This is a genomic window from Rhizobium sp. K102 (assembly GCF_022385315.1).
GTDB lineage: Bacteria > Pseudomonadota > Alphaproteobacteria > Rhizobiales > Rhizobiaceae > Rhizobium > Rhizobium croatiense.
This window is the reverse complement of the sequence record NZ_CP092432.1, coordinates 171794-229464: the sequence shown is the minus strand read 5'-3', so window position 1 is coordinate 229464 and position 57671 is coordinate 171794. Positions and strand designations below refer to the sequence as shown.

General features: G+C 58.7%; 35 protein-coding genes and 16 pseudogenes (1 of these 51 cut by a window edge). 25 read left to right on the top strand and 26 right to left on the bottom strand.

The window, feature by feature from the left end; all coding sequences use genetic code 11:
• Nucleotides 1–65: 65 nt before the first annotated feature.
• Nucleotides 66–574: pseudogene (locus MHI61_RS01115) on the bottom strand (transposase); the annotation flags it as partial.
• Nucleotides 575–1098: 524 nt separating this feature from the next.
• Here MHI61_RS01115 and MHI61_RS01110 point away from each other — a divergent pair.
• Entirely contained in the window at nt 1099–1986 is an 888-nt protein-coding gene (locus MHI61_RS01110; protein ID WP_029875558.1) for a hypothetical protein, read from the top strand.
• A gap of 117 nt (nt 1987–2103) precedes the next feature.
• Here the strand turns inward: MHI61_RS01110 and MHI61_RS01105 are convergent.
• Together MHI61_RS01105 and MHI61_RS32715 are read right to left on the bottom strand one after the other, a co-directional pair.
• Nucleotides 2104–2368, bottom strand: a pseudogene (locus MHI61_RS01105) (LLM class flavin-dependent oxidoreductase); the annotation flags it as partial.
• Between the two features lie 705 nt (nt 2369–3073).
• Nucleotides 3074–3454, bottom strand: coding sequence for a nuclear transport factor 2 family protein (locus MHI61_RS32715; RefSeq protein WP_335723779.1), 381 nt, complete (start codon nt 3452–3454; stop codon nt 3074–3076).
• A 781-nt stretch (nt 3455–4235) separates the two neighbouring features.
• On the opposite strand from MHI61_RS32715, the pseudogene MHI61_RS01100 reads away from it, so the two are divergent.
• Nucleotides 4236–4793 (top strand): annotated as a pseudogene (locus MHI61_RS01100) (radical SAM protein); the annotation flags it as partial.
• Between the two features lie 210 nt (nt 4794–5003).
• On the opposite strand, the pseudogene MHI61_RS01095 reads toward MHI61_RS01100, so the two are convergent.
• The 7 genes and pseudogenes from MHI61_RS01095 to tssK form a co-directional block, all read right to left on the bottom strand.
• Nucleotides 5004–6011 (bottom strand): annotated as a pseudogene (locus MHI61_RS01095) (LysR substrate-binding domain-containing protein).
• 239 nt (nt 6012–6250) lie between these two features.
• Nucleotides 6251–6529 (bottom strand): annotated as a pseudogene (locus MHI61_RS01090) (carbamoyltransferase N-terminal domain-containing protein); the annotation flags it as partial.
• Between the two features lie 823 nt (nt 6530–7352).
• Nucleotides 7353–7547 (bottom strand): annotated as a pseudogene (locus MHI61_RS01085) (hypothetical protein); the annotation flags it as partial.
• Between the two features lie 143 nt (nt 7548–7690).
• Nucleotides 7691–9307: a hypothetical protein gene (locus MHI61_RS01080; RefSeq protein ID WP_012489526.1), complete on the bottom strand. Its 1617-nt coding sequence runs from the start codon at nt 9305–9307 to the stop codon at nt 7691–7693.
• A 296-nt stretch (nt 9308–9603) separates the two neighbouring features.
• Nucleotides 9604–13209 carry a type VI secretion system membrane subunit TssM gene (tssM, locus tag MHI61_RS01075; protein ID WP_239789223.1) on the bottom strand — a complete coding sequence of 1202 codons (3606 nt, stop codon included), beginning with the start codon at nt 13207–13209 and terminating at the stop codon, nt 9604–9606.
• Nucleotides 13210–13218: 9 nt separating this feature from the next.
• Complete coding sequence (gene icmH / locus MHI61_RS01070; protein ID WP_012489524.1) at nt 13219–14508, bottom strand: type IVB secretion system protein IcmH/DotU; 1290 nt, start codon at nt 14506–14508, stop codon at nt 13219–13221.
• Nucleotides 14509–15735: 1227 nt separating this feature from the next.
• Nucleotides 15736–17091, bottom strand: coding sequence for a type VI secretion system baseplate subunit TssK (gene tssK, locus MHI61_RS01065; RefSeq protein WP_010069402.1), 1356 nt, complete (start codon nt 17089–17091; stop codon nt 15736–15738).
• A gap of 642 nt (nt 17092–17733) precedes the next feature.
• Between tssK and MHI61_RS01060 the strand changes: the two are divergent.
• From MHI61_RS01060 to MHI61_RS01050, 3 genes and pseudogenes are all read left to right on the top strand, one after another.
• Nucleotides 17734–18293: pseudogene (locus MHI61_RS01060) on the top strand (transposase); the annotation flags it as partial.
• Nucleotides 18294–19258: 965 nt separating this feature from the next.
• The gene (locus MHI61_RS01055; protein WP_239789257.1) at nt 19259–21457 is read left to right on the top strand and encodes a hypothetical protein; all 2199 of its coding nucleotides are present in this window, start codon (nt 19259–19261) and stop codon (nt 21455–21457) included.
• 92 nt (nt 21458–21549) lie between these two features.
• On the top strand, nt 21550–21927 hold the full coding sequence (locus MHI61_RS01050) for a hypothetical protein (RefSeq protein WP_040111819.1): 378 nt from the start codon (nt 21550–21552) through the stop codon (nt 21925–21927).
• Nucleotides 21928–23143: 1216 nt separating this feature from the next.
• Here the strand turns inward: MHI61_RS01050 and MHI61_RS01045 are convergent.
• A pseudogene (locus MHI61_RS01045) lies at nt 23144–23535 on the bottom strand (IS3 family transposase); the annotation flags it as partial.
• 126 nt (nt 23536–23661) lie between these two features.
• Between MHI61_RS01045 and tssA the strand changes: the two are divergent.
• From tssA to tssG, 7 genes and pseudogenes are all read left to right on the top strand, one after another.
• Nucleotides 23662–24654 (top strand): type VI secretion system protein TssA, encoded by a 993-nt coding sequence (gene tssA / locus MHI61_RS01040; protein ID WP_239789256.1) that lies wholly within the window; start codon nt 23662–23664, stop codon nt 24652–24654.
• 35 nt (nt 24655–24689) lie between these two features.
• The gene (gene tssB, locus MHI61_RS01035) at nt 24690–25244 is read left to right on the top strand and encodes a type VI secretion system contractile sheath small subunit (protein ID WP_004680424.1); all 555 of its coding nucleotides are present in this window, start codon (nt 24690–24692) and stop codon (nt 25242–25244) included.
• A 2-nt stretch (nt 25245–25246) separates the two neighbouring features.
• Nucleotides 25247–26734 carry a type VI secretion system contractile sheath large subunit gene (tssC, locus tag MHI61_RS01030; RefSeq protein ID WP_004680425.1) on the top strand — a complete coding sequence of 496 codons (1488 nt, stop codon included), beginning with the start codon at nt 25247–25249 and terminating at the stop codon, nt 26732–26734.
• A 115-nt stretch (nt 26735–26849) separates the two neighbouring features.
• The gene (locus MHI61_RS01025; RefSeq protein WP_004680426.1) at nt 26850–27383 is read left to right on the top strand and encodes a type VI secretion system tube protein Hcp; all 534 of its coding nucleotides are present in this window, start codon (nt 26850–26852) and stop codon (nt 27381–27383) included.
• Between the two features lie 86 nt (nt 27384–27469).
• Complete coding sequence (gene tssE / locus MHI61_RS01020) at nt 27470–27973, top strand: type VI secretion system baseplate subunit TssE (protein ID WP_004680427.1); 504 nt, start codon at nt 27470–27472, stop codon at nt 27971–27973.
• Nucleotides 27973–29859: a type VI secretion system baseplate subunit TssF gene (tssF, locus tag MHI61_RS01015; protein ID WP_008536039.1), complete on the top strand. Its 1887-nt coding sequence runs from the start codon at nt 27973–27975 to the stop codon at nt 29857–29859. The genes tssE and tssF overlap by 1 nt, the downstream gene beginning before the upstream one ends.
• A gap of 72 nt (nt 29860–29931) precedes the next feature.
• A pseudogene (gene tssG, locus MHI61_RS01010) lies at nt 29932–30747 on the top strand (type VI secretion system baseplate subunit TssG); the annotation flags it as partial.
• 153 nt (nt 30748–30900) lie between these two features.
• On the opposite strand, the pseudogene MHI61_RS01005 reads toward tssG, so the two are convergent.
• A pseudogene (locus tag MHI61_RS01005) lies at nt 30901–31038 on the bottom strand (CoA ester lyase); the annotation flags it as partial.
• 565 nt (nt 31039–31603) lie between these two features.
• On the opposite strand from MHI61_RS01005, the pseudogene tssI reads away from it, so the two are divergent.
• Nucleotides 31604–33615 (top strand): annotated as a pseudogene (gene tssI / locus MHI61_RS32710) (type VI secretion system tip protein TssI/VgrG).
• A 456-nt stretch (nt 33616–34071) separates the two neighbouring features.
• Here tssI and MHI61_RS32560 read toward each other — a convergent pair.
• The gene (locus MHI61_RS32560; protein ID WP_010068000.1) at nt 34072–34200 is read right to left on the bottom strand and encodes a hypothetical protein; all 129 of its coding nucleotides are present in this window, start codon (nt 34198–34200) and stop codon (nt 34072–34074) included.
• Nucleotides 34201–34330: 130 nt separating this feature from the next.
• Between MHI61_RS32560 and MHI61_RS00990 the strand changes: the two genes are divergently transcribed.
• The 3 genes from MHI61_RS00990 (at nt 34331) to MHI61_RS00980 (ending at nt 36421) form a co-directional block, all read left to right on the top strand.
• Entirely contained in the window at nt 34331–35302 is a 972-nt protein-coding gene (locus MHI61_RS00990; RefSeq protein ID WP_239789254.1) for a hypothetical protein, read from the top strand.
• A 525-nt stretch (nt 35303–35827) separates the two neighbouring features.
• Nucleotides 35828–36133 (top strand): hypothetical protein, encoded by a 306-nt coding sequence (locus MHI61_RS00985; protein WP_004680432.1) that lies wholly within the window; start codon nt 35828–35830, stop codon nt 36131–36133.
• A gap of 69 nt (nt 36134–36202) precedes the next feature.
• Complete coding sequence (locus MHI61_RS00980; protein ID WP_239789253.1) at nt 36203–36421, top strand: hypothetical protein; 219 nt, start codon at nt 36203–36205, stop codon at nt 36419–36421.
• A 344-nt stretch (nt 36422–36765) separates the two neighbouring features.
• On the opposite strand, the gene MHI61_RS00975 is transcribed toward MHI61_RS00980, so the two are convergent.
• Both MHI61_RS00975 and MHI61_RS00970 read right to left on the bottom strand, forming a co-directional pair.
• Nucleotides 36766–37065 carry a hypothetical protein gene (locus tag MHI61_RS00975; protein ID WP_239789252.1) on the bottom strand — a complete coding sequence of 100 codons (300 nt, stop codon included), beginning with the start codon at nt 37063–37065 and terminating at the stop codon, nt 36766–36768.
• A gap of 264 nt (nt 37066–37329) precedes the next feature.
• A complete protein-coding gene (locus tag MHI61_RS00970) occupies nt 37330–37785 on the bottom strand; it encodes a phasin (RefSeq protein WP_010024976.1) in 456 nt (151 codons plus the stop codon).
• A 463-nt stretch (nt 37786–38248) separates the two neighbouring features.
• On the opposite strand from MHI61_RS00970, the pseudogene MHI61_RS00965 reads away from it, so the two are divergent.
• Nucleotides 38249–38379: pseudogene (locus MHI61_RS00965) on the top strand (transposase); the annotation flags it as partial.
• Between the two features lie 375 nt (nt 38380–38754).
• Here MHI61_RS00965 and MHI61_RS00960 read toward each other — a convergent pair.
• From MHI61_RS00960 to MHI61_RS00945, 4 genes are all read right to left on the bottom strand, one after another.
• A complete protein-coding gene (locus MHI61_RS00960) occupies nt 38755–38919 on the bottom strand; it encodes a hypothetical protein (RefSeq protein WP_239789251.1) in 165 nt (54 codons plus the stop codon).
• Between the two features lie 98 nt (nt 38920–39017).
• Entirely contained in the window at nt 39018–39296 is a 279-nt protein-coding gene (locus MHI61_RS00955; protein ID WP_239789250.1) for an ATP-binding protein, read from the bottom strand.
• Entirely contained in the window at nt 39271–39477 is a 207-nt protein-coding gene (locus tag MHI61_RS00950; RefSeq protein WP_239789249.1) for a hypothetical protein, read from the bottom strand. Before MHI61_RS00950 ends, MHI61_RS00955 begins: the two co-directional genes overlap by 26 nt.
• A gap of 1228 nt (nt 39478–40705) precedes the next feature.
• The gene (locus tag MHI61_RS00945; RefSeq protein WP_004668584.1) at nt 40706–40882 is read right to left on the bottom strand and encodes a DUF3606 domain-containing protein; all 177 of its coding nucleotides are present in this window, start codon (nt 40880–40882) and stop codon (nt 40706–40708) included.
• A gap of 474 nt (nt 40883–41356) precedes the next feature.
• On the opposite strand from MHI61_RS00945, the gene MHI61_RS00940 reads away from it, so the two are divergent.
• A complete protein-coding gene (locus MHI61_RS00940; RefSeq protein ID WP_010068053.1) occupies nt 41357–41551 on the top strand; it encodes a hypothetical protein in 195 nt (64 codons plus the stop codon).
• A 59-nt stretch (nt 41552–41610) separates the two neighbouring features.
• A pseudogene (locus MHI61_RS00935) lies at nt 41611–41722 on the top strand (IS630 family transposase); the annotation flags it as partial.
• 210 nt (nt 41723–41932) lie between these two features.
• Here the strand turns inward: MHI61_RS00935 and MHI61_RS00930 are convergent.
• Nucleotides 41933–42110: pseudogene (locus tag MHI61_RS00930) on the bottom strand (IS630 family transposase); the annotation flags it as partial.
• A 174-nt stretch (nt 42111–42284) separates the two neighbouring features.
• Nucleotides 42285–43196: a LysR family transcriptional regulator gene (locus tag MHI61_RS00925; protein ID WP_029875814.1), complete on the bottom strand. Its 912-nt coding sequence runs from the start codon at nt 43194–43196 to the stop codon at nt 42285–42287.
• Between the two features lie 241 nt (nt 43197–43437).
• Here MHI61_RS00925 and MHI61_RS00920 point away from each other — a divergent pair, with 241 nt between their 5' ends.
• The 4 genes and pseudogenes from MHI61_RS00920 (at nt 43438) to MHI61_RS00905 (ending at nt 47074) form a co-directional block, all read left to right on the top strand.
• Nucleotides 43438–44103, top strand: coding sequence for an ABC transporter permease subunit (locus tag MHI61_RS00920; RefSeq protein ID WP_029875813.1), 666 nt, complete (start codon nt 43438–43440; stop codon nt 44101–44103).
• Between the two features lie 4 nt (nt 44104–44107).
• On the top strand, nt 44108–44857 hold the full coding sequence (locus MHI61_RS00915) for an ABC transporter permease (RefSeq protein WP_012489511.1): 750 nt from the start codon (nt 44108–44110) through the stop codon (nt 44855–44857).
• Between the two features lie 57 nt (nt 44858–44914).
• Nucleotides 44915–45756: pseudogene (locus MHI61_RS00910) on the top strand (transporter substrate-binding domain-containing protein).
• An 81-nt stretch (nt 45757–45837) separates the two neighbouring features.
• A pseudogene (locus tag MHI61_RS00905) lies at nt 45838–47074 on the top strand (CapA family protein).
• A 79-nt stretch (nt 47075–47153) separates the two neighbouring features.
• Here MHI61_RS00905 and MHI61_RS00900 read toward each other — a convergent pair.
• The 4 genes from MHI61_RS00900 to MHI61_RS00885 form a co-directional block, all read right to left on the bottom strand.
• Nucleotides 47154–47639: a helix-turn-helix transcriptional regulator gene (locus MHI61_RS00900; RefSeq protein ID WP_029875812.1), complete on the bottom strand. Its 486-nt coding sequence runs from the start codon at nt 47637–47639 to the stop codon at nt 47154–47156.
• Nucleotides 47640–48019: 380 nt separating this feature from the next.
• Entirely contained in the window at nt 48020–49426 is a 1407-nt protein-coding gene (locus tag MHI61_RS00895; RefSeq protein WP_012489507.1) for a hypothetical protein, read from the bottom strand.
• A 2-nt stretch (nt 49427–49428) separates the two neighbouring features.
• Entirely contained in the window at nt 49429–50682 is a 1254-nt protein-coding gene (locus tag MHI61_RS00890; protein ID WP_029875465.1) for an MFS transporter, read from the bottom strand.
• A 70-nt stretch (nt 50683–50752) separates the two neighbouring features.
• Nucleotides 50753–51604 carry an AraC family transcriptional regulator gene (locus MHI61_RS00885; RefSeq protein ID WP_157214064.1) on the bottom strand — a complete coding sequence of 284 codons (852 nt, stop codon included), beginning with the start codon at nt 51602–51604 and terminating at the stop codon, nt 50753–50755.
• A 289-nt stretch (nt 51605–51893) separates the two neighbouring features.
• Between MHI61_RS00885 and MHI61_RS00880 the strand changes: the two genes are divergently transcribed.
• Nucleotides 51894–52907 (top strand): class I SAM-dependent methyltransferase, encoded by a 1014-nt coding sequence (locus MHI61_RS00880; RefSeq protein WP_010007887.1) that lies wholly within the window; start codon nt 51894–51896, stop codon nt 52905–52907.
• A gap of 67 nt (nt 52908–52974) precedes the next feature.
• A complete protein-coding gene (locus tag MHI61_RS00875) occupies nt 52975–53445 on the top strand; it encodes a hypothetical protein (protein WP_012489503.1) in 471 nt (156 codons plus the stop codon).
• A 103-nt stretch (nt 53446–53548) separates the two neighbouring features.
• Here the strand turns inward: MHI61_RS00875 and traA are convergent, their stop codons facing one another.
• Nucleotides 53549–57671, bottom strand: the 3' portion of a protein-coding gene (gene traA / locus MHI61_RS00870) for a Ti-type conjugative transfer relaxase TraA (protein ID WP_029875464.1). 554 nt of this gene lie beyond the right edge of the window; 4123 of the gene's 4677 nt are visible here — the last part of the coding sequence; its start codon lies off the right edge, out of view; the stop codon is at nt 53549–53551.

Below are 57671 nucleotides of genomic sequence, written 5' to 3'. Positions count from 1 at the left end.
TCGCGCGGCTGGTTCCGTCTTGGGTACATCGATGCCGGTCCTCCGGAAATCAAATTTGGAACCTCGATCCTATTGACGCCGGACGGCTCTCCTTCCCGTCGAAGCAGGACGAACAGTCGCCGATAGCCGAAACGCCGACGCTCGTTTGCAAGGTCACGCAGCTTTGCCCGCAGCGCCACCTCCGGCGGTCGGCAGGACCGATAACGCACCGTCTTGCGGTCGGCGGATATGATCTGGCAGGCCCGCCGCTCCGAAAGACCCATCACGGCCTTCAGATGCGTGACGGCTTCACGCTTGGCGGCAGGCCCTACCATTTTTTTGCAAGAAGCTCGCGGAGCGCCGCCGCATCCAGCATCTGTTCGGCCAGCAGCTTTTTCAGCCTGGCGTTCTCGTCCTCAAGCGCCTTCAGCCGCTTGGCCTCGGACACTTCCATACCACCGTATTTGGCTTTCCAGTTGTAAAACGTCGCTTCCGAAATCCCGTGCTTACGGCAGAGGTCGGCCGCCTTCGCGCCTGCCTCCTGCTCCTTCAGTACCGCAATTATCTGCTCTTCGGTAAATCTCTGCTTCTTCATTCGTCCGTCCTTTGATGGGCCGGACTCTAATCAAATCTGGAGGAAATTCGCAGTGGCAGGTCACCTTCACCACCTAAGGGGTCTACGTGGCTCCGCTTTTCCAAAGCATTTTAGAATATCGATTTTGCATGATGGCGACCAGTCCGGTTGCACTAGCATATGCGTAATCTGCAATTGGAGACCAACAACGGTGAAAACAGAACAAGCCCGCGGGGCGGTAAATTTTCCGAGACGCCTCTAACATTCAAGCTAATCTTAGCCCTGCCGCGGCGCAGACACCTCCGACGGACTGTCAGCCGATTCGACGATGGTCTGGCGAAGGGAGCCACGCTTTCGCGGATCCTCGAGGCTTGGGCTGAGGTAAAGGGATCAGGAGCGGCGCATGCAACGCGCACCGCCCGCTTCATCGAGTCTAGCAGTCACGTATCCGCTTTATAGGCCGGACATGTGAGCGCACCGTTCCCATGTGAAGCGACTGAAAAGAATGCGCTTCATCACACCTTTCACTCTCAGGAGAGACCGCCATGGATAACTCAGAACGATCGCTGCGCTACAACATTTCCGAGGAAGATGATCGCACCCGGGCCATGGCGGGGTGGATCGAGAATATGACCGGGGCACAAACGCTTACGGGCATGCCGTCCCGATCAACGCCAGATCCCCATGCTCTTTCGCCTTCGTCGCCAACGCGACCATACTCGCTCTCTTCCGAACCTCCAATTAAGGTGCTCGACAGATCGACATTTGCCAGAAAAGTAAGGGAATTTTACGGTGATGAAATCAAGCACATTTCCGTCAATCCACAAGAGTACTCGCCCTTCGTGTCCTCTAAAGCCCTGCGTACGGCTACCATCGCTCGACTCTACGGCGGCACCGACAATGATACGCCCAGCGCGCGATATTTCAGCTATGATCTGGGAGAACGAAGCGTTGGGCTTTTAAGAACAGAGGATGGATTTAGCATCGAAAACGAGCCGTGGCGGGAACTATTTCCCGGTCGAAAAAGAATCACGTCGATTGTAGACCTTCGCGTTACTCATCCGCTTGTCGAGAACGCAGGCGATATTCTGCTCGAACATCAACTTCAACTCGACGGCGAACAGCCGTTGATCATGTCACGTCCCGCTACGCCGGAGATGGGAACCCGTCTAGAGCAGATGGGTTTCGTTGATGTGGGTGAAAATCGCTGGGTGCTCGACCCTACGCAACATCCCGACAAGTGGACAAAGAATAGCAAGGGTGGATGGCAGCGCGCCGACAAACCTTGGAGTTATCTCTCTAAAACCGTGGAGTATCTTAGCGACGATGAAGCAGGTGTCGAGGAGCATTCGAGTGACGCCAGTGTCGAGACAGATTCATCCGATGATGACCCGTCTTGGTACTTCGAACACCTCAATTTGAACCGCGGCTAAAAGCTTGCCTCATCGTGAGGACTTTTTGCGCCGCCGGCTGAGTTGATACGCCCTTGTATTACGGGAGGACGCAGGCGAAGATTAGAGACTGCAATAATTGCTGCGACTCTCTGCGACGGCCCGCCTCATGCTGCACTCCGATCCTGCCGCGATGCAGATTGGCGGGGCTGGCTTCTGGGTGGTCCGCAACGATATCGCCGTTGGGGGTATCTTCTGATAATGGCCGTCGGGTTCGAAAACCTTCTGGTTGAGCCCCTAAAAGATCACCCAGGTACTCCCCAGGCGCCTCATGAATAACGACACCGAAGCGCTTGAACTCGAATCGCTCGTATCCGGACCCGTCGCCAAGCCCAAGGCGACCGTCCGACACGATGTCGATGAATGATCGACGTGCGAGCTGACCGGAAACCGCACGGTCCGGTCGACATCATCGGGACGCGCCCATGGGCCCCATCGGCACGCGTCGGCGAATAGCGGCGAGATCCGTCTCGTCGGCGCGTTCCAGTTCTCGACCATCGGCGTGCGCACATAGCCGAGCTCTTATGGCCGTCAGGCCCACTCGACGCGACGCCAACTCGCATGCCAAACTTTTCGTGATCAAGATCAGGCCCCTTCCAGGCAGCGTAGCCGTTGCGTCTGGGATCGCCCAGCAACCCGCCCAGCGAGGCCACATTGAAGATCACAGGGCCGCGCGGCAACGCCGCACCGCACCGTTCCGCTTCCAGGAAGATCCACGGCAACGACAATGTCGCCGTTCGCAAAGGCAGCGACCAGAGCGCGGCCAATCCCGCCTGCAGCGCGTGTAATGACGGCGGGTGTCTGCTTGCTTCATGGATTAGCTTCTCCTGCTCCGGCGTATGCGATCTAACGCTAAAGGAGCCAGATGACAGCAAGTTAGCACCACGTCCCGGAAAAGAAGAGTTCGGCACCAGCTGAACGCGCCGCTATTCCGCCTCGGCTTTCATGCTCTTTGCCGCTTCCGAGCGTATAGACCGGGTCGTTAGAATGCGATGTTCCGATCGGCTGCCTGAAACCGAACCGCTCAATCTCTGGCGACGCCGCCTGCTGTGTCTGCTCCTCGAGCCAATCATAGACCACTGTGCGGTCGGCAATTCTCCACTCCCCTTCCCTTTTCTGAAAATGGTCGCAATATCGACCACATAGGAGAAACCTGGCAACGTATGATCCGGCCGCAGTCCGGCCCTCGTTGGAGCGCAGTGAAGTAGCTCTCGACAGCTGCTTCAGTCGGGCTGATAAACTCAATCAGAACGTTGGTGATCTGGTGGATGTTGCGCGGTTCGGTCTTGAAGACACCAAGCGTGAACTCAATGAATCCCTCGGCGGAGCCCGTATACGCTCCGTGAACGTCCTGCGCATCAGGCCAGAAGGAGCTGCGCAGCCCCGCCTCGTCCGCCCGTCTATCCCGCGGCAATACCGATAGGACAGTCGCGGATCGTTTCGCGATCATGCAATTCGACCCATTTTCGTGGTCCATGGCCCGTCGCAAGTCTGGTCTTGAGTTGAAAATGGCGTTCTATGCATCTGCGAACGGACATTCGCGCCGTCGGCGCTTGACTTGGTCTCGCAATGCCACTTCCCAGGGAACGTCTGTGAACTCAAACAGCGTGCGTAGGACAGCAACTCCCGCGCAATCAAGGACCATTGGTGCGTTGGATTTTGTCTGCAAGAACAGCCAGGGCCTCTCTGCGCTTGTGTGGAAGGTAGCTAACGGTCCATTCGGCGACAATGCGGTCGACGAGTTCGCCAGAAAGAGCCCAATGTCGACTGGATCCCCGTTTGCGGCCGCCGGGGCTGCCGGTGCCTGTCTCGGCGAAGTCTCCTCCAAAGCCTGTGATCCGAACGATCCTGCCTGGCTCCCAATCGGGCTCGTCTGACCGAGCGGGAGCGGCTGATCGACGCGAGGGAGAAATCTGGGGCCAGGCGGCTCGCCTCTCGGCGTCACCCCACGTTAGGCTGGTTATGCCATCCGCGGGCATCAAATCGGGGTGAAAGAAAGTTCTAAGCCTGGTGTGGTCGAGCGGCCCGACCTGCCCTCCTCAACTCAAGCACTCGAGGCGAGCCGCCATTTTACCGGTGTAGGTCTATTGTCGAATGCCTGACAACCCTATGTCGGGTCGCAAATGGAGGGAACCGGACAAAAAACGCTAACCAATTGAAAACCTAAGCAATTTTCATTGGCATGGCCCTTGCTTCTTGAACCGCGACGTTAAGCAGCAACGGAGCCTTTAATGCCCCCACCAATGATTTCGCTCAAGAACCTGACCAGCACGACAACTATGAACCAACTGCTGGCCACAGCGAAGTCCACTGCTTGCGCCGCGTCATTGTGCGGTTCGTCCGCAAAGCCGCACCACGTCGAGCCGGCTGTCTGGGAGAAAATCACGGACCTTTCCTGCTATTTAGAAAAAGCGCACTACTATTTCGCGCGCATGCACGTCGTAGCCGCACCAGCTTGCAATATCCAGTGCAACTACTGCAATCGTAAATACTGCGCCAACGAAAGCCGGCCTACGCCTGACCAGGCGCTGCGAAAGGTCGTTGCGGTCGCCAATGAAGTCCCTCAGCTTTCCGTGCTCTTTATCGCCGGACCAAGCGATGCCTGTTATGACCGGAAGAAGACAAAGGCGACATTTGCACGCGGAGCCACAGAGGTCCCCGATATCAAGCTGTGTCTTTCAACCAACGGTCCGGCAGTGCCAGACCGTGTCGGCGAGCCTGCTGACATAAATGTTGATCACTTGACGATCACCATCAAAATGGTCGATCCGAGAGCCGGCGCGAAGATATCCGCGCCACTGCAGGGCCGAGCCGCAGCTCAGCAGAAGCCCGGATACAAGCAGACCCCGCGAGCACATAGGCATCCAAGTCTCGATATTCGTCCAACATGCCTGGCACTCTCGGGCGCAGCAGCGCTGAGCCCTTGGTCATCTCCCCGCGCAAAATCCCCGTTTGCTCTCTTTGATGCTTCGGGAGCATCCCGATCACCGCTTCTTGTGTCAGTCTGCTCCCGTCTCCAACGCTGCGGCGACCTCCTTGCGCAGCCATTTATGCTGCGGGTCGTGATGGCACCGCTCGTGCCAGATGAGCATGACCTTGTACGGTGCCGGCTCGAGGGGTGGATCAACAACCCTAAGCGGCAGCATCGCGGAAACTTGGGTCGCAACGCGGCGCGGGACGAGCAATACCAAATCCGTTGCCGAAGCTACCACCGCTGCCGTGAGAACGCTGGAAAAAAGTATGGGACTACGATCCGCTCGCAGGTTGGGCAAGTGGTCGTAGATCGGGCCGAAATGGTCGGGGAGTCCGTACTGATGGCAGCGTGACGCAAGGTCGCGAAGTTGTCGATCGTCCATTCCTGCGCCAGCGCGGGATGGTCGTGGCGCAACAAACACGCGAAGCGGTCTGTATAGAGACTGCGCCGAAAATAGCCAGGCAGTTGCACGTCAATATGCCCAACGGCCAAATCAATATCACCTTGCTCAAGCCCCCGCACGGCACGATCAAACGGCAAACAGGCGAGTGTGTCGAGATGAGGGGCACGCTCGCGTAACCACGGCAGGAGGCGCGGTAGTACAGCCAAAGCTTGATGATCGGGGATCGCCAGCGTTGCCCCCTCCCCATTCTTTTGAGATTAGGCTGCGGCTTGTCACCATCTCTCGGATCGTACGCAGTGCCGACGGCAGCCTTTGAGCCAGGTGTTCGCCTTGCGGCGTTGGGATCAAACCCGTTGAAGACCGCACCAGGAGATCATCATTGAACAAGCCGCGCAGCCTTCCCAGTGCCCGGCTCATCGCCGGTTGACTCCGCCCGATGTGCTGGCCCGCGTGCGTCACGTTCCGGTATTCGAGCAGAGCCTCGAGCGCCACCAGGAGGTTGAGGTCTATTGATGCTAGGTTTAGCTGGTGTCCAGTGAGGCGCTCTCCTCTCCAATCTTGCAACATCTTTCGCCTATAAGCGAGTTGATCCGTCACCTCTTTTTCTACATAGCGTTTCATGACGTTCATTCCTCAACAATCAATTCCGGGTCCAACGTTTTCGAGTTCATCTCGGCGGTGGAGCGCGGGTGACAACCTCATGGCATTGTGCCATCACGCGTCCAAGGGGCGGCCAGATCTGTGTGACGATGGCGATCACATGGAACATCGGGGTGTCCCACAGGAATATAGCGCCCGTGTCGACTTCCCCGAGCCCGTTGCAACAGTCTCGGATCCGATGCTGGGGTGCTTGGGTGAAAGAGGCGCACGCGCTCGAGCACAGCGTTGCAATAGGCCTCGGTCGCATAATACGCGATGCGGTCGATGTCGCTCAGGTGAACACCTGCAGATGCGAGGCAATATTGAATCGAACGCGTTGGTAACTTGTTGGAGTGCTTGATCCGGTTAAGGCGCTCCTCCTCGACCGCCGCTATCACTCGCCCGTCGCGAACGGGAACCGCAGCCCCATCGTGCATAAAGGTGCTCGGTAGATCGGACGAATTTTCGTAATCTTTGCTTAGACCGCCACTGAGCCCTAGACACAGCATGTTGCTCTCCAGTTCGTTTCGGAAGGTAGGTCGCTCTGGCCTGGCCACCGGCCTTCGTAGTTTCATAGGGTGGCGCTTGACAGTGCAGCTAGAGCTCACGGGGTCGAAGCCGATACCATTAGTGACCGGCGCGGCGACATTGCCGACAACCGATCCTGCGCAACCTTCTTGATCATTGTTGCGACGCCGCACAGAAACCCGGGCCGAAGCGCTTGCAGCAGAACTGCCTAACCTATCCACATCACTCAATCCTTCATATTTCGGCCCGACAGCCGCAAGAAAACATCACGAGGTTTGGTGGCCCTGCAAAAGGCGCAGACCAAGTCCTCGCGGCTGCGAGCGCGCCTGCTCTGGCTTCTAGTGATTGTGGGAGATGCACTCACAGGTTAGTCGACCAGGGAACAGTGCTTCTTGTGAGAGCCCTATCAGCACTGAAACGGGAGAAGCAACGGTGAAGATTCTGCCCGATCACGACCAGCGTAAGATAACAATCGAGGCCAGGCAACTGACAGAGGGCTCCAGGTCGAATTTCCAGCATCGTCTCCGCACCTGAGGACCCATTTTTTTAGAACTCCACATAATCTACACAGCGCTCTTCAGCGTTTTCTAAGGGCAATCGTTTTGAGCAGTAAAATCGTTTTTGTGGATGGAATGCGTGCAAAAAGGAATGGGTGGATTCATAGCAAGGCGAGCGGCACTTTCAAACAGCGGCCGTGATGATCAACGTTTACGGCAAATCCGCCTCCGACGTCGGTGCCGACGACCGACCTCCGAAATCCTCGTGTATCGTCGTACCCGCAACACTCCTTCTCTACTCTGGTTTTCAGCCGATAAACCTAGCCGCAGCTTCGCCAGTCGGCACGTCGATAAGCGTGATCGGGCTTGCTGCAAGGAAACGGCGTTGGTTGTTGGTCGGCGCTGCCGCATCCAGCACCGCAAAACGTGGTGCGTTGGATCGCGTCATGATCCGTCGGGCGTAGGTGCGCAGCATCTGGTCGTTGAAGCGGCAGCCGATGAAGAAGAGCCTCTGTTGGTGCGCCGCTCCTTCACCGCTTCGCTGACCCACCTGAGCGGCGGAACTCCTTCCGTCGCTGATGAGGCCGTTGATGGCCTGCTCGCCCGGCCTTCCGGTGGGTCGGCCGGCATCGAGACAGGCGATTATTACGCGGCGGGCGCGGCGCGCGAGGTTTCGATGCGCTTCAGTCCATCGGTGATGGCCGCGAGCCCTTCCCGCAGCGTCTGCCCTATAGTGCCCGGACCGATGTCGATTGGAGGATTGTCAAGCATGGCTACAATGTCGCTGCCGTTGAGATAATCGAGCTTCTTCTGGACTGTGGTTCGGACACGCTCGGTCGCGCTCGACAGTGCCTCACCGTTGCGTTCGGTGATGGCGGAGAGCTGATCTGAAAGCTCTCCTCCGAACTGCAGGAAGATGTCGTCGACATACCTCCACGTTCCGCCGCGGGCTTCCACATCGACCATCTGGTTGATCTTGCTCTTTACCTCATCCCGCAGCGTCAAGGCAGTGTCGAGATGAGCCTGCCATATAGCTATGATACTTTCGACCGAGTTCTCGATGGATTTGGTCCTTTCGGGCTGGTCTGCGATGCCAAGAAGGACCAGAAGTTGATCATCGTTACCGAGCCGCGGGACCACCGCTGCGATCAGACGCTCCACAACCGCGCGCCTACGGGCTGCATCGCCTAGTTCCTTCGGCCATTGCGACGACACTATCTTCGCAATCCTCTCAGAATTCGCGTTCTCTAGCGGATAAGAAAGCTGTCGCTCCTGAGCCTTTGCCTTGATCAGACGGAACAAGGACTCTACTACCTCGTCTTGATCGAGAGCGCCCGTTGGAACTCTGTTCAGATCGATCCCATTCACCACGACCTCTTCGCGGCGGTCGCCGTTTGTCTCGCCCTGCCCCGCCCCATCGGGCATGTCATCCACATATTGAAGATTCCGCAGATTCTCAGGATAGGCCAGCATCAACAGAAGTCGGCCGGCGAAGTTGTGCAGCGTTGCCTCCTGCTCTTCCGGAGGCGTCGCAGCCAGCACACGTTGCAGCCAATCCGCGATCTTCGTGGTCAGATGGGACAACTCTGCGGTCTGTCCCGCGCCAATTTGCGCGCTGAGACTTACTGCGTGATTGGAAATGGTCGCGGCCGCGGCGGCAATGCCCTCCTTCACTTCCGGGAGAAGCTGCTCCAGGAGCTCAGCCCCGCCTTCACGCTTGCTTCTCTCTTCAGTTTCTTCAACACTCCCTGCAGAGTTCCCTTCCGCGCTATCGAGCGCCGTCATCGGCCGATTGAATTCTTCAGAGTCGTCGGGTGGAAGAAATTGGGAGTTCTCCTCGGCGTTCATCTCAAACTGCTGAATGTCTTCTTCAGTTAAGATTCCTGCTTCCTGCATGTCAGGCAACCTCATGCGGAAGTTCACGAAATACTTCTTCATCACCTTTTGGACCTGCGGGAACCCGGCCTTTCCACCATCAGCCAACTTGACGAGGATAACGCCGTTTTCGTTCATCCTGCCCGTGCCTCTCCGCAGAAGCGAAAAGTTCTCCTTACTACTATCCTCATCATCTTCAAAAGGCATGTTTTTCAAAGTTTGTGCCAATCCATTGAGCTTTTTCTTACTCACCAGGACAGCAGGCTTCCGCAGATCGCCAACCGTGCCGACCGCAAAGCAGAACTCCAAATCCGCTCTGTTCTTCGTCTGGTCGATCAACTGCAGAAATTTCTTCGCTCTTGTCCTATTGTGCTTCATTCCGGCCATTATATCTCTCCAGTTTCCTGTTCTAGATCAGTGTACGTCGGTTGATAGGGTGGGACAGGATCTGATCACCCAACTTCCCGAAGATCTGCCTGATGGAGGTGACCGCGCTCTCCAGCGGTCTAGTCGAGCGGGAAAGCGGCGCGCCGAGATCAAGCGACGATCGCCGCCAGTCGCAGCCGTGACCGCCTCCGATCCGGCCGGCAACCGACATGCCGACCTCTCCCGCCGCAGACCTGCGTGGGCGTCTCGTGACCCCATAGGGCTTTCCCAGCGCCAGTCGGATGCTATCCCGGCGTTCATAAGAAATCTGGACATCGGAATTCTGACAGCAGATTGCGGGACAACGGGCTCATCACGCTGTCAGGCTGGAGGTTAAAAACCGCCCAATGGCGACCGGACACCAGTCGTACCTGAATAAGGTCCCCTCCTCCCAATGGCTGCTTATCCGCCTCATTTAAGAGGCGAAACAGCGCCCAATGGCCGCTCCTGGAGAGGGTGGCGCCTTGAAAACCGATGAAAGCGACGGAAGCGCCGCCGACGCCGCCGGCCGTAGGCCAATGGAAATGCATGGCCGCGGCGGCCGTTCCTCGTCGATGTTCGAGGCGCTGGCCGTCGATGTCTACCACCACCTGGTCTGTCAACGGATCGGTCTCGGCGACGGTGAGCAGGAATCCAACTGACACCTGGCCGGCATCATCGAACATGGTGTCGCGGATCGTGGCTGCCCGTTGGAACTGGGCCAAGGTATTGCGGCCGATAGGGAAATCGACACCGCTCGTTGGCCGAAACTGCCACGAACCTTTGGATTTGTCGACGAATGGGGAAAGGTTCTCGGCGAAGAAAGTGTCGATCTCCGCCTTGCGGCCGAACAGCCGGGCGAAATCGCTCAAAGGGATATCCCGGCGGGATCCGCTCGCGAAGGGATACCGTCCTTCGGTAGCCCGTCGGCACAAATCGCCGGGGCCGCCCGCCCAACCGCTCGCCAACCCGCGCCTCATGCCGCTGACGGTTAGGTCCGAGCTGTGGCGGCTGAGGCCGAGGATCCATTGCCGGATGGGTTCGGGCAGATCGGCCGCCCCCGCCTCGATCTGTTGGATGGCGACGCCCGCCTGCCCGTTGTGTTCCAAGATGTTCGAACCCGCCAGCCCCTGCGCCTGGCTGAGGGAGCGATACAGTTCGCCGAGATCCCGGAGAGCACTGTCGATCGGCGCCTGCGCGCCCGCTTGGCTGTTCGACGGCACTTCGACCAGCTGGTGCAGCCACCGGAAATGATCGCCCATATAGAGCTGGACGTGAGCTTCAGGCGTGTCCGCGGCCGGTTGAGACCGGAACAGTGCCTCGAGCTCGCTTGGCAACACCTCGCCCTGGGGGACACTGTCACCTTTCGTCAAGCCGTCCTCGGGAGCCGGTGGTTGCTTGAGCTTTAGCTCCTGCGCCGCCGCGAAAAGGAACAGGCGCATTGGTGACGTCGGCGCGGACAGCGTGTTCAAGGTGCGCAGCGCGTCATCGATACCCCCAGACGGGCGGATGGACATATCGCCAATGAGCTGGTCCCAGCGCAACGCGAACTCCTGAGCGTAGAGATCCGCCGCCGAACGCCGCAGCTTCTGGCTCACATCACCGGCTGCAATCGGCGCGACTACCTGTGAGTTGAGAACCCAGCCTTCTGCAGCGACAGCGTCAGCCACTTGCGGCAGCAATCGCAGGAAGGTTCCGTAAAACCCCGCCCTCGTGTAGATGCCAGGAACCCCCTCGCTGAGCGGCTGTCCCGATTTGCGAGCCAGGACGCCCTGCGCCAGCGGCCCGGCATGGTCGGCCAGACGCCAGGTTGGCGCCCGCGAGGCTTCGGGACTGGTCGCGATGATGTCGAGGACGCGGCGCGCCATCGAGACGGTCTGGAGCTTCGCGCGGCTCCTCTCGATCAGTTCGCCATTAAGCTCACTATGGGGCAGCGGCCCTTCCATGAGTGCATCCAGGTGATCAGCGAGCGCGCTGCGCAGGCCGGCATCGGCTTCGGCCGGAAACATCACTCGCCAGTCGGCAGCCATCCAGTTTTTGACGACCGCGCGCTGGAGCGGACCCTGCTGACCCAGCATCAGGTAAACCTTTAACGCCTGGTAGACGAACTGATCATCGTCGTGCCGCTCGACCAATAAGGTTTCCAACCGGAACATCAGCCGCGGCAGCAGGATGGTGTTCACGGCGCGGCGGTACGCCGCGAGCGTCTGAACCTTGATTTTCTTACTCTGGTCGAGACCCGAACTTGATAGGCGGCCGCCCGCGCTGTCGCCGTTGGCATCACGCAGCCGCTGAAGCAGTGGCAGGATGGGTCGAAGATCGCCACTCTCAACCCGGTCGAGCTTCAGCTTTTCAGCCCCTCTGGCATAGCTGCCAGCCATTAGGCGAACGCTCTCGATCAGCTGAACATTCCGAATATAGCTGAACGTCCATAAGACGCTGGCGGTAACAATGACCGCCGCTATCGTCGTGTAGGCGCCATACCGGATCCGCCGCTGGCGCCGATCGAAGCGGTGATTGGCATCGACGAGCCCAGCTTCGGCGAAAACGACTTCGCGCAGCAGCCGGCTGATGAAATAATTACGGCCCGGGCCACGAAGCGCTGTACAGGGCGGCTGAGCGATCTCGAAGGTCTGAGATCTGGCGTTCGCAACTCGATCGAAGGGCATGCCAATTTGCGTGCCGCTTAAGAAGTAGACGCCGCGGAGCATAAGCGGTTCCTGGAACGAATTCCCGCCAAAGGCTTCCTTCAAGAACTGTTGCGTCAGGTGCTTGAGGCTAGCGACCTGCTGTGGGAAGCCGAACATGAGCGCACGACGCTGGAGGTTGCTTTCGTGCTGCATTCGTTCAAGCAGCCTTTCGTTTAGGCGGCCAACAAGCGCATCGTATGCTGCGGCAAACGCCATCGGATCGCCTTCGTCCTCCGACGCCTCTTGCGCAAAGGTGAACCCCCACACCGCCTCCCGCCCCTCGCGACCCAGATCGTCGAAGAATTCAACAAATCCCGCCAGCAGATCGCTCTTAGTGAAAAGCACATAAATCGGCAGTTGCAGGCGAAGCTCCCTGTACACTTCGAGGAGCCGCTCACGGATACAGCGCGCGCGATCGGCGAGCACTTCCTCGGATGTAGAATTCAGCTCGCTGATTGCGATCGTGACTAAGGCACCGTTCAGCGGCTGCCGTGGCCGGGAGCGTCTGAGCATACGAAGCAAGCCACGCCAAACCGCTTTGTCCCGGTCTGCATCACCCTCCTGTATCGTGTAGCGCCCAGCAGTGTCGACGAACACCGCGTCATCGGTGATCCACCAGTCGCAGTTTTCCGTACCCGCTAACCCACCGGCGGCTCTCAGACCGGACCTCGCCGCCATCGGAAAGCTGAGCCCGGAATTGACTATTGCTGTGGTCTTCCCCGAGTTGGGCGGACCGATCATCACATACCAGGGCCGCTGATAGAGCCACCGCCTGCTGATACCTCCTGCGTAGCGGCGCCCCTTGAGTGTGGTAAGGGTCTCGCGGAAACGATGACGAATCGCCTCCAGCTCTCTTTCAGCAAGCGTGCTGGCTTGCCCCACACTTCGGTCGGAAGGCCTTGGGTCTCCCTTCTTCTGCTCGGCCCCACCCGCGTCCAGCGCTCCCGACACTCGTGATTGGACGAGGTCTTCAAAATAGGCCTGAACCTTGTAAAGCTGGGACTGGATCAAGTAGATCACGGTGTATCCGACCGGAATCAGCATCGATGCCGCGATCTGGCTGCGAAGGCTGTCAAGCGGCGCAAATCCTCCGACCGAGATATGCGGTCCGAGCGTGAAGATTAAGGCACATACGATCGCCGCCCCGCCGACACGGAGCCATTGCCACCTAAGCGCTTTCTTGATTGACTGCATGGCTTGTCTTCATTGTGTCTTTGTGATGATGATTTGAATCCGACGGTTCCGCGCGCGGCCCTCGGGCGTGTGGTTCGAAGCGACCGGTTCTCCGCTCCCTCTGCCCTCTTCTCGCACGCGGCCTGGGTCATCCATCATGGATTTGATAATCTCGGCAGCTGCGCTCGCACGCGCGAGCGAAAGGGAATCGTTTGAAGGGAAGGCGAGTGATTGCACCGGAATGGCGTCGGTGTGCCCGGTCAGGAGGACCGATCCCGACTCACCGTTCAGAGAACGACCAATTCGTAAAAGAAGCGGCAGGAACATTTTCTTCACTTCCGGACTAGCAGAATCGAACATCCCGGAGGCGCGAATGATAACGACGATCTGCTGTGGGTCCTCGGACACAGTGACAAGCCCTTCGCGGATTTCGGGCTCGAGGAAGTTACGCAGTCGGTCGCTGCTCATAACAACCTTTGGTGGCAATGCGATTCTCGCCGATCTGACAACGCCGTTCGGCGGCAATGTCGCGATATCGTTGAAGACAGCGTCGGCGCGGGCATTTAATGCATGCAGGAGTCCGGTATAGATCGAGAGGAGTAATCCTGCCCCAAACGCTACGACGGCCCAGATTGGAACGATTGTGCGGCGTGGCTTCGGATTATTTGAGTTCCTCCGCCAGTGCGGGGATAGTTCGCGCTCGAAGTCACCACGGGCTGCTCGGATCAGGCGGTAGACGTCTTCGCACAGCACACTGAGCTCTGCGGCTCCTCCCGCAGTGACGCGGTAGCGGCCTTCGAAGCCCAACCTCATGCAGTAGTAGAGCAGCTCCAGCAGTTCTATATTGATGGCCGGTTCATTTTTCAATTGCGTCAGCAGATCGAAGAAGCGCTCGCCGCCCCAGGTATCGCTGAACAGCGATCCCACCAAGCTGCGCGTCGTCCAGACGCTGTTGCTGCCCCAGGCTGTGTTCAGAACGATGTCATCGATGGTCGCGCAGAGGGCGTATTTGCAGACCTTGATCGCTCGCGAGGGCAATCCGAGCGGCGTGATCCGACGCTCAAAAGCATCGATCTCCCGCAGCACCCTAAGGCGCAGTGCTTCAACGTCGATATGGCTAGCACTGCTCTTGAGCTGAGCGCTGAGACCCAGCAGCGCCGCCGCGGCCGCGACCAGTGGATTAAGTCGGTCGAGCGCAAGCATCTCCCAGGTAAGTTCGTCCGCCACTGGCGATGACGGCGAAGGGACAGCCAACTGCTCCTCGGCGTGAAGGAGGACGAGTGGCTGGGATTTTGGCATCGTTTCCTCAATCACCATCATCAACCCGCCCACTTCCCTTCGGAGCGGACGCTCTCATCGTGGGATCGGCGGGCGGGTCGACTACGCTCTCGCACTGGGCGCGCGAAGTCGGCGCCGAAGCTCCGGAGCAAATCGGTTTCGATGCTCGATACGACGTCATTGAAGACGCGCACGTACGCACTCCGGTTTCGCGCCTTATGGTTGCGGTGCAAAAGGGAACGGGGCCGCCCCATCGCCTTCTCGATCCCTGCTAGGGACAAGCGTGCACGGACGCTGGACAGAGCCTTCTGCACAGCCGCGAATGACACGTCATGCGTCCCACGGTCGGTGAAGGCTTGCTCAACGGCCGGGTCTCCGCGGAGGGACCCGCTGGAGTCATTGCACAGAACTGCGCGCAACGCCTCACCGACATCGGGAACGAGACTCAGGGTTTTTTCGTCGGAACTCTTATTTCTGAATAATTGTTCGCCAGCTCTCGCTCGGAGAGTATGCTGTGCAGCGCGGCGGAATACAGAAGCATTTTCCCTGCACGATCCAGCACGCTTACGATGCCGGCATTCCGGACATCTGCCAATGATAAGCCGCAGGCGGCAAGGAAAGCCGTGACCGCCGCTCGATGATTCTTGGCGAGATGATTGCTCCACCTTGGGTTGCGTCAAGATGGGGGCCCGATCTGGCACACTGTCTGCGTAGATATCCCACGGACTTCTCATCATGCCCGCCAGCGCGTCTAAACGAGTGCCTAAGAACGGCAATGGTAGGAACTCGCCGTCCCTCAGGTCCAGCAGCGCTTCTTCACCCCGGGTGCAATTGCCCGCCAGGAGCGACGAGGCCGTTTCGAGGGGGCCAAGAAGACTCAACTCCTCACTTGTCGCTGCAAGTTGTCCCTCCGGTTCGGCGGCACTCTCCGCAATGGATATCGAAGGCGACACCGCGACGACATCGGTCATATAGGCGCCGATCTGAATAACATCGCTGGTTTTCCGGGCGACCGGCGCCTCTGACGGAAGCGGCATCGCCTCGTCATTTTGACATGTGTCGTCGCGGCCTCGGTCGATCAGTACGTATCGCCGTGCCATGCACTCGATTGAGCAGTGGGATTTCGAGACCATCTGCTGATCATCCGGCAGAACCAGGCTGTTGCCTGCTCGGCTGGTAGTCAGTCCACCAGCCGCGTCGCCCGGCACGAGATATTCCGGAAAACTACATCTATTGCTGTGTACACGTAGCGTGAGGGGCATTGGTGGGCTAACTCAAATGTGGGTTCTGTCCGGCTCGGATGGCCCAGAGAGCCATTTCGAGATTTGGGAAGTCGCCAGCAACGTGCAGCGCCAAGCCGGCGGATTGGGGCATATCCTTCCAGAAGCGGCTATTTTGATCGATCTCGAAATAGCTGAATCCAACATGGAACGGGATCTGACGCGGCGCGACCGGTAGGGGATTGATGATAATGCCGGGCAGTGCGACATTGACGAGTTCCGTGATTTTCTCCGCCGGGCCGATCTTAATCTGAGACGGGAACTCGCGCCGGAGGCGCTCGACCTCAATATCAGCCCGAGCAGCCAGCACGAAGCTCGAGGTCGTAAAGAGAGAGCGGTCGGCCACCTCGGCCACATGGACACCGTATTTTTGCCGCTGCAGCGGTACGGGGACCGCAGTCTGCTCAATCACTGCACCCAGCGAAGCCCGGATCGACTGCATCACTGGCAAAAACGCCTCCGCGAGAGAGTCGTGCTTGTAAACACCAAGGGTCGGGGCACGTTTATCGACGCGGGCGAACGTGGCTAGTTCACCCGCCAACTGGAGCATGAGAACATACAGCGATTCCGGATTTACAACGGCGGCCTTGGATAGGTGGCAGAAGTACGGCTCGTACCGATTGATCGCCTGCAGCAGAAGGAAGTCCGCGAGCTCTGCAACCCGGTTCGTTCCCGACTGGGAGACCCGAGTGGCCAGAGCTTCACCACGATGGTGAAGCAGGCCGGTGATCTCAGTGATGTAGTTCGAGAGGACCCGGGAGCTGGCGCAGTCGGGGGTTGGCGGCACGTGCGTTTCGTCCAGAATGATCTGTCGGTCGGCCCGGACCTCTATGATACGGGCGATTGGGATGCAAGTGTAGCCAGACCGGTCTGCCGCGTCCGGCAGCAGTCGAAAATCCAGCCTCGCTACGTCGATGGAGGCGCTGCCTCGCTCGCCAGCGTTGGTGTCGACAACATCCTCAGTGGAGACTGCGAAGCGGATAGGTACGTCAATTCCCGCTTGCGCGTCGGTTTCAAGAGCGCCGGGTTGATAAAACGGTACCGCCAAGTGAATAAGCGAATCTCGAAAATCCGGCGGAACGTCGTAGGGAGTTGGCTGGTTGGCTTCGTCAGGAATACTGAAGGGCATCCCGTCCTCCAAGACGCCGCGAGCCGCTTCGATGGCGATCTTACCGAGACCAAGCAGCTCTCGATTGAGCCGCAGCTCGCTGATACCCCACCCGTACCCATGCAAAACCGCCGTCCTGCTGCGCACCAGCTGTTCGACGTGACGATCGGCCTGCTGAAAATGCTGCGGGCGGAGGAACAAGCCCTCCGACCAGACGACCCTATTATTCCACGACATTCAAGACTCGCCTCGCGTCCACCTGACAGAACGGCTTTCTCCGTAAAAGTAGCAGAGCTTCACTGCCCCCTTGCATGCACATCTGATATCCAACAATGCGCTGGTAGAAGGGCATCGCGTGTCGGGACAGCTCAGATATGCAAGCGCCGAAGCTCATCAGGATTGGTCATGAGCCCCCTTGCAGCGCGACAAGCAAGGGGTCTCATCTAGACTGTCGCTCAGTAGCCCGTTGCCCTCAGAGCCTTATTGGTCGTTCATGTTCACACTGACCTACAACGCGCCAATTCGCCTGTCCTGTCACTCGTACGGGATGAATCTCGCAAATGACCGCCCGGAAGCCTTGAGACCCGGCGCCGCAAGTACGGGGCCAAAAGAGCAGCGCAACAGGCAAGGTGACACGTGATGCGCATTGCCTCGTCGAAAATGTTCCTGAATACGCTGAGGCAGTGCCGCCGCCAACATCGTCTTCACGCGCCGCCGCCCCTAAAGCACCTTGACGACCAGTTTAGCGATTAGACAACCACCTCCTGGACACGATCCACGAACCGGTTGCAGTCCCGGTTCGCGCCAGGTGCGGGATAGCAGCCCTGGCGGCATGGATCATTCATGCGGCGAAGATAGGCATTTCCACATTTGGTGATGCCCAATAGCTAGCGAATGGGATATGCGCTGCGCCTCATGTTGGCGCGCGAGCACATGCAAGATGGCACGGTGGAGATCGACCGTTTTCATCTCGGTGAGCGACCGAGAATGGATCCGGACGGTCTACCGCCTGGACGGGGCCGAAAAGGCCTTTCGATACATGCAGGGCGCGCGACGGCGAAAGGGATCGAACCGCAACCTGCCTGATGGGCGGTGAGGCGTTCATGGCGATTGGCAAGAGCTTTGCTACGCATGAGAACGTAAAGCATTCGAGCCGCGAATTCGTCCAAGTCGCCGTCCACTCGGTGGGAGGTTTCAAGTCCCGGGTCCGCCGCACCATTGCCGGCGTCTTTCATCATATCAGCCCGCAGCATGCCTTGTCTTTCCACGAGATCGGCTTCCGCTGGTCACAGCGCATTGTTACGGGCCAGGCAGTGCGGATACTAGTCACGGGTGCCGCCGGCGCTGCGATTGCTGCAAGTCTTTCGCGCTATTACCGGCCGGCAATGCGCAGAAGTCCGGATGCCGGGATCATCGTTAAATCTCCCAGCCTTTTGTGATAAGGCCGCGTTGTTTAGCGGAAGCCAGCAAGGAGTTCGAAGACGAAGGCCGACCTCACTGGCGCCGCAATTGGCGACAGTTGCCACTACCCTGGTATCGTTGGGCCAATCCCACCATAGAAGAGATCATGTCGATGTTTCGTCGTAACCGGCTTGCGCGGCACCGGCGGCCGTCAGCGTTGATAGCAATCCGTGCCGATCGCCACATCAAGCACGGACCTCCGGTCTGGAGAACGGGTCGTCGCTGCATCTCTCGAAGGATCGCCGCTGTCGTTATGGGTTCACGCAGGAGCTGCGCCATAGCCGCTCACTAACCGGATGCGAGCATATCACCTGTGCATGCAATCCAATACCGGGACTGCGCTAGTTTGAATCGCGGGCTCTTCTCCGTGGTTTTTGAGGTTCTGCTGCAATGATGCGTTTACGCTACCAGTTATCAACGGCCTGGCCATGTCTTCGGGATCTGCCGGCCTCCCGTCACCTGAGCTCGATTCCGCAGAGCCGCCCCATGCCACAACAGCAAAAAACGGGACCCACGGTGATTGAGCGGCGTCCGAACGAGGCTCGGCAAGCTGGAGCGGTCGATGGTCGCAGTCGCGCCCCTTGCACTCTGGTTAAGTCGCTTGAGCCCCTGATAAATTCTGACCTTCCGTCAGCAGTCGGTGCCCGACAGCTGACCCCTTGTTTCCTGAAGGCCATATCCCAGGGGGGTGAGCATGGTTGACAGGGACCCTCGGACTAAGGGGCAGGGCTCTTCGCGGCCGGATGAGGGCCGGCACCCAGCGGATCAAAGAGCGCAGTCTTCAGTGGCGCGTGTCGATCAAGTGGCCGACAACTTCAATTCGGACGACATCTGGCAAGAGAATTCGGTATTGCGTTACGTGGAAAGGCTAAGCGTCGACCAGCCAAGCCCGCCGACCGAGCTTCAAAGCCCTGAAGAACAAACCCCGCAAATGATGGCTGACATGACGGAACTGACGAGAGTTCCGGTCGTCCCGGCAGAGACCGCGTTCAACCTCACGAGGACAACAGATGAATACAATAATGCCGATCGCACTATTCACCTCGTCGAGGGCCAGCCGCTGGAGACTGGCCCTCAGCGCGGGGGGCTGCATGGCCTTGGGAATTTAGAAGCCTCAGCGGTTGCCGGGCCCACCGAGGTGCCGGGTGGAAGAGAGGAGCATTCGGCCATGTCCGAGGTGCCCGCGGAGCCCAGCGATCCGACCGGTGGCGGGCGCAAGAGGCGGACTACTGAGAAGGACGCAGATCCCAGGCCCAGCCGCAGGCAGACGTTATATGCTCAAAGGCCGCTGGCGTTGGCGCCTGATCTCAGCGCCGCGAATGCCGGCATAATCGTGGGGGCCTCAACGGGCGATCTCGTCAATCGAGCGGCGTTCCGGACGGTGTCGGCCCAGGACCAGGCGAGGCTGGACGAAATCGCCAGGCAGACACCGCGGCAGTCGAGGCAGAGCAAGGGGGCGTGGGCGGACGCGCTGAAGGCGGCCCATCCCAATCTCAGCGCCGCCGATGCCGCCGTAATCGTGGGCGTCGTAAAGCGGGTTATCGCCAGGAGGGCGGCGTATCGAACGGTGTCGGCCCAGGACCGGGCGAGGCTTGACGAGATCAAGGCGGCGACACCGCAGCTGTCGGGGCAGAGCAAGGGGGCGTGGGCGGACGCGCTGAAGGCGGCCCATCCCGATCTCAGCGCCGCCGATGCCGCCATAACCGTGGGCTCTTTTAAGGACGATATTGCAAGGAGGACGGCGTTCCGGACGGTGTCGGCCCAGGACCAGGCGAGGCTGGACGAAATCGCCAGGCAGACACCGCAGCTACCGGGGCAGAGCAAGGGGGCGTGGGCGGACGCGCTGAAGGCGGCCCATCCCGATCTCAGCGCCGCCGATGCCGCCATAATCGTGGGTGCCGTAAAGCAGGATATTGCTAAAAGGGCCGCGTTCCAGACGGTGTCGGCCCAGGACCAGGCGAGACTGGACGAAATCGCGGCGGTGACACCGCGGCTGCCGGGGCAGAGCAAGGGGGCGTGGGCGGACGCGCTGAAGGCGGCCCATCCCGATCTCAGCGCCGCCGATGCCGCCATAATCGTGAATGCCGTAAAGCAGGATATTGCTAAAAGGACAGCGTTCCAGACGGTGTCGGCCCAGGACCACGCGAGGCTGGACGAAATCGCCAGGCAGACACCGCAGCTACAGGGGCAGAGCAAGGGGGCGTGGGCGGACGCACTGAAGGCGGCCCATCCCGATCTCAGCGCCGCCGATGCCGCCGCCATCGTGGGCGCCGTAAAGCGAGTTATCGCCAGGAGGGCGGCTTTTCAGACGGTGTCGGCCCAGGATCAGGCGAGGCTGGACGAAATCGCTAGGCAGACACCGCGGCTGCCGGGGCAGAGCAAGGGGGCGTGGGCGGACGCGCTGAAGGCGGCCCATCCCGATCTCAGCGCCTCCGATGCCGCCATAATTGTGGGTTCCGTAAAGCATAATATTGTAAAAAGGGCGGCGTTCCGGACGGTGTCGGCTCAGGACCAGGCGAGGCTGGACGAAATCGCCAGGCAAACACCGCGACAGTCGAGGCAGAGCAAGGGGGCGTGGGCGGACGCGCTGAAGGCGGCCCATCCCGATCTCAGCGCCGCCGATGCCGCCACAATCGTGGGCGCCTTAAAGGACGATATCGCCGTGAGGGCAGCGTTCCGGACGGTGTCGGCCCAGGACCAGGCGAGGCTGGACGAAATCGCGGCGGTGACACCGCGGCAGGGGCGGAGCAATGCGGCCTGGGCGGACGCGCTGAAGGCGGCCCATCCCGATCTCAGCGCCGCCGATGCCGCCACCATCGTGGGCGCCGCAAAGGACGAAATCGCCAGGAGGGCGGCGTTCCGGACGGTGTCGGCCCAGGACCAGGCGAGGCTGGACGAACTCGCTAGGCAGACACCGCAGCTGCCGGGGCAGAGCAATGCGGCCTGGGCGGACGCGCTGAAGGCGGCCCATCCCGATCTCAGCGCCGCCGATGCCGCCGTAATCGTGGGTGCCATAAAGCAGGATATTGCTAAAAGGGCGGCGTTCCGGACGGTGTCGGCCCAGGACCAGGCGAGGCTGGACGAAATCGCGGCGGCAACACCGCGGCAGGGGGGAGCAATGCGGCCTGGGCCGATGCGCTGAAGGCGGCCCATCCCGATCTCAGCGCCGCCGATGCCGCCACCATCCTGGGCACCTTTAGGGACGATATCGCCAGGAGGGCGGCGTTCCGGACGGTGTCGGCCCAGGATCAGGCGAGGCTGGACGAGATCAAGGCGGCGACACCGCAGCTGCCGGGGCAGAGCAAGGGGGCGTGGGCGGACGCGCTGAAGGCGGCCCATCCCGATCTCAGCGCCGCCGATGCCGCCATAGTCGTGGGTGCCGTAAGGCGCGATATCGCCGTGAGGACGGCGTTCCAGACGGTGTCGGCCCAGGACCAGGCGAGGCTGGACGAAATCGCTAGGCAGACACCGCAGCTGCCGGGGCAGAGTAAGGGGGCGTGGGCAGACGCACTGAAGGCGGCCCATCCCGATCTCAGCGCCGCCGATGCCGCCATAATCGTGGGTGCCTCGAAGAAACGGATAGCCAGGAGGGCAGCGTTCAAGGTGATATAGGACGGCTCATGACTCATCACCACATTCCCTAGGAACTGCACCATCATGTGCGTTGGTTGTCCACCACGGGATTGCATGAGCATGTGAGAGCGCCGAATTTTTCTTCAGTCTGGAGGCCAATACCTGGCTCGAGATCGATATTTAGGGGCACGACGGCCGGCGCATTCCGGCTGACTAACACGCCGAGAGCGACCTCGTCTTCGACGGTCGGGAGCGCAGAATGTCGGCTCGCATGCCGCTGCGACCATCAGCCCGCTCCTCGCAAGATTGGCGCCAAGGCCGCCGTCGAACGATGGCGACGAGGCAAGTTTTTCCAAAACTTTCTTTAGCATAGAGGTAGAAGGATCGCTACAGCGGGGTTGCAGTGCGCGGGCGGCTAGGGTGACTAAGTGCGTGCACTCCACGACCGTCAGACGGGGTCGGTGTCCGTCAATTCGAAATCGCAGGGATCTGCACGAGAGACCGCGTGGTTGCCCTGCACGACTAATGGAAGCAGGGTCGACAGTCACGTTGGGATGCGGTAGGTGCGCGATAGAACGGGGGATTGGCGGCGGGACTCGATTCTTTAGAAGATCACGCAAAGCCGCATCACACCCATTGTCAAAAGTAAATACCGCGACGATGGTTATTAAACTTCGACTTCCGTCGAAAACGGCAATGGCGCTCACGAAGGAGGCCGGCCGCTGCGAAACCCCGCCATCTCCGCACCCCACTCCTTCGCTCCAACTGGGAGCAAAATGAATGAGGCAACGTGCGAATCTCGGGGAGCATCGTTACATGCGGTCAATACGGATCTCATCCAGATTGTCGCCCTATATGCCTCGTGCGGCGGTCCGGCGGAGCGCAGGAGATATAATGCCGTTGAAGTGCTCGAGCCGTTCTACCACTGACGCCGGGTCGCTGCACGCGCGATGGACCCGCCGGCTGGCCGCTCGTTCGATGAGGGTCCGCGCGCCGACACCCCCAAGAGCGATCGCCGAGGACGCCATCCACCTTATGCAGCAACTGGCGCGGAGGCGGCCGCGCGAAGACTTCGTAGTTGGAGGCCTTCAGGCTCACGTTTGCAACGGTACTCCGCAGGTTGCCCTTTGCAACGACTGCCCGACGATGTCAATTCAATCTGGCTGAGCTTGTACCGTCAAGTTTATCCAGTTTGGGGTTCGCTCCAGCGGTGGGTTGCGCATCCGCGGCGGCATCGGCGGGTTTAGGTGCGGAGACCATTCCGGCTGCGCAGCACTGCATCACGTCGCGGGTTGCCGATCTGGGCGAACTCTGCAGGGTTAGTCAGCCGAGGCCAGAGTGCTTGGCTTGCCACGCTCCTCGATAACCCGATCCAGTCCACAGGCGACCGCAGGCCGGAGAGCGAAGTATCGGCGACGAGAGTCCGGCTTTCCTCACGACCATCAGAAGCCTGAACCCGCGCCAACGATCATTGGCAGCCAGCGGGATCAACACCAACGCTTGCCTTTCGCTCGTTTCCGGCCACGGCGCTTGCGCATCGTGAGCTTCTCCTCCCGATGGACCCGGAAGAGCTTCTTGTTGTTCACAAGGGTGTCCCTCGCGCCTGAGCAGCACATAGCTGCGTCAAGATCCGAAGCGGCGGCATTCACGCCCCAAGCATTCACGACATATACGAATGTCGATTGTGCATGAGCAATCGCGTCTGCTCATTGCTAAACATTGAGAAACAGAGGCGCGACGATCTTTTATGTCGGGAAAACTGGGATTTGGGTCATGCTCGATGCAGATCATCTATTAAAACCGATCAGCGACGGCAACGCATGCGGGGATGCTCTCGATTACGATTTGAGCTTCCTGGAGCTGGAGATAGCGTCGCATGGCAAGCCGCACCAGCAGATAGGCGACTCCATCGCCACCGAGGAGGCTCCCGATTGGACAGAGGTGTGGCGGCTTGGCCTCGACCTTTCTGCCCGCACTAAGGATCTAAGAGTCGGCATCTTGCTCACACGATCCGCCCTCAGTCAGTTCGGCTTCTCTGGTCTAAGTCGGGGGCTTGAGCTGCTCGCGGCCTATGTCGAGCTCTACTGGTCAGAGCTACATCCGCGACCGGATCCAGAAGATGACGAAGATCAGACCGTTCGCCTCAACGCTCTAGCGAGCCTCTGCGATCTCTCCGGGCTCTTGGCAGAAATACGCCAAGTCCCACTCACCTCCTCCAGGCAATTCGGGACTTTTACGCTCCGCGATTGGGCTGGTGCGCTACGGTCCCAATCTACGGAAATTGATCGTTCGACCATCGAGCACGCCTTCATCGACACCGACCCACTGCAGCTCGAGCAGATCAGCACTGGTCTCCACGCCAGCCTGGCAGCCGCCACCCATCTAGACGCGAGTGTTCGGCAGCACGTCGCGAGTGACGAGGCCGTTCGATTCGACCCTCTGATAGTGCTACTCACCCAGGCCAAGGATCTGGTCGACGCCCATCGGAAAAGGGCCCAGCCTGCAGCCCCGGCATCTCCATTGCCAAACTCTAGCAAGGCCTCTTACCCCGAAGTGATCCGCAACCGCGATGACGTTGTCGAAATTCTTGGCCGCATTTGCCACTGGTACCAGGTGAATGAGCCCGCGAGCCCACTGCCAGCCCTCCTGGAGCGCGCGCAGCGACTTGTCTCGAAGGACTTCATGGCTCTTATCAAAGAGTTGGCGCCAGAAGGGGTTGCCCAATACCGTTCGATTGCCGGTCTGGCGGTCGGCGAGGGCACGTGACGTGCGCAATCTTCCCTATCAGGAGAGTGGAACACATGACAAAGGCGAGTAGTCAAAAGTTCATCGCGCGGGTTCGTCCGCCTCGCGTACAGATCGAATACGACGTCGAGACCTATGGCTCTCAGAAGAAGGTTCAGCTTCCCTTCGTGGTCGGCGTGATGTCCGACCTCGCCGGCAATGCTGCCGAGCCGCTTGCCCCTGTCGCGGAGCGCAAGATGATGGAGATCGATATCGACAATTTCGATGATCGGCTCAGATCGCTGAGGCCCAGGGTGGTGATGCGGGTGCCGAACCTATTGACCGGAGAAGGCCAACTCGCTGTCGACTTGACGTTCGAGCGGCTCGAAGATTTCTCGCCGGCGGCCGTGGCGCGCAAGGTCGACAGCCTTAGCAGGCTGCTCGAGGCGCGAACGGAGCTCTCCAATCTGCTGGCCTATATGGACGGGAAGAACGGTGCCGAAGAGTTGCTCACCCACTTCCTCGCGGATTCGGCACTGCTAAGCGCCCTCGGCAATGGCATCGAGACTGAGAAGCCTGATGCAGTGGTTGCCGCTCCGCCATTGGCATCCCCAGACACAGAGGAGAACTGATCATGATGCCTGCAGATGCCACAGATGTACAGGTCGCCACCGTTGATCTCGGCGATTTCACCCGCATGCTTCGATTCGAGTTCAAGATCCGCTCGGACCACTCCCGTGACTTGGTGGAGAGTGCCGTCCGAACACTGGCCGAGCAGGCACTTCAAAACACGTCGCTGATCAGCGACGATGTCGTCACGACTATCCAAGCAATGATTGCTTCGATCGACCAGAAGCTTTCTGCACAACTCAACGAGATCCTCCATCACGAAAATTTCCAGCGCGTGGAATCAGCTTGGCGGGGCTTGCATCACCTTGCCATCAACACCGAAACCGATGAAACGTTGAAGATTCGCGTTCTCCCAGTTTCAAAGGTGGAGATGTCCCGAACTCTGCGGAAATATAAGGGTGTCACCTGGGATCAGAGTCCGCTATTCAAAAAAATTTACGAAGACGAATACGGCCAAATCGGCGGTGAACCCTATGGCTGCCTGATTGCCGACTACTATTTCGACCATACCCCACCGGACGTAGAGTTGCTTTCGGGACTGGCGCAGATCGCGGCGGCGAGCCACTCACCGCTTATATCTGCCGTCTCACCACATCTGCTGCAGATGGATTCTTGGCGTGAGCTTGCGAACCCGCGTGACATCACAAAAATCTTCCTCACGCCCGAACATGCCCCTTGGCGGGCGTTCCGCGAGAGCGAGAACTCTCGGTACGTGGCCCTGACCTTACCACGCACCCTTGGCCGGCTGCCCTACGGGGCCAAAACCAACCCGGTCGATGAATTCGCCTTCGAGGAGGACACAGACGGCGGCGACAGCGAGAAATACCTTTGGACGAACGCAGCCTACGCCATGGGCGTAAATATCACGCGCTCGTTCAAGCTCTATGGCTGGCTCTCCAGAATTCGTGGCGTCGAATCCGGCGGCCTGGTCGAGGGTCTGCCGGTACATACCTTCCGCAGCGACGACGGTGGCGTCGACCTAAAATGCCCCACTGAGATCGCGATCAGCGACCGCCGTGAGGCCGAACTGTCCAAAAACGGTCTTCTACCGCTGTTGCACCGCAAAAACACGGACCTCGGCGTATTTATTGGCGCTCAAACTATTAACAAGCCGGTCAAATACGAAGACCCCGACGCGTCAGCGAACGCCGAACTCAGTGCCCGGCTACCCTACATCTTCGCAACCTGCCGCTTCGCACATTATTTGAAGTGTATGGTCCGGGACAAGATTGGCACGTTCAAGGAGCGCCACGAGGTCGAGGAGTGGCTCAACCAATGGATTCAGGGCTATGTCCACCCCTCGCCCGAGCTTGGGAGCGAAGAGAGTAAGGCACAGCAGCCGCTCTCCTCAGCCGAGGTCAAGGTGGAAGAGGTCGAAGATAATCCCGGATATTACGTTGCGAGATTTTACATGCGGCCACACTACCAGCTCGAAGGCCTAACCATCTCTTTGAGACTTGTCTCGCGCCTGCCATCCGCCCGCAAGGACTGAGAAAACCCGCAGATGATTGTGCTCCGTTCTCGGCGCCAAAACTCCGGAATAGCTGCCCCGGGCTGGCCGATGCAATCCAGGCCCAATCAGATCAACGAGAAAAGGAAAGTCCATCATGGCGTTCGACGCGGTTATAAAATTCACGCAAGCGTCCAAGGACGGCATTTTGCCCAAGGGCGAATCTATCATTCTAAAGGACGGTATCACCCTAGCGGACGAATGGAGCTTTTCACTCGAAAACAAGCTGAACATTGGGCCTCATACCGCCGGGGCGGGCGCGGGCAAGGCCGAATTCGAGGTCTTCACTATCAAGAAGCAGGTGGATACGTCATCGCCCTCTCTGTACGTTGCCTGTGGTCGCGGCGCCCACTTCAATAGCGTCGAACTGAAACTTTTCAAAGCGACGGGGAGCGGACAAGCTACATCAGAATCGAACCTGTTCTTGCACTGGAGTTTCAACATGCTGGTAGTCGAGAAGGTCGAGTGGTCCTATGCGGAAGAGGCCCCCGAGGAGACGATCACATTCCGGTTCGGCGCCTGCAAGGTCATTTATTACAGGCAGGATGAAAAAGGCGCTCTTACCAAAGCTGGCGAGGGCATCTGGAACCAAATCGCGAACAGCACCGACTTCAATAGGCTCGTCGGCTGATGGGGCCATCGGCAACCCGGGAATATTCGGGGCTGCGCGCGAAAACGACAGATCGACTCGTCGCCATTGCACCTGGAGATTGTAACATGGGCAGAGATGTTAAGCGGGATCTCGTGCAACCATCCCTCCTGGACCGGCTTACGGACGATGAGCCGCGCAGCTCGTGTGAAGCGCAGGACAAGCGCAGCTTCTCTGTTCGCCAACTGGAAGAGGTGATTCTACGCGATGTTTCCTGGTTGTTGAACACCAATCAATTGGGTGCAACCGTAGATCTACAAGCGTACCCTCACGTAGCGGCCAGTGCACTTAATTATGGTGCCTGGCCTCTCAGCGGACAAATTCGCGAAGGCATGGATAAGAGCGCATTGCGCGAAGCGATAATCGAGAGCCTTCAGCGCTTTGAGCCGCGTCTCTTACCGGACACCCTGAAGGTCACGGTCCTGGACGATGGTCAGGGTTGCGGCACTTTTCGCTTTAGGATCGAAGCCGATCTGTGGGCGCAGCCATTGCCGGTGCGAATGGTGATGCGTACGGAGGTAGATTCCGAGCTCGAATCCGCCCGCGTTCATCTCGGTACAGAGATAAGCTGATGGATCCCCGGCTCCTGCGACTGTACAACGACGAACTTGCTTATATGCGCGAGATGGGGGCCGAGTTCGCCCGTGCATTCCCGAAGGTCGCCGCCCGGCTCGGGATGGAATCAGCGGAGGTCGCCGACCCCTACGTCGAGCGGCTTCTGGAAGGCTTCGCTTTCATGGCGGCGCGGGTGCAATTGAAGCTTCAGTCTCGCTTTCCGGAATTCACCCAGCACCTCCTGGAGATGGTCTATCCGCATTTTCTACCGCCGCTCCCCTCGATGACGATCGTCCGTTTCGAGCCCGACCAGGATGCCGGACGACTTGAAAATGGATACCTCGTGCCGCGGGGAACCAAGCTTTTGGGCCGTCTTGCTCCGGGCGCCGTCACACATTGCGAGTTCCGCACGGCCCATGATGTGCATCTCTGGCCAATTGTGGTGAGCGCTGCCGATTATTTTTCGACGCCGGGGCAGATCGCCGCACTGGATCTTCCGGCCCGGCAAGATGCGAAGGCTGCTTTGCGACTACGCCTTCGCACCACCAATGGCATGCCGTTCAATAAACTCGGACTAGAGGCTCTCACACTGCACCTAACAGGCCCCGGTGGCATCGGCGCCGCACTCGCCGAACAGCTTCTCGGTGACGCATGCAATATCATAGCCCGTCCGGTCGGCCGGCCTATCCCTTGGCAGGAAAAGATTCCGGTTCATGCGCTGCAGCAACGCGGTTTGGAGCCGAGCTGTGCTCTCCTGCCCGAGGTGCCACGCTCTTTCGACGGGTACCGTCTCCTACAGGAGTATTTCGCCCTCGCGGAGCGGACGTTGTTCGTCGAGGTTAGCGGGCTGGCAGACGCAGTAGCCCTGTCAACTGCCGAGACCCTTGAGATCGTCTTCGCACTCAGACGTGTCGAGCCACGGCTGGAACGACAGCTCGGGCCCCAAAATATCGTTCTCTTCGCAACGCCCGCGATTAATCTCTTCGAACGCCAGGCAGATCTCGTCCACGTGAGCGACAAGAACACCGAGCATCATGTGATTGTTGACAGGATGAGGCCGCTCGACTTTGAGGTCCACTCGATCCTCGAGATGAGCGGAGACGGGGCGAAAAACGAAGCGGCTCCCGTGAGGTTCTACCCGTTCTATAGCATCAGCGCGCACGGTCAGGAGGAGCAGCATTCCAGATACTACGCGATCCGCCGGGAGCAGCGCCTCATGTCGGAGCACCAGCGTCTAAATGGCGCGCGGACTGGCTACATCGGCAGCGAAACGTTCGTTTCTCTAGTTGATCGCCAGGCGGCTCCCTATTCGGCGGAACTCCGGCATTTGTCTGTAAACTGCCTGTGCTCGAACCGGGATCTGGCGCTGCTGCTGCCGATCGGCCGGGACGAGACAGACTTCACCCTGGAAATCGGCGCTCCAGTTACCGCCACCCGGTGCGTATCGCCCCCGAGCCGACCGCGCCACTCCTTCGCCAATGGCGATATCACTTGGCGATTAATTAGCCATCTTTCACTGAACTACCTCTCGATCAGCAATTCCGATAGGAACGACCACCGGGGCGCAGAAGCGCTACGTGAACTCCTCCGCCTCTACGTCGATCCAGTCAATGCCTTCGCCTCACGGCAGATCGACGGGATCCGGGAGATTCGGTCCAGGCCTGCGGTCAGGCGATTGTCCAGCGGTGGACAAGCCGCCGTAGCACGTGGGATTGAGGTTGGTATCATCCTGGACGAAGCGGCCTTCGAAGGCGTTGGCATCTTTCCGCTCGCCTCCGTGCTCAACCAGTTCTTCGCGAAATACGTATCCATCAACAGCTTCACCGAGATGGTCGTCTCGACGCTACAGCGCGGGGAGGTAATGCGATGGCCGACGATGGCCGGCCGCCGGGCGATCCTTTGATTTCGGGGGCACTCGGCGACTTCCTGAAGCTCGCTCAGGGCCGAACCGCATGCCTGCGACTTCTTCCAGGCTCTGCGGCGGATCGATGCAATCTGCTCAGATCGGCCTCGGCTGGGAGAATCGAGCGGTCCCAGCCTGGATCGCGTGCGGATCGCCCAGCAGCCCTCCCTTGCATTTCCGACTCGATCGATCGCGGGCGTGACTGCGCACGAGGAGAACGACCCCGTAATCTCCACCTACGCCTTCGGCTTGTTTGGACCCCACGGTCCCCTCCCATTGCATCTGACGGAGTACGCCCTTCTCCGGCAGCACAACGCCGCGGATGAGACGCTGATCCGATTTGCTGATACCTTTCATCATCGAATGGCCTCGTTCTTCTTCCGCGCATGGGCGGAGGGCGAACCGACCGTGAGCTATGACAGGCCACAAGAAGATCGATTTGCCCTTCAGCTCGGCGCGCTAGCCGGCTTCGGGATGACCTCCCTGCGCGCGCGGGATGCTATGCCTGATCTGGCCAAACTCCACTTCACCGGCCGTCTCGCCTCACACACCCGCAACGCCGAGGGGCTCGCTGCCATCCTCGCCAGCTTCGTCGAGGCGCCGGTTGATATCCGTGAATTTGTCCCAAAGTGGGTGGATCTGCCCCGCATATCGCTCTGCCTCCTGGGCCGCGACCCGGCCACGGGCACGCTGAACAGCAACGCTATTGCAGGTGCGAGGGTCAGAGTGTGGCACCATCGGTTCCGACTCATTGTGGGTCCCCTCAGCCTGGCTCATTACGAATCGCTTCTGCCCGCAGCTCCCGGCCTTAAGTCGATAGCGGAGATCATCTGCAACTACCTTGGAGATGAACTTGACTGGGAGATTAACCTCGTTCTCCGTCAGGAGCAGGTCCCGGAAGTGCAGTTGGGTCGCTGCGGCAGACTCGGATGGTCCAGTTGGATGGGCAAGAGGAAAACGCGCCAGCACGCCGATGACTTGACAACTACCCCGACTGACCGGGACCCACCGGCTGCCGCATGGCGCTCTCCTGAAACGGACATCCATGATGCGGCGGGCCCGCTCGACCTTCTTTTCGGGCGGGGAGAAGATCTCCTTGGCGAGATCGATCTGGAACGGGTGAATGGCCCACGTAACCTCGATACCAAGTGCGGCGGCACGGCGGGCGGCGGCTTGGAAGGCCCGTTATGACAAGCATCGGAAGCTCGACTCTCTTCAGTAAGCTCAACGCAAACTGCAATGGGACCGCCAAGGCCCTTTGCAAAATTCGCCGTGACGCCTCTTTGGAACGTTATCGCCATTTTGACGCCCTTGAGGCTTCAGCAGCGGAGAGGCCTATCGAGCCGACGATCGCGGCGAAACTCGACCACCGTGGTTGTCCGCTCGGGCGCTGCGCCCTGGGCCTGGTTGAATCTTCCAGGAGACACGTCGTCGCTAGCACCGCCGGAATCCGCCAACTCATCGATGTTACAAGGCCGCATGGCGAGATTTGGGTGGGACTTAGCGTGGGTGAGTTCCAAGAGACCCACACGCTTTCTTCACCCCGCCCTCCCCCGCTTGGCTCTGACGATGCGGGCCAGCAAGACATCTTGGCTGAGCAACGGTCGGCGATTTCGATGCACGAAATAAACGCTTTTCGGCATCTTCGCCGATGGCTTCGGCAGCATCCTACTCACGCCATCGGGCGCAACCGCGCCTTCTCATCAAATCTGCGGAACACACACCACCATGGTCGAGTTGAAGAATCGAGAGTCTCTTAAGGCACAATCGTTTTGTTGCGGTCACTTCGGCCGCGTCCGAGTTGAATGAAATCTCTCTCCGGCGGCTCAGTGGCACCGAGCGGCTGGGGGAACCTTTCCTCTACGAGGTGAAGCTCGCCAGCCGCAATCCAGTTCAGAACTTTGCTACGATCCCCGGTCAAAACCTGACAATCGGCCTTAAGCTCGAGGACTCGCAAACGCGCTTCTTCAACGGTGTTGTTACGCGCTTCCAATATCTCGGCCTCGACGATACCGAGCACCTCAACTACGTGGCGCAGGTGCGGCCGTGGATTTCATTGCTCGAGCATCGCTCTAACAGTCGGGTCTTTCAGAACAAGACGAGCATCGAGATCATCACCACGATTTTTCGAGAACATAAAGGCAATTTCAAGAATCAGACCGCCCGACGGTTCCCACAGCGCCCATATTGCGTCCAGTACGATGAAACGGATCTGGCCTTCGTCAGCCGCCTCATGGAGCAGGACGGCATCTACTACTATTTTGAACATGCTGAGGACCAACATGACCTGGTGCTGGTCGACAACGCCGCGAGTTACATGGCCTGCACGCCTGAGATCGTAGAGACCCACCACAATCTCAGGCCTGCCCGAAGTCTTTACCAAGAAGATGTCATCCTGCATTGGGACGAGGTCGTATCGCTACAGCCGAACAAGGTCGTTCTCAGGGACTATGACCATGAGAAGCCGATGGCAGAACTGACGTCTGTCGCGCGTGTTCCTCCCGTGAGGACAGGCGGCATTCCGCCATGCAAGCTCACGGGAAGCGCCATCACCCGACCGCGGGAGAGCGTGGCGGTCAGAACGGGCGAGACCTCGTCGGCAAGCAGCGGCTGCACGGCAATGCGGGAGGTCTTCGAGTATCCAGGCCAGTATACAAAAAAAAGCGATGGCGATTTCTACGCCACCATCCGTGCCGAGGAACTCGCCTGCAACGCTTATCGCGCGCGGATCGAAAGCACTGCGCGCCAGATAACGACCGGGTCATTATTCAAGGCGGCAAATCCCTTCTACTACGGCCAGGTCGGTTCCCGCCCGAAACCCACCGATCGCTTTCTGGCAGTCGGACAGGACTTCACTGTCATCGGTGAGGTGGGGGACGATCTCACTGCGGACACCGTGGGGGGAAGGGCGAGCGGTTCCTCTATCACAGCAACGTAGAGATTATCCCCGCGACAACCCAGTACCGACCGAGGCGCCGCACACCGGCGCGGTTGATTCACGGACCGCAGACGGCCGTCGTCGTGGGCCCCGAGGGCGAGTCGATCGCGACGGATAAGTACGGCCGTGTGAAGGTTCAGTTCTTCTGGGACCGAGAAGGCGGAAAGAACGAGAACAGCTCCTGCTGGATTCGGGTGGCCCAGAACTTCGCTGGTAAGGGTTTTGGCAACCTGGTCGTCCCACGGATCGGCCATGAGGTCGTGGTTGATTTCATCCACGGCAATCCCGACACGCCCCTGGTGACCGGCGTCGTATACAATGGCTCAAATCTGCCGCCTGAAACCCTGCCGACCGACAAAACGCGGTCGACCTTCCGGACGCATACCGATGGCGGCGCCGCTAATGCCTACAATGAACTGCGCTTTGAGGACAAGCAGGGCCGTGAGGAGGTCTATTTGAAGGCCCAGAAGAATCATACCGTCGAGGTCGGGAATATCTACAGCATCGACGTCAAGAGACACTTCCTCCTGACCTCGGGCGGCGCCGCGCCCGACTCCCCTGCCGCAGCGGCCTTAGGTAGCCGCGTCGAGGTAACACCCGACAAGATCCGCCTTGTAGTATCGGGCAGAACCGGCCCGCAGGCCATCGAAATCAGCGGCGATGGGATCGCCATTATCGGCACGATGATTGGCGTTATGGCAACACCTCCGCGGCTCGGGTCCATCGTCTCCATGCCGCCGCCGACACCGGGTCCACCCACGCCGTCGATAATGAAGCTTATTGCGACACTCGGGCTGCCGCCTGTTACGCCCGAGTGACACGATGTCAAGGTGAACTGGTTCTGGGCCTCGGCTGTCCGGAAGTCGTTGCCTTTAAGTCGGCAGGGCCCTGCAGGCGTAGAGAAAAAGCGTAACGGCTTCGGCGTCGTAAGCTGACCTACCAAATCAACGTGACACTGCGAGATTGCCCGAAAATGAGGAAAGGTTATCGCGCGTGAGCGTTTGTTCCGGGAACTTGCGCCTCAGTTAGATGGAGTTGCCACGCGAAATCGGCCGCAAGCGGCTCCAAATGCGTCTGGTTTAGGTCTCCACCAAGCTGGAACTGGTGGATGAAATACCTTTATCACTCGGCGTCACGAAATTGCGATCAGGGCGCGGGCGGCGCAAAAATCAGCGTTCTCGATCTGGGCGTTACAGCGCTGCTTTGCAGGGCGGGCTCTCGCCTCGAAGCGCTTCTGGCGGAGCGTGGCCGCCTCGAGCAGCAGTCGAAGCCTTTCACCATGCTCGAAGGTGTCTCGCTTCTATTTGCGTTTCGAGTTCCTGATAGGCGCTGGCCATGCCTGTCAGGCCGAGTTTGCGCAGCATGTCAATGGTGGGATTGTTCAACGTCGCGATAAAAATCATGCGCTGTCCAGCTCGAGGGAGGACGCTGGCCATGCCCCCGAAGCATAACGGGATACGAATTTGGTATTGGAAGGAAAGGTCGCGACGGAAGTAACATCAGCAGTGACGCAATGACCTAAGGAACGACGCAATGTACGGCAGAAGGCAGGGGGGTGTTGGCAATAGTTCCGAACAAGGCGGTGAAGACACCTTTAACTGGGTTGAAGGCTTGACTGGCTCCTCGTCCGGCGAAGCGGCACTGAAAGAAATTTTACTGGCCTGGGCGGAAGACGGGCAGCAGGAGCAGGACGAGGACCGGCACGAGGCAATGGCACGGATCGAGGCCTGGACGGAAACCCGCAATTTTCGTGCCCCCCTGAACTTAACATCGCTGTCCCTAACGGCACTGCCCCCCACCTTACCGGCCGGCCTCCAGCGGCTCAACGCCAATGACAACCGGTTGGGCAGGCTGCCCAACAACCTCCCGCCCGGTCTGCGAAAGCTCTCTGCCTGCGACAACCAGCTGACCACGCTGCCTGAGGTTCTTCCGGACATGCTCGAGACGCTCTACGTCGACGGCAACCGGCTGACCAGATTGCCGAACGAGCTTCCTTCCGGACTAAAGTATCTCTACGTCAACCACAACCGGCTGACCAGTTTGCCCGATAACCTGCCGCCTGAGCTCAGGGAGCTTCATGTCACCCGCAACGAAATCGCGCACCTGCCGGAGAAATCTCCCCTCGAATTGACGGATCTCCGCGCCGAACTCAATAATATAATTCGCCTGCCCGAGCGCCTTCCTGCAAAGCTCACGAGGCTCGAAGTCCCTCACAATGAACTGACTAGCCTACCCGAGGACCTCCCGGCCACCCTAAAGTGGCTCAGCACCGACAGTAATGAACTGACCCACCTGCCCCCTAACCTGCCGAGGGGGCTGGAGGAGCTTAGCGTTCGTGGAAACAACCTGAGAGGACTTGGCGACGGGCGAACTGCACTGCCGTACATTCTGTCGCAGCTTCCGCCTCATTGCAAAGTGTACCTGAATAACAATCCGCTGCCAGATCGACTGCGGGCGCACCTGAGCGCGCAAAGCGGGACGAGCCTTCCGCAGATCTTTTTGTGATGCTGCCTGACAAACGGGCCAAACTAGGTCCCTGCGTTTTGAGTAAAAGGCCTTTTGCCGAAGCCATGGCGGTGGGGTGCAGGCCAGGTATGACGCGTGCGGATCAAAAACAATGAGTTTGCAGGTTTATGCCGCTCGCCGGAATGTGTTGAGTTGTGGAAGCAACAGACGTCTCACTGAAGACTATGGCCGGAAAGCCCAGGCTCGGCACTTGTGTCCTTCGGGCGACCTTGCATGCGAGCCAGTTCGTACAAAGGATTACCCGCTATCGCGTACCAGGAGGTGCGACGCTTACGGCCTAGAGGCATTGCCGCCGGTTGGAACGTTCGGAAGCTGGACCCAGATTTCAACAGGCCTCAAGCGCATCCACCATTTCCACATGGTCCACCCCCAGCATCGCGTATTCGTTGATCTAACTACCCGAGACTCCAGCCTACGGGCCTATTTGCATTCGTCGGCGATCGACAACTCTGTCGCCTATTAGTTGAAATAGGGTTTCGTGGCGAGCCAGCAGAGGAACAGCCCATGGATGAGAAAAACAGCCCCATTGTTTGCATCTCGGGTGTAGACGAACGAAAGCTCGGCGCCGCTCTAATCGCGGTCCAATCGGCATTTAGTGTCGCGATTGCGGAACTATCGAAGCTTCACAAAGGGAACAGTCCTCAGTGGTTCGAAGACCTGGAGGAGGTGGTAATCGCTAACGCAAAAGGCACAGTCACCGAGGGCATCTCGCTGGATGTCGAGGTGGAAAGCCTCAAATTCGGCATCGACGTCCTTCGGGCGATCTTAGATGTCAGCCGCGTTGAGCTAGGCTTTGCAGCAAAGGAATAACCTTTCGCCCAAACGAGGTCTCGATGCTATTTGGCGCCGGAGATGTTCGATGCACACTCGAACCTTCGCATGAGTACCGCGCTCGTCGCCAAAGTCGCCCGCATCGTCACCAAATGGTACGGTCGTCCGACAAACCAGGAGGTCTTGCCGCAGATGATCGACGATACGACCTATGCATGGCGCACCGGCGTTTTTGAGGCAACGCGCGTTTTCCATGCGGAAGACCCGGGCGGACCAACCTTCATCGGGGGCAATTTGCGCAAGCCGAACTCCCATGGAAGACAATAACTTGTCGGACGCTGGGCGCACGAGACTGAGGGAACTCAGCGTTGAAGATGTGCCGACAAGCTCGGCATTAGCGATGCACCCTGTATAGCGGGCAGCGACCGCCTTGCCATGCTTGAAGATGCCCTGAGCCGACACGCCCACAGTTGATAAAGATGTCAACTGCAGTACCGCCGGCCGCTCCTCACCTTCTACCTTGCTGAGCCGCCAGCCATTGCGGCTCGTGGCAAGGATTTTTCGGAACTCTTCCCGAGAATATGCACAACGCGACGCAGCGCTTGTCGACCCGCTGTTTCGTGAAGTTCGCGCTCGCCAGGAAATGGTGCGTGATGAGCCCTTTGTAAGAGTCACCCTTGCGCCGGCAGTCCGAGACCTCCCCGTTCATCTGGTTCGTCGTCTGGAATCGCAATCGATCGATGATCGACCTCCGCCCCTTCGTCGCAGGGATACACATCAAGTGGCATTGACCTGGACAGCGACCGCTCGCGCTGGAGCGCCGAATACCGGCGGCGCATTTCACCGGACGCAATCGACCCTGCCGTCCAAAGAGCGACCAGTTCCATGAAACCCGGGTCTTCATCGATCCGGATTCCTCGCGCCTTCCAACGCGCGATGACCCGCTCGGCTATGTCCCTGCGTAAATCCATTACCACTTCCCCTGCCCCCTGCCCCCTGCCGCCTACGCGGTTAGATACCAAGATGGTGGGTTCTTCGCCAGTTCAAACCGTCCAATATGTCACGCCGGCCGCCCGCGATCCGTTTTCAGGAGCTTGTTAGCTGGAGCTATCGAGATCGCAGGACACACTTTCCAGCTCTCTCCCGACCTGATGGTCCCCGTCACCATCTTTTCCGTCCATGAATAAGGTAGGCCGCCCCCGATCAGTCCAGGCGATTTAAGTGCGAGTCCGCTTTTACGTCGCCTTGAGGTCCGTCAGCACCTTGTCAAAAGCATCCTTGACCGGCTTTGAGATTTCCTCCACCGCCCTGCTTGAGAGCACCCGGACTTCCTTGGCGTGCTGCAAACTTGTCTCAACGCGCTTGCGGAAAAAGGTCGACTGCTGTTCGAGGATCTGCGACGGCGAATTCGCGCCCAGCAAAGCTTGCAAATGTGAGAAGCTGGCCTCGGCGTCGGCCTGCAGTGCAGCGATCGTCTTCCACCACAATTCGTTGCCGAATAGACTTGTCGTTTCGAGGATCGGAGGCAGCATTTTCTGTGTCGCTTCAGCGCCGGACGCAAATTTCAAAAAAGCCTCTGTCACCTTCTTGTTCCCCTTTTCAACAGATGCGCCGAACTGATCTGGCACCTTGAGCGACGATGACCCCGGGTTTTCGATCGTTTCAAAGGATCTTTCGGAAATCTTGGTCATTGCATTTTCCTTTCTCTTTGAGTTGGTTGCAAGCTGTGACATCGGGATTGACCCTTCCGCCGGCGGATGCATGGCCGCTTGGTAGAACGCGGATCCGATGACGAACGGTCAGGTGGCCTCCGTTCCGTTCGTTTCATGAACCGGCATAATGCAGACTGCTTTCTGCCGCTTGTAACCAGGGATCAGCAAACACCATGCCAACTGCTCCGACGCGCCAAGAAGATCATTTTCTTTTATCAATGGGCGGGTTGAGGGCAGGTTGATGTGTATTTGACGGAGAGACCGGCGAACAAAACGTTCCAATCACGACAAACCTGACAAAAGTGGCGGATGCCCGACATTTGCGAGAAATGTCGACGGTTGCGCTGGGGACAAGGGAATTCACGTGGACTTCAAATCGCGCCAAGGATCATGTGCCTGTTCGTGGCTAAGGGGCGTTACCCGGAAAATCAAAACTCGCGGAGCTCTCCGCTATTCCATATCGCGCCGCGATATCTTCGAGCGCTTCCTGAAAGACGGCCGCGTCGAAGTGGAACTCCACATGTTGAGCGGGCAATCAAGCCCCAGGCGTTAAGAAAAAATAGCCTGTTTGCTGAAGGTGACGAGGGCGCGACATACTCCTCATCTGATGATGTCTATAAAAGAGGATTTTGAACCGGATCCTGAGATATCGGACGCCGGGATCGCCTGGCATCGGCTTCGCGGCGCACGGTTTCGTGTTGAAGGTCGGAAAGCTGGATGATCCACGGCGCTCCGGTGCATAACTGGCGAGCGGGAAGGACACCGCTGCTGACCATCCGGTAGGCGGTAGCTCGAACTCACCTTTAGAATGTCGGCGGCCTCGTCGAGGGTTCTCTCACCGCGTTCGGCCCGTTCACCTTCTCGATAGACGGAGATGCCGTGGATGTTGCGAAGACTGCAGACGTGGCTTCGCGTCCAGCTGGCGCCATGCCCTGTCCGCTTGCCGGATCAATTCAAGATCGCTGCGATCGACAAATCGGGCAACTGCCTCGCCAAGTTGCGAACGAGATCGACAACATCAGCCTTAACTGCCCAGCGGGTCTGGCCGATCTTGTTTTTCTTCCCCGTCATCCGGGTGTGATCGCCACCCTGCCAATGAATGACGAGCGCCAATGTGTCGTCAACGGTATCGACAATGATTTCTTTGATCAGCAGCCGAATGATCTTTTCGCGTGTCTCGATAGACGCGTCGGGACCTGTCCCATGCCTTACTATAGATCGCTACCGAGCATCATCAATCTTGTACGGTCGTCGGCCGATAAAGCAGGCGTGTTACGGTCGGTCGAGAGCATCTCGAACTGGACCTCGAGATCACGCAATAGGATCAGCTTCTCATTCCAGCGCCGCTCCAGTTCGCCGGCGACCAACCGATTGCCCGGATCGACAGCATCATACTGGCGGGGCGCCCTGGCAGCCTCGTATTGTGCTTGCTTGATTAAGTTCTCGAGTTGCTGTTGATTGTCGCTATGACGCTGCGTGTGCGCCTCCATTGCCCGCAAGGCCGCCTCGAATTCCCAGAGGTTGCAATCGCTCGAGCACCTCCTGCGCCACGGCCCGATCGACCCGCATGCCGCCGAACCCGATACAGTTGCCGACCGCCATGGCGCCGAACGTGCCGCGACAAACATATCGCTGCGTATTGCCGCCTTTCCCGGAGTATTGAATGTGCAATCGGCGACCGCAGCGACCGCAACGGAATAGTCAGGCAACAAAGCTTGGCGCGCAGTTCAACGAGTTTGGTTGCCGAAAGGCGCGGCGCAGCTACGATCTCGATCGAACTTGCCGCAGGATCAAACATCCATGCCGGAATTTGAAATGAACCACCGTGTGCCAGAATGAGCAGATAGTGAACGCCTTCGTGCTCATGGCTGCCGGTTACCAGACGGTTTGGTCAACCAGTGGATGGAAGGGATAGGTGACCCTTGCTTCAAACGTCGGAAATCCGGCATTATGAACCCGGCTCGGAAGGCGGCGGCAGGACTTGGGCGACGATCGCGACGCTGCTTCAAACTGCATTTTGCCGCGCGCGGCAAAAGCACGTTTATACTGACCAGCAAACTATGCCGATTAACCGACTTTGCCAACGTTTCCGGCACCATAGCAGCCGCCTAGTCGGCATAGCTTAGGGTCTCTCCGTCGCCAAGGAGAGGACACATGAACGCAACTCAGGATCGCATCGCCCTATGCAGGAAGCTAGTCTACAGTCCACATCGGGACGACGATGCACGTGGCACTCGCTAAGCCTGTTTCGGGATCTGATCGACTGGCATGTCGGCAATGGAATACTCCGCAGGATTTAAGCGAGGTTCAGGTCGACCGCTTCCCTGAGCATCGTTTCAAACACTGGAGACCCAACTCGGGCGATTGATCGGCGCTCCGCCGCTCGCCTTTGGCGTTACGGGAGAATGGCTAATACCGACCGCGCTTCCTATTCAGCGCAGTGAGCACGAGAAGATCGACGATGCTGGCCGGTCCCAAAAACGGGATGGCAGCTTCTAGAAGTCGATTGAACGGACCGGTCGGGACCGGCGTCCGCACGCGGTGCCCCACGGTCTGTGGGCCTCTGAATTCTGTTCTGCAGGTAAAGTCAGCCGACGCCGTCGCGTATCGCGACTTTGGAGCTCGTTGGGTTCGCTCGCCAGCCCCTTCCTCATGCGATGCGGCTCCGCCCCTTGCAAGAAACGCTCCGGCGTCCCAATACTTTTGGCTTTGCTCGACGGCGCTGTATCCCGCAGCTTCGATAGCCTTGCTCCGAAACGCTTCCTGCGGGGTCGTCAACTCCTGCAGTCAGGCGCCTTCCGCCGCTGCGTTATGATCCGTCGGAGCCAGACTTTCAGCGGCTGTTTCCGCCGCTGACTTTATGGCTGCGGACCCTCACGGTTGAACTCTCCAACCCGGATTAGTGCCGGTCGAGTTCGGCTTCGACCTTCTTGCGACTGTTGCCTACGTTCTTCACGGTCTTCTTCACCGCTTCCTTGGAAATGCCTTCCTTCCGGGCTTCGTACTTCACCTCGTGATCCTGACCACCTGCGACGCGAGCACGATCCTGGCTGCGGGCTTTGGATGTGGTTGCCATGGTGAGATCCTCCTAATGTCGGTCCTTACGAACGGGCGCCAATTCAATAAGTTCCGGCCTCCGTTATGGTGAGGCGCGCTTCGGCGATGTCGCGGACGCGCTGCACATGGCCTCGGGCGAGATGGTTCACTTCGACGATGAGATCGCGCAAGGCATATCTGCGACCGCAGTTAATCAGTAGCGGACAATTCTTCCCAGGCAGTTGGTACGGCTCGTCGTGTGCCTATGAGCAAACCCATGGATTGATTGTCATAGAAAGCAGGACTAGAACAACAGCGCTAATGCAGGAGCGCTCGGCATCCGAACGCAGAACAAGATCGCGGCGGAAGCCACGCAAGAGCGTCGTCTGCGAAGAGAAACCAAGCGGCTCGGCAGGTTGCGGCTAACCTCTGACCGAGTCGGCACCACGAAGGAGCCAACCCATCGGGGACAGATCCCCCTCAGCCGCTACATCAACGTGATTTGGAGTTTGGAATGGATCAATTTGCTACCGCCGACAACACCTCCGCAGCCGCTCGTCGCCGCGAAGCCAGGATTGCGAAGGGCTACAGCCTTGAGGACCTGGCCATCGCCACCGGACTTACGGTCGAGGAAATCGCAGCGGCCGAGGAACCCCTTCAGATCGTGCCTCAGCACCACCTCGAGCGCATTGAGCATGTGATCTCATAGCTTCCGTCGCCACCGGCACGCGGTCCCGGTTTCAGGGGCCGCAGTCAACCACGGAGGGCGCGGAACGAAAGATCGATGCTCTATGGGACGTCCTCAGGCGCATTGATGCTCCGCTTCACGCCGACAGAATGCGCAAACTACTTCAGGGCTGCTGGATATGAGCCGGATTGAACAGGATTTGCTCTAGTCGATATTGCGTCCAATTGAAGTGTCATCCGCCATTTTAAGATAACTGCAGAATCACTTAAAGAGAACATGGCACCAATGATCGCACAAACAACCGGTCCGCTTCTGCCAACCGACGCAGTTCCGATTGTCGCGATGTTCTTCTACGATATGGCGCAACTATCTGCTCGGTGGCTTCAGGTAAGCCACCGCCGTTCGCGGCTTGTGGCTACTCATCCTGCCGGGCTGCGCTGTCCGTCGCGTCACGCGCCGCACCCAATCGATCGCGATGCTGATGCCAATGCGGAAGCGCTTGGACGCCGCCCGGCACCACACCCCTCCTGTATCACCGCTTCTACAACTTCTCGCGGTTATTCGAAACAGGTCTCGCCATCCAGCTCAGCCTCCTGACCGGCCAGAAGGATGAATCTGATTTGCGTCATCAGGGAATCCTTCTCACGGGTCTACCTAAAATCATCCCGCTCTAAGCTTACGCGCACAACTCGCGGTTCAGCATGAACTCGCAACATCTGTTTTACGGTGCGAGGGTCATACCTCGATGCGATCGTCAAGCAGCCCGATCTGTCAAAGCCGCGACTATCTCTTCCAATGCAAATCTTAGGCTATCACTCAGCTTTCGATCTTTTTGCCAAACGACGACGTAGTGATATATTGCCCCTGGATGAAATCGGCGGAACGCGACGCCGAAGTCAGCATATTCTCTCGCGATGATCTCGTTCGTAATCGAAACGCCGATCCCTGCCATAACATAGCCAATGTCGTGGCCATTGGCGTCATATTCCACGGCGATGTCAGGAGCGGTTCCCATATATCGAAGGGCATTGACGCTCATTTGGTGAGAGGCAAATTGCGGGTCGATATCAATGATCGCCTCACCGGCAAGATCTTCGGCAGTGACAAGCTGCTGTGCCGCAAATCGGTGGTTGACCGGAAAAAGACATACGTTGGTGGCCGAGCCGACCGGCACCCAATCAAGAATGCGCTCATCAATAGGCAATCGGGAGATGCCAAGATCCGAGCGGCCGTTTAACACATGATCTGCAATCTGCTCATACGTGCCTGTTTTCACCTGAACGGCGTAAGAGCGGCTTCTCTCCCGAATCCTTTTGACCACTTTCGGCAAGGTCGCGAAGGAAAAAGTGCTTGGCGCCGCGATGCCGATCATTCGCGTATCGTTGTTCCGCAGGAAGTCGATTGACGGTCCGATCCGATCAAGTCCGGCAAACGCCGCGTCGATTGTGCGTAGAAATTCCCATGCCTTGACGGTGGGGATCAACCTGTTGTTTTCCCGGCGGAAGAGCGCGAAGCCGACAGTCTCCTCTAGCTGCTTGATGTTTTGGCTGACCGCCGGCTGGGTTATTCGCAACATCTGCGCTGCGAGCCTTTCCGAGCCGGCGCGCATAACCTCCCGCAATATTTGAAGGTGGCGGATCTTCACTCCGGAGTCGGTGATTTCCATGGCCGGGAATCTCAATCGTGGTCGAGCGACGCGCCTCATAAGTTGCGCTTATTAAAACTTCCTGAATCTTATAAATTGACGGCGGCAAGTCAAAGTATATTTTTGACGTACGCCAAACTTAGAGCGCTGGTTAAGCTAATAAATCCAATCTACCCTCGGTTAAATCTCGGCAAGCTCTTAGTATATGTCGGGAGAATACCTTTCCGATTTCGGTGCGCTCGCAAGATATTGGAGACTTGCATTGTACGCATTTGTAGATCAATTTTTATCTGGATTGAAGAACACACTTTTAGTGTTTGCCTTGAGCTGCGCTTTCGGGACCCTATTAGGTTTGCTTATTGCCGTTCTCCGCAACTCGACCCGCAAGTCGGTTTCATCGTGCATGCGGGCCTACACGGGCATCATCCGGGGTGTTCCGGAACTTCTGATCATCCTCCTAACGTATTTCGGCGGAACCGCCCTTTTGAGCGCGATTGCCGGTGGCTACATCGAGATTAATGCATTTGCGGCCGGTGTCGCGGCACTGACCGTCGTGTTCAGTGGGTACGCCGCGGAAATATTCCGTGGTGCGATCAACGCGGTTGCACCAGGCCAACGAGAGGCTGCAGCAGCGCTCGGGCTTTCGAACTCGCAGATTTGGTTTCTGATCATCATTCCCCAGATGATCCCGATCGCTCTGCCGGCATTCTGTAACCTCTGCATCTCCTTGATAAAGGATACATCGCTGATTTCCGTCGTCGGGCTGACGGATGTCATGCGCGTCGCCTATATAGGCGCAGGCTCACTGCGCGCTCCACTCCCCTTCTATCTCGCAGCGTCTGCAATCTACCTCGCCCTCACAAGCCTGTCCCTTCTTTCGTTCCGGTTATTGGAGCGCCGCTATTCGCTCCCGGCGATGAAAGGTTGAGGCAATGAGCATGACCATCGCGCTTGAAGCGTTTCTCACCCTTCCCCGCGGCCTTCTTCTCACTCTGGTTCTGACATTCGCATCGCTTGCCGCAGGCTTCGCCGTCTCGGTCCCGCTCGCCTTCCTACGGGCATCATCAAATCCGTGGGCTTCCGCGCCCGTGCTGGCATATACCTATGCGTTCCGCGGCACGCCACTTCTGGTTCAGCTTTTCCTGATTTACTATGGGATTGGCCAGCTTCCCCTCGTCCGCCAAAGCTTTCTATGGGCCGTGATGCGAGAGCCGTTCTGGTGCGCCTTCATTGCTTTCACCCTGAACAGCGCCGCCCATACGACAGAAGTTCTGCGCGGCGGGATCCAGGCGGTCCCGCGTGGGCAGATTGAAGCGGCCAAAGCCTTGGGCCTTTCCCGTTTCCACACTGCCCGTCTTATCGTGTTCCCTTTGACCCTCAGGATCGCTCTTCCCGCCTATGCAAATGAGGTGGTTGGAATGCTGAAGGCAAGCTCCCTTGCAAGCACCATCACGCTGCTTGAGGTGACCGGGCTCGCCCGACAGCTGGTGTCGGAGACATTCGCCCCATACGAGGTCTTCATTGCCGCGGGGGCTTTCTATCTGCTGCTTACCCTCTTGATCACGCAAGGTTTCCAGATGCTGGAGACGCGTTGGACGCCGACGGCAAACCGTCCACCGCCGACGCAACCTGTACCTCGAAGAGCGAACGGAAAGCCGCCTCTCGCCTCGGCTGAAACTTGACGCCAGCCCACATCCCGGACGCCAACAATCAAACTCAGCAATGAAAGGAACATCGTCGTGAAACGAACACTTCTGCTTGCCCTGTCTCTTGTCGTCTGCGCCAACAACGCGGGAGCAATGGACAGGAAGACACTGACAATCGCCTCTGAAGGTGCTTCGCCGCCCTGGAATGCCATCACCCCCAAGGGGAGCTCGCCGGCTTTGACATCGACGTCGGCCGCGATCTTTGCCGGAGGATGAAGTTCGAGTGCACTTTCGTGCCTCAGGACTGGGACGGAATCATACCGGCGCTCACCGTTGGAAAGTTCGATGCCATCATGTCGGGGATGGCGATAACTGAGAAGCGGAAGAAATCGATCGCTTTTTCCAAGCCCTACGCCGGAGGTTTCAACCAACTCGTCATACGCAAAGATCTCGATCTTCCGCCCACGGATACGTCGGCCGAGCTCGACCTCACAACTATCGACCCTGAAAAGCAGGCAAAGATTGAGGAGCTTCGAGCCGCTCTCAACGGCAGAACTCTAGGCGTATTGCGATCATCGAATTCGGAAGCGGTGCTCAATGAACTGTTCGGAAAGGTCGCGACGATCAGGAGCTACGATTCCCAGGACAACATGCATCTCGATCTCGTAGCTGAGCGCATCGATGGCGGCCTTGCCGACTATTTCACCTGGAAAGCCTTCCTCGACAGCACGGATGGCGGGATTGCAACGCTCTACGGCCCGCGGCTCTCCGGTGGCCTGTGGGGCCCGGGTGTCGGCGTCGGGCTTCGGCAAGACGACGGCGAACTGGTTGCGGCATTCGATAGCGCCATCGAGGCCGCCACGAGCGACGGAACCCTGAAGCGGCTGAGCGAGCAATGGTTCAAGATCGATGTTTCGCCGCAGACATCGAACTAGACACTGGCTCTACGACACGCATTTCCCCCGAAGCCATAGCGCGTGAGCAGTCGGCAGTCCCAAAGATCGAAGGTAAACCATATGTCCGCACCCTTTTCCATTGCTGTCACCGGCCAGTCGCTCATCCGTCATGATCTTCGAGCGATCGGCGATCCACGGCTCGCTGAGATCGCCGAGATCCTCAAAGCAAGCGATGTTGCCTTCACCAATCTCGAGACGACTATCTATGGTCGTCATGGTGGATGGCCGCTCAAAGGCAGCTATTTCGGCGCTGCAGCGCCGGATGTCTTGGCCGCGTTGAAGGAGCTCGGTTTCAATAGCCTGGCTCTGGCGAACAACCATGCTTTCGATCTTGGACCGCCGGGGATCCTCTCGACGCTGGAGGAGGTTGCGGCACACAATTTCCTGCATGCCGGCATCGGCCACAACAAGCATCACGCTTCCACGGCACAGAAAATGACGTTCGGATCCCGAAATGTTGCGCTGATTGCCATGGACGCTGGGCCAGGCCCGTCTTTCATGTACGCTGAGGACGCAACTGAGGGCAGGATAGCAAGGCCCGGCATCAATAGGCTGAAGGTCTCCAGGGTATTCGACCTGGAAACGGGAACATTCAACCTGCTTCGCTCCATTCAAGAGCGTCTTCTAAGTTCGCCCTTGGAGCGCGCGAACTATGCCCAGCCGGAGAATCCGCCTGATCTTCATGGCCAAGACGAAATTGATTTCTATGGAACCGTGTTTCGCAGATCAGATGAGACGGCTCGCCGCATCGTCGTGGACCGGCACAGCGCCTGGGCTCACCTTTCGGCGATCGCGGAAGAAGCGGGCCGCGACACACTCGTCATCGTGTATTTGCATCATCACCATTGGGAGCCGAACTGGCAGCAAGTCCCCGCCTGGGTGCGAGAATTTGCGCACGATTGCGTGAACGCGGGCGCAGGCCTCTTTGTCAGCCATGGCGCTCCGGTCCTTCAAGCGGTCGAGATATATCGGAATACGCCAATTTTCTACGGCCTTGGCAACTTCCTCTTCCATACGGAAAAGGACGAACAGGAATGGAGCCCGCCGGAGGTGTGGAGAAGCGTCATCGCGACCTGCAATTTTGAATCTCAGCGGACGGCTGGAGAATATCCGCTTGCGCCCGATTGTGATCGGGGGAACCGAGGCATTATCCAATCCTGCACGCGATCGCCTCCCCTTCCCTGTGCTTGCCGATGGCAGAACGGCGGCAGATATCCTTGACGATCTTGCCGACCGCAGTACCGGTTTTGGCACTGTGCTTGACCGAGAGAAGAACGTCGGCCAGATCGTTTTTTAGATGCGGAATAAACCTGCAGTGCGCGACGAGAACTTTACGAACCGCTGACCAATTTGCGGCCGCGCTCTTGTTGGTCTTTTCATGGGGAAACGTCCTTGTGTTCTTCCATCTCTTCATCGACAATCGAGCTGACGAGGGCAACGACCCGGCTGCGCACACGCGGAGAAAGGAGCAAAACGTCGTCTATCAGACGCCGTCCCTCCGCCGTGGAAATGTAGGCAATCTTCTCATCGATCTCTGTTATGATTTGCTGGCCCTGAGTGGTTTCGGGATCTGGAAGACCTTCGAAAAACCTCGAAACAGGGATCTTGAGGCAATTGGCAAGCTCGTAGAGCATCGAAGCGCTGACGCGGTTCTTACCGCTTTCATATTTTTGTACCTGCTGCAAACTGACCCCGATGCCGGCGCCGAGATCCCCTAGGGATACATTCGACTGCATTCGGCGGATACGGATTTGCTGTCCGACATGCCGATCAACTGGATGCACCAACTCGCGCGCTACATTCGACTGTTCGGCTTGCGCAGGCCTCGAAGTCCGGACCTGTGCTGCTGCATAGCGCTTCATGGTGGACACCCCGATGGAGAGTTTCACGCGGTGCGCCCCCGCGGAATAACTCGCTCAACCCACTGATCGGGGAGTTAGAACACCGTGCTAGACGGCCCTGTGGCCTTTAGTTCCGAGGAACCTGGACATACGCCACAGGCTCCTCGACCGAAGGTCAAGGAGTGTGGTGCCGAATCGGCCGACACCAACCGCTAACAGGGGGTTCTAATCCCCAAGGCAGCGCGTACTGCCTCGCTGCCAAAGTTAGTTGAAATCCGCCCGCCGCGCAACCGAATTCTTTACAAGATTCAATAGCTTCGCTTTACGCGCGGACACTTGTCTCAAAAGCGAGAGGTCACGCTTCGGGCGGTAAAGTGGTCAGAAAACCAAAGGAGGTGCGATCAGCGGAACGCCCATTGCGAGGATTGTCTGCCCACTCTCCCGGAGGAATAGGCTACCGCAAGCTCCGCCCATAGGGGGTCCTGGGTGAAGCTGGAAAGGGGCCCGCAAGCGTCGATAATGCTCATCTTGCCGAACTGCCCGAGAAGCGTTTCAATTCCCCCACGGCTAAAAGCATTCAACAGCGAAAATGGCTCGCACGGCGAGGAGATGATGCGATGGCCCCAAACCCCCGGCCGTTCGTCCTTTGACAGTGCGTTGAGAAGCTGTGTGTCACGATGGTTGTTCCTCAACGCCTCGCAGAATGCCCAGCGCATCAACGGATAATAGATCGTATGCCGACTTCCACCCAGGACACGCACGCCAGGCAGGATCGACGTTACGATGAACATCAGCAGAAGGTTCGGAACGATCCGGCCAGTTCTCAGGGCCTCCACAAGACTTGGCGGCGAGAATTCAACACAGACATCATCTGTCTCCTTCGACCGGAGGACCCTGCCATCCAGCCAAAGTGGAAAAAGCCGCCCTTCAATGCAGCCCCAGAAAAAATGCGTCGAGTTTTTCAGCCAGCCTCGCCAAGCCGTGTCAGCGAGTTGATCGATGAAATGGATGAGGCGCATCGCGAATGCTCGGTCCTCGATCAACGAGGCTCGCAGCCAGGACCGGCCATCGGAAAGGTGGTCCGCGACCAGATCGGCAACGTCGCTATCATCAAGCTGAAGAAAGTCCACCTGGCTCTCAGAATACCGCTTCCAGAGGCAAAGATTTGCCGCTTTGATCGCCTCTGCCGCCGACTGGAATTCGCCAAGAGGCAAAAGGTCTCGCAAGTAGGAAATTGCCTCCGAGTCATCACCGGGCCTGTCGACGTTTTGAAGATGGAATCTGTAGCAGCCGTTTCTGCCAAGAATGCTGTAGGGGATCATTTTGCTGCGCGACAGGCCGAAGACATTGACTGCATCGCCATCGACGTGGAGCCAGGCCGGACCCTTGCGACCGCGTTCTACGAACTTCACTGTCGAGCAAGCGTAGGAGATATAGGATGTCCTGCCATGCGCGCGAAGTCCCATCAGGGAGAACAGATGGGTGTAAAATGCGTCAGGCTCGATCAACAGGTGGAGGTGGGGGCCACACTGCAGCACCGGAGCGACTTCGATTTCGGCTTGAAAGCGCGTCACGGCCCCTGCTGAATAACCCTGACGTTGCGCGACGGCCGCCACGCGTGACCGCAATAGAGACATTGCCTGGCTTCGCGCGACGCACCCCGATTGATCCGATCCAACCGAGAAAGCCGCCTTTGCGTAGTCGTTCAGCGATGCCTGCTCAAACTGACGCAACCAAGGGAATAATTCAAAAATGAGGGCCAACACCTCACCTTTTGAAACCAGGTCACTATTGGGCGACGTCTCCATCCTCAGACGAACCGCCTTTCCACCGGCGCTCCCCGATCCATGTTAAAGTGAAAGAAGAGCGCGACGGTCACCATCAGCGCCCCGAAGAGGCCGAAAATCCCCGAAGGTGGAATTGCGTCTCCGATCGTCCCGATGATGCCATACGCAAGAAGCCCTATCGAAACACAGATCGTGTGGATCTGGCTTCGCGCCCGCCCCAACATGTCAATCGAAACAGTCGATTGAACCCGTACATCGATCAGGATTCGCGTGACATTGTAGCAGAAGCCAAGCAACACCAGTTGAACGAGCGCGGACAAAAAGCTCTGGAAAACAGGAAAGCCCAACAGAACAATGCCAGCGAGCGCCGACTGGAAGAGGATGCTTTGTCGTCGCGAACGCGCCCTTCTGAGAAGAAGGGTTGAACAGCCCGCAATCGAACCGAGGGCCCAACCTGCCTCGAGATAACCGAACTCTAGCGCCGACCCCATGAGTTCACGGGTGACATATGCGGCGCCCAATACACTCACAAGCATGCCCATCGCATAGGTCAACGCATACATGACGGCGGTGGTCTTCAGTGAGTGAACGACGAAGGTCATCGGCAACAGATCCATCCGACGAATGCTCTTTGCCTGCAAATCCGATCGAGAACGAGAAAGCGGCAGTCGGCCGAGTGCCAGCAGCCCCAACAGTGATAGGCCGAAAAAGGCGCCAGGGAGGATCGACGTCAGATTCATCCCGATGGCGGTTAAGCTGTACCCGGTGACGATGGCGGCGATGAGATTGCCCGCCTGCATCGCAATATAAGACGCCGAATTGAATGAAGTGAGGTTTTTAGGACGAACGATGTCTGGAATGATGGCCTGCAGCGCAGTCGAATAGGTTCTGTCGAGGAACGCGAAGATGGTCCACGATAGGCAAAGAACATCAAGTGGGTGACCGAACGAGAGACCAATGCCCGTTGAAAATATGAGGATCAACCTGGATAAATCGCAAGCGATACAGACGAAGCGACGATCAAATCGATCAACTAGAACCCCACCAACATTGCTGGTGAGCAACTCGGCGGCACTGCCGAGCGCCAAAAGGATGGCGAGAGCGCTCGTGCTCTTGCTGACATCTGTCGCAACCCATGCCGCCAGCACGAAGTAGACATTGCGGCCGGTGGCCGACGCCAGAACACAGAAGAGATAGATGCCGCGAGAGGCATAATACCCCATGCCGCTGCTTTCTGTCGCGCCCACTTCATCCACACTCCCTACTGGCAGGTTCATGGGGACATGCTATTCTTCTGAATAGCTGGCGGCTTTCATGAATTTGATATTATCTCTCGTCCAGAACCAGCTATTCTTTCCAGAGCGCCCGGTACTCGGCAGGGGAAAATCCCGTCTCTCGGCGAAATCTGGTCGAGAGGTGGCTCCCGCTGGAGTAGCCACAGGCGATTGCGATCTCGGTCACGCTGATCGCAGTTGTGCGGAGAAGGTCGGTCACGCGTTCAAGCCGGCGCTGGTTATAGAAGCCATAGGGCGTCGAGCCTTGCGACTGCTTGAAAGCGCGGGAAAAATGCTCGTAGGTCAATCCCGCCTCTTCAGCCAGAGCGCGCACGCTCGGAGGTCGATCGATGTGAGCTTCAATTCGCCCTATCACCCGCTTGAGAACCGTAGGAGACAATCCTCCTCGAGACAATCTGCCAGATGTGCCGGAGCGGCGCTGCAGAAGTCCGAAGATAGCCGCTAGGTGCCCTTCAACGATCAGACTCCCTACGGAATCGTCGTGTGAAAGTTCTCCGGCAATCTGCCGCGCCAAGCATTGGATTGGCAGATCTCTAAATCCAAGCTCCGGACGTAAGGTGCCTACGCGCGGGAGCTTGGTCGTGAGGTTGGAAAAAAAATCCTGCGTCACGGTTATCATAAGATAACAACCCTCAGCATCGCCTTCATCCCAACCGCTCCAATGGCAACCGGGCGGAATGTAAACAAGCGAGCCGTCTGGACGCGGACTGAACTCGACTCTTCGTCCGTCCACAAAATTTTCGCCGGATGCCGCCGTACCCCTTATGTTGAGGAAGATCAGGTGGTCATCCGCGACAACGTCGATAACCTGTCGCCCGAGACTGCGCCGGCGAACGACATCTGCGCGGGCATGGCTCCAAAGGCCTTGCTGGTGAAGAATGATCTCCCCTTGTGACTTTTTCATCCTCTCGGGGTGAATTGATGGAATGATCCCCACTCGAAAGCTGCTCCCCTGAAAAACCGGTGTGGTAGCGACCCTACCTCACCCCAAGTTGTCAACAAGCCAGGCTTTAACCTCAGGTCGAATTTCATGTCAATTTCATGAAAACCAATCAAAATCGTGGATGCGAAAACATGACGTTCGCGATCATCTTCTGCCGACATCATCGCTGACGGCACAATCTTTTCGGGATGCGCGATTTCCCTCCTGAATCCCAAAAACGCGATGGTGCGAGAGAAAGGCAGGCTTTCGCATGCGTGAATTTGCCGACTTCATTGAGGAGTGCGACCGCGCCCCTCGCCTTAACGAGCTTTCTGAGTTTTTTTCGACCACCGCATCCGGTGAGGCCGGAATGCCTATCCGTCCGCCCGAGCTCGATCGCCGCTTGTTTCCAGTGGACATGACGTTCAGGCGCTTTTCAGCCCTTCATCCGCTGCGCCGAGGTCCATTCGATAAGCACTACTTGAGCAGCATACCCTACCGCCTCGAAGAGGAGTGCCGCATAGGCGGCGCGATCCTCAAATACGCGCGGGCCAGAAAGGGTCAACTGCAACTCTACACGCTAGGTACAGCCGAGGGGACGATGGCTCGTGTGATCGGCGAACTTGGCAAGGGCAGGATAGAAACGCTGTCATGCAGTCCCAACGTCGAAAACCTTAGAAGCTTCTATGCCTATGGCGTTCCTCCTCATGCCATGTTTTTTCACGGACCATTTCATCATTTGACATCGCAAAGGGTCCAAGAAGACGTGAAGCTCCGAAAGTTTGGCAGCGGTTTCGATATCATCCTCGAGGACACGACTTTCCAGATGTATTCGCCAAATCGCTTCGATCAGATCCGTTTCGTCTCGCAGCATCTCAAGACCAACGGGCTCTTCATGTTCGTCGAGAAGTTCAGGCATGAAGACGACGAGGAATATCGGCGGCGGGAACGCCAGAAGGACCATAGCTTCAAAGCTCGCTTCTTCAGCGCGTCAGATATTCGCGCGAAGGAAGAGACGGTGCTGACGCGAATGGATCGAAACGAAGTCACCCTTTCGGAGATGAGCGAAACACTACGCCGGTTCTTTGGACACTCATTCGTCACCTGGAACAGCGGCAATTTCTACACGCTTGTCTCCAGCAACAGTCAGCAGAATCTCGACCTATTCCTATCGAAGCTGTCCCCACCCGCGATTCCGGCAGAATATGTCTATGCGGACCTTCCCTACCGCCTTTATCCGGAATCCGAGGCAAGGCGGCTATCGGGGCGATCCTGGACCCTTTAGCGATTCCTCATCTTCACCGTCGCGTGAGCGCAACTGCGTCACGTCTTCACGAACAGGCAGGAACAGCATGAAGAAATCAATTGGCGAAGTCCGTCACTTCGTTGAGCTGAGCCCGCCGTGCAACGCGCATCTGGTCCTGCCACGAGCGCCATCATTCGCGGGTGAGGAAGATGTTCCAAAGTGCGTGCACGTCGCCGAGGCGTGTGTCGCAATCTCGCGCACGCAGCACGTTGCCGACAAGATCTGCACGCAAATCGAGGACTTCTACCAATCCCTCGTCTCCGTGGGACCTGACAGACTTCTAGCTTTCGAAGGTGGAGGCGCGATCATAAGGCCGACCAGTGAAAGCCTGTTCTTCACAGTTTCAGCGCGAGACCTCGTCACTTTCTGTGGCATCCGCGCGCTGCTGGAAGCAGGCTTGTTTCTGGCCACGTCCGTGTCCGAGGGGGCTATAGAGTGGCTTCACGCAGACAGCACGCGATCTGGTGAAACCTGCAATCGCCTCTACAACGACCGTTGCGGAACGGATGCACAATAATTTCGTCCGCTTCGCCACCCAAAGAAAGATCGATCTTCGGACAATCGGGTGATAGTGCTTTTTCAATCAACCATACATTTGTCCGCTCTCTTTTTCCCGACCCTCAGAGGTTGATGCCGCGACTGCGGTTGGCGGTCTGTTGGCGCCGCTCCACTATGATCTGCTCGCTGCTCTGCAGGCGGACAGTCTGCTGCAGGACCTTCAGCCGCTCCTGCATCGCCGCGAAAGCTCCGCGCTGCGCCGGTGGCACTACGTTGGCGATATCCTTATCGCCTCGGACGAGGGCATTGCGACCAAAGCGCTCGTCGAGCGCTCGGCTGACAGCGGCAAACTCCCGGCCAATGCCCGGATCGAGGGAAGCGGCGGAAACACTCAGCTTCCTGCTGTCCTTGCTCACCTCGACCGTCAGGTGCGCCAACGCCTCTTCCGCAGCTTTCGAAAGAGCTGGAATGGCAACCGCCATGCGCCGCCGTTCGTCCGTGATAGCCTGGCGTTCGGCATCGAGGGCATTGAGGTGGGCCGCACCGAGCGCGCGCAGGCGCGCTGCAGCTTCCGGCACGGCCGCCACAGCCTCTTTCCGCTCTCGGCCAGAGGTCAGCATCCGGTCCATCAGGCGATCCGAACCACGCAAGGCACCATAGGCGGCAGGATTGTTGGTCACCGCGGCTCCAATGCGCTCGGCGGCAAAACCTTTCTGGAGAAGTTCCTCGATCTTGCCGACGACTTCAGCCGGATCGCGCCAGATTGTCGTTGCCGCGTTCGCCAGTGCCGCACGCTGCTGGCGATAGACAGGCGAAGCAAGAGCCCGAGATCGCGCCTCGTCGTCGATCGGAACCTTGAACTCGGTGACGGCGGCAAACATGGGCGGCATGATGATTTTCTCCGTCCCTGGCTCTTTGCTCAAATCGGCACTCGCGCCGGCGACGACCTTCGAACGATCCCGACGTTCGGCGAGGTGCTGCTCGTCGGCAAAGCGTCGCACGGCGTCGAACAAGCGGGTCAGCTTTCCGCGCCATTCATCCGTCAGGTCCTCCGGCATGCGCTCGACAATGTTGCGTTCAGCGATCGCATCCGCCTTCGCGCTAAATGCGCTCCAGCCAAAGCGGGCCGTCAAAGCTTCGCTCACCGCCTTGATCTCCCGCACCACCGATCGATCTTTGGCGGCGAGCGCAAAGGCCGTCTTATAAGCATCGTCCCCGCCCTGGCTGCGCACCGCCTCGATTTCCATCAGACGTGCCATGGCGCGTTCGGAGAGCGCCGGGATCGACAATGACATATGCGCGCGGCGCGTCTGCTCGCGCAGTTCGAACCGTTCGGCGTTCCTGCGGAACTCGGTCGCATGGGCACGGGCCATCGGAAGCAGTTCCTTCACGGCCGCGACAGCGAGATTGCGCTCTTCACGCGCCGCGCGTCCGTCGACGATCAGCTCGGAGCCACGCAGCCGGCCAAGCCGACCAGGGGCTGCCGCAAGGTCGTCGGCGAGCCTGCGGGGTGCGACCCCGATATCCGACGCCAGTGCATTCAGGGAGACGAGCGCTGCATCCGGATCCCGGTAGATCTTCTGCAGCAGCGGCCGCAGGATCACCTCCCGCTCCGTCCAGGCCGGCGACGCAAGCTGCGCCAACCGCGCATCCTCCTCGACGCTGCTGACAAAGGACGTGGCCGGCGGGATCAGATAGCGTGTTTCAGCAGCACTTGCGCCCGAGACGGAGTGGGATGCAGTTCGCGCGTCACTGGACGTCGCTTCGACCATCGTCTGGCTCCGCTCTTCATTGTAGGCGACCCGCCGTTCCCGCTCGATGGCAAAGCCGAGCGCCACGCTTGCCCTCTCCCAGAGCTTTTCCACCTGCTCCCGCTTTGCGGCAATCCACGCCCAGCGCCGGGTAAGGCTTTGCTCCATCTCGGCGGCGGCAAGCGAGAGATGATCAAGCCCGCGGCGCCGGGCGAAGTCGTTAGCGTGTGCGCGGTAACTGGCCTCGCTCTCAAAATCGAGCGTCGTCGTCTTGGCACCGGAGCGCGACAAGCGTTCGACGAGCGGATTGAAGAGTTCCGGCCGATGACTTTCCCGCTCGATGCGCTCCTGTCGTGCGCTAGCGGTCTCGACCTGGCTGGCCGTCCAGACGTTGCGATCGACCTCCCTCTCCTCGTAATGCTTGTGACCTGTCTTCTCGTCGACTACGGCAATCTGGACCTTGACCCGCTCGACACCATCCTTTCTGAGCGTCACGGTGTCGCCTTCCTGGATGCCGGCCTCCTCGAGTGCCTTCGGCAGGCTCACGCCCCAAAGCCGATGGACGGTTCCGTCGTCCGCCCTGACGTCGGCATAAGGGCTGTCGTCGGCATCCTCGTCATCAGGCCGGAATTTGGCTTCGCCGGTTTCGACAAGCTCGCCGGTCACACCCGTGGCATGATCGACACGCGGCTTGCGTCCCCATTCAGGTTTTGCCGCAAAATCTTCTTTGGCCGCATAAAGATCGACGCGGTCGCGATGCCTCGTCATCGACACATAGGTCAGATGCTGGTCCATCATCCCGGTTGCCAGCACGAAGGTGCGATCGACGGTAGCGCCCTGCGATTTGTGGATCGTTGCGGCATAGCCGTGATCGACATGTCGATAGCTGTCTTCGCTGAAGACGAGCTTGCGGCCGTTGTCGAGCAGAACCGAAAGCAGCGGATCTCCACGCTTGTCGCCGGTGGAGACGACGGTGCCGAGCATGCCGTTCTTCACATACTGTGGCCCGGAGTGCTTGGCGCGCGGCTCAAGGAAGCGAGCGTTCTCCAGGAAGATGATCCGATCGCCGGCGGCAAATTCCCGTACGCCCCGCTCGCTCCGGAAGCTGCGGCTTTCACTGAGCGCTCCCTCCTGCGTCATCACCGATCGCAGCGCCTCGTTCAACTTGCGAACATCGTCGTTGGTGTGGGCGAGCACCAGCAGTTCATCACCGCGAAGGCGGCCATCCCCGCCCTCAGACGTTGATCGCTCTATTGCCTCTCTGCGCGCAGCAGCCCAGTCGGAGACGATGCGATCGATCGTTTCCTCGCGTGACCCTGCCTCGACCAGATGGCCATGCCGGGCATAGGCGTCGAGGCCCTTCTCGACCTCGCCGCGGGCAAACAGCCGCGAGGCATTACGTGCCCAGGCCTCACGCTGGCGGCGCACGCCGACAAGCTCTGCAAAGCCGATGCGTTCGGTAATTGCCCGGAAGGCAGCACCGGCCTGGATCGGCTGCAGCTGCATCGCATCGCCGACCAGCACGACCTTTACCTCAGCCTCCTCGGCAATCTTCAGCACACGGGCCATCTGCTGCGAGGCCACCATGCCGGCCTCGTCGATCACCAGCACATCACCGCGATGGAGCGTATCGCGCCCATTGCCCCAGGCCAGTTCCCAGGAGGCAAGCGTCCGCGACTTGATGCCGGAACTGTCTTGCAGCCCTTCCGCGGCCTTGCCGGCAAGGGCTGCACCGATCACCCGGTGTCCCTCGCTCTCCCAGGCAAGACGTGCGGCAGCAAGCAGCGTCGATTTGCCGGCGCCGGCAAGGCCTACAATAGCGGCAATGCCACCATCACCGGTGACATGACGGACAGCATCGACCTGCTCTGCATCGAGCCGAAACGGATTCTTTGGATCGCCGCTCTCCACGCGTTCGATCGCCACCGTCACATTCCGCTCGGAAACACCGAAGCCGCGACGCTCCGACAAAACCCGCGCCGACTGCGCCATGTCGTATTCGATGCGCAGCATCTCCCGCGTCGTAAACACCGCGGGCTCCGACACCTTTCCTGTCTCTGCCTCGATCTCCTGCGGCTTCAGTATGACCAATTGGTCCGACGCCATCAGCCTGGCGCGGATGTTGGCAAAATCGGTGGGATCGTCGACGTAACGGTGCAGCGCCCTGGCGATATCCCTCTCGTCGAAGGTAGAGCGTTCATTGCCGAGCTGCTTCAGCAAAAGCTCCGGCTCTGAAAGCAGCCGATCGGCCATCTCCTGGCGGCGGGCGAGATCGGCCGGCGCGAAGTGGAGCTCCCTGCCCTTCCTCGCCAGCGCCGCCTTCTCCGGCCCGAGATGTTTTTGCGCGATCCCGTCGAGGCCCTGTTCGGCATAGGAGCGACCGTCGAGGCGGATGTCATGTCCGGCCAGCGCCAGATGCCGGTTGGCCGTTTCCGCCCAGGCGATCTTCCACGCTTTCATCGTTTCCTTGTCGCCCGCCCAGACTTTGTAGACG

Excerpts from the sequence above, each read along its gene's own strand:
- MHI61_RS00900 (WP_029875812.1), bottom strand. The coding sequence starts at position 47,639 with ATGAAGCGCTATGCAGCAGCACAGGTCCGGACTTCGAGGCCTGCGCAA.
- MHI61_RS01055 (WP_239789257.1), top strand. The coding sequence starts at position 19,259 with ATGACGGAACTGACGAGAGTTCCGGTCGTCCCGGCAGAGACCGCGTTC.
- MHI61_RS00985 (WP_004680432.1), top strand. The coding sequence starts at position 35,828 with ATGGATGAGAAAAACAGCCCCATTGTTTGCATCTCGGGTGTAGACGAA.
- tssE (WP_004680427.1), top strand. The coding sequence starts at position 27,470 with ATGGGCAGAGATGTTAAGCGGGATCTCGTGCAACCATCCCTCCTGGAC.
- tssF (WP_008536039.1), top strand. The coding sequence starts at position 27,973 with ATGGATCCCCGGCTCCTGCGACTGTACAACGACGAACTTGCTTATATG.
- tssK (WP_010069402.1), bottom strand. The coding sequence starts at position 17,091 with ATGTCGTGGAATAATAGGGTCGTCTGGTCGGAGGGCTTGTTCCTCCGC.
- MHI61_RS00915 (WP_012489511.1), top strand. The coding sequence starts at position 44,108 with ATGAGCATGACCATCGCGCTTGAAGCGTTTCTCACCCTTCCCCGCGGC.
- MHI61_RS00875 (WP_012489503.1), top strand. The coding sequence starts at position 52,975 with ATGAAGAAATCAATTGGCGAAGTCCGTCACTTCGTTGAGCTGAGCCCG.
- MHI61_RS00925 (WP_029875814.1), bottom strand. The coding sequence starts at position 43,196 with ATGGAAATCACCGACTCCGGAGTGAAGATCCGCCACCTTCAAATATTG.
- tssB (WP_004680424.1), top strand. The coding sequence starts at position 24,690 with ATGACAAAGGCGAGTAGTCAAAAGTTCATCGCGCGGGTTCGTCCGCCT.
- tssM (WP_239789223.1), bottom strand. The coding sequence starts at position 13,209 with ATGCAGTCAATCAAGAAAGCGCTTAGGTGGCAATGGCTCCGTGTCGGC.
- MHI61_RS00990 (WP_239789254.1), top strand. The coding sequence starts at position 34,331 with ATGTACGGCAGAAGGCAGGGGGGTGTTGGCAATAGTTCCGAACAAGGC.
- MHI61_RS00890 (WP_029875465.1), bottom strand. The coding sequence starts at position 50,682 with ATGAACCTGCCAGTAGGGAGTGTGGATGAAGTGGGCGCGACAGAAAGC.
- MHI61_RS01110 (WP_029875558.1), top strand. The coding sequence starts at position 1,099 with ATGGATAACTCAGAACGATCGCTGCGCTACAACATTTCCGAGGAAGAT.
- MHI61_RS00885 (WP_157214064.1), bottom strand. The coding sequence starts at position 51,604 with ATGAAAAAGTCACAAGGGGAGATCATTCTTCACCAGCAAGGCCTTTGG.
- MHI61_RS00975 (WP_239789252.1), bottom strand. The coding sequence starts at position 37,065 with ATGGATTTACGCAGGGACATAGCCGAGCGGGTCATCGCGCGTTGGAAG.
- MHI61_RS00945 (WP_004668584.1), bottom strand. The coding sequence starts at position 40,882 with ATGGCAACCACATCCAAAGCCCGCAGCCAGGATCGTGCTCGCGTCGCA.
- MHI61_RS00980 (WP_239789253.1), top strand. The coding sequence starts at position 36,203 with ATGAGTACCGCGCTCGTCGCCAAAGTCGCCCGCATCGTCACCAAATGG.
- MHI61_RS01025 (WP_004680426.1), top strand. The coding sequence starts at position 26,850 with ATGGCGTTCGACGCGGTTATAAAATTCACGCAAGCGTCCAAGGACGGC.
- MHI61_RS00955 (WP_239789250.1), bottom strand. The coding sequence starts at position 39,296 with ATGGAGGCGCACACGCAGCGTCATAGCGACAATCAACAGCAACTCGAG.
- MHI61_RS00970 (WP_010024976.1), bottom strand. The coding sequence starts at position 37,785 with ATGACCAAGATTTCCGAAAGATCCTTTGAAACGATCGAAAACCCGGGG.
- icmH (WP_012489524.1), bottom strand. The coding sequence starts at position 14,508 with ATGATGGTGATTGAGGAAACGATGCCAAAATCCCAGCCACTCGTCCTC.
- MHI61_RS00880 (WP_010007887.1), top strand. The coding sequence starts at position 51,894 with ATGCGTGAATTTGCCGACTTCATTGAGGAGTGCGACCGCGCCCCTCGC.
- MHI61_RS32560 (WP_010068000.1), bottom strand. The coding sequence starts at position 34,200 with ATGATTTTTATCGCGACGTTGAACAATCCCACCATTGACATGCTGCGC.
- MHI61_RS32715 (WP_335723779.1), bottom strand. The coding sequence starts at position 3,454 with ATGATCGCGAAACGATCCGCGACTGTCCTATCGGTATTGCCGCGGGAT.
- MHI61_RS01080 (WP_012489526.1), bottom strand. The coding sequence starts at position 9,307 with ATGGCCGGAATGAAGCACAATAGGACAAGAGCGAAGAAATTTCTGCAG.
- tssC (WP_004680425.1), top strand. The coding sequence starts at position 25,247 with ATGATGCCTGCAGATGCCACAGATGTACAGGTCGCCACCGTTGATCTC.
- tssA (WP_239789256.1), top strand. The coding sequence starts at position 23,662 with ATGCTCGATGCAGATCATCTATTAAAACCGATCAGCGACGGCAACGCA.
- MHI61_RS00895 (WP_012489507.1), bottom strand. The coding sequence starts at position 49,426 with ATGGAGACGTCGCCCAATAGTGACCTGGTTTCAAAAGGTGAGGTGTTG.
- MHI61_RS00940 (WP_010068053.1), top strand. The coding sequence starts at position 41,357 with ATGGATCAATTTGCTACCGCCGACAACACCTCCGCAGCCGCTCGTCGC.